The sequence below is a fragment of the Streptomyces sp. NPDC090045 genome, assembly GCF_044747975.1.
Classification (GTDB): Bacteria; Actinomycetota; Actinomycetes; order Streptomycetales; family Streptomycetaceae; genus Streptomyces.
This window is the reverse complement of the sequence record NZ_JBIVFA010000004.1, coordinates 389,675-443,637: the sequence shown is the minus strand read 5'-3', so window position 1 is coordinate 443,637 and position 53,963 is coordinate 389,675. Positions and strand designations below refer to the sequence as shown.

Here is a 53,963-nt window from a genome sequence, read left to right as displayed (position 1 = left end):
CGGACGTCCAGCAGGCCGCCCGCCGGGGCGGCGAGGAGGGCACGCAGCTCGTCCGGGTCCTGGTGGGCCGGGTCCAGCCAGGCCTCGTAGTCGGCCGGGGCGAGGGCGAGCGGCATGCGGGGGTGCACGCGGCCGGCCGCGTCGGTGGCCTCGGTGGTGATGATGGTGCAGGTCGCCCACCACGCCGCCGCATCGTCGTCGGCGGCGACGGCGGGGTCGCGCCAGAACTCGTACAGTCCGGCCATCGCCATCACCTCGCCGTCCTCGGGGCGGATGAAGTACGGCTGCTTGTACGCCTTCGCGGTGCCGGAGGCGGGGACGGGCTGCCACTCGTAGAACCCGTCCGCCGGCAGCAGGCACCGGCGCTTGGCGAAGGCCCGGCGGTAGGCCGGCTTCTCGTGCACCGTCTCCACCCGCGCGTTGATCATCCTCGCGCCGCCGGTGGGGCTCTTCGACCACGAGGGCACCAGTCCCCACCGCAGGGGCCGCAGCCGTCGCTCCAGCAGGCCCGTCTCGCGGTCGGCGCGCTCCAGCACCGCCCACACCGCGTCGGTGGGGGCGACGTTCCAGCTCGGCTCCAGCACGTGCCCGGGCTCCGGGGGCGCCGCCTGGAAGAGGCCGGACAGGTCCTCGGGGCTGCGGGTGGAGGCGTAACGACCGCACATGCCGTCCACCCTGCCACCTGAGCCGGCTTCCCGGCGGGTACACGCCGCGGTACACACGGCGGCACACGAGGCGGCACGCGTCGTGGTGCGCGCCGTCGTGCGCACGCCCCGGCAGAATCGGAATGGACACATCCGCACGGGACCGGCACGGGCTCGCCGCAGGTGGCGGCCGGTTTGCGGAACGGCCGTGGCGGGCAGACGGAGCCACACATCGCTCGCACACATCGGACGACGGCAGGGTACGCACACAGATGATCACTGTCGGGGTCGAGGAAGAGTATCTGCTGGTGGATCCGGACACCGGGCTGCCGGTCCCCCACGGCGCCGCGGTGCGGGTCGCGGCCGGCCTCGATCCGGTCTCCGCGGAGGACGACGTCCAGGCCGAGCTCCTCCAGGCCCAGGTCGAGGTCGCCACGCCCGTCTGCACCGACCTCGGGGAGATCGGCGGCCACCTGCTGCGCCTGCGGCACGCCGTCGGCTCCGCCGCCGAGGCGACCGGCTGCAAGGCGGCGCTGACCGGAACCGCGCCGGTCAAGGGGGCCACACCGGTGCCCGTGACACCCGTGACCCGCTACCTGGCGATGCGCAACCACGCCGCCCGCCTGGTCGACGAGCAGCTGATCACGGGCATGCACGTGCATGTCGGAATCCCGGACCGGGCCCAGGGCGTCGACGTGCTGAACCGGATCCGGGTATGGCTCCCGACGGTGCTGGCGATGTCGGCGAACTCCCCGCTGTGGGAGGGCCACGACACCGGCTTCGCGAGCTGGCGCACGGTCGTCTTCGGGCGCTGGCCGGTGAGCGGACCCACTCCCGTCTTCCGTGACGACGCCGACTACGACCTGCGTGCGGCCGAACTGGTGGAATCGGGCGTCATCGCGGACACCGGCCAGCTGTACTGGCACGCCAGGCTGTCGGAGAAGTATCCGACCGTCGAGATCAGGTGCGCCGATGTGCAGTTGCGGGCCGACGACGCGGTGATGTTCGCGGGCATCGTGCGGGCGCTGGTCGCCACCGCCCTCGGCGAGGCCGGCCGCGGGGTGCCCGCGCCCCCCTGCACGCAGGAGATGCTGCAGGCCGCGACCTGGCAGGCCGCCCGGCACGGCGTGGGGGGACCGCTGGTCGGGCCGGACGGCGCCCGCCTGGAGGCCCGCGCGGCCGTGGCCCTGCTCGTGCGGCACATCCGGCCCGCGCTGGTGGAGGCCGGTGACCTGCGCGAGGTGACGTCGCTCGTGCACCGCCTGCTCCGGGACGGCACCGCGGCCGACCGGCAGCGCAAGGCCCTGTGGGAGGGCGGCATGCCGGCACTGATCGACCTGATCACCAACCAGAGCACCGCTCCCTGAACGGCGTGCCCGCCCCGCTCGTCGTGCGCCATCGGGTGCGGGACCCGAGGATGGAACCAGTCCCCCACCCCACCGAAGGGAGCCTTCCTGTGCTGGAACGCGAGCGTCCTGACGACGAGGCCGAGGTCCGCCGACGCCCCGCAGGCCCCGGTGCCGAGCCCCGCAGCCGTACGGCGTCCTCGTGGCCACTGGCCGCGGGCGACTACTGGTTCGGCGGCGAGGGCGGGGACGGCCGCGGCGGCTCGGGCGGCGCAAGAGGCACGTCGACGCCCCGTTGATCTCTCGGCCGGCGGGGAAGGGGCGGAACATGCCACAAGCCATCGCCCCTCTGCGCGCCCTCGTCCGCCGTCACCGGGAACCCGCGGTCGTGCAGACCGTCCGCTCGACCGCGGCCGCCGTCATCTCGTACGTCGTCGCGCTCCGGGTCAGTGACGAGCCAGCACCCTTGACCGCTCCGCTCACCGCCCTGCTCGTCGTCCAGGTCACCCTGTACTCCACGCTCACCACCGGGATCCGGCGGGTCAACTCGGTCGTGGCCGGGGTGCTGCTCGCGATCGGCTTCAGCGCACTCGTGGGCCTGACCTGGTGGAGCCTCGGGCTGATCATCCTGGTCTCGCTGGTCATCGGGCCGCTGGTGAAGGCCGGGGAGTTCGTGCCCGAGGTCGCGATCAGCGCGATGCTGGTGCTGGGCGTGACCAGCGTGACGGACACCGCCTGGGACCGGGTGCTGGAGACGCTGATCGGCGCGGTGGTCGGTCTGCTGTTCAACTTCCTGTTCGTGCCACCCGTATGGATCGGGCCGGCGAGCGAGGCCATCACGGACCTCGCCCGGCGCATGCGTGCCCTCCTCGGCCACATCGGCGACCAGCTCGCCGAGCACACGCCGGTCGAGAAGGCCGCCGCCCACCTCCACGAGGCCCGCCGGCTCGACAACGACATCGCGCTGGTCGACGCGTCCTTGCGGCAGGCGGAGGACAGCCTGCGGCTGAACCCGCGGGTGCGTGAGGGCCTGCTGTTCCGTCTGGTGCTGCGCACCGGACTGGACACCCTGGAGATCTGCGCGGTGGTGCTGCGGGTCTCCTGCCGGACCCTGACGGACCTCGCGACGTCGCACCGGGCGGGGCCGCTGTTCCCGCCGCCTGTCGCCGGGGCACTGCGCGAGCTGTACGCGCACCTGGCCGTCGCCGTGGAGAGCTTCGCCGAGCTGATCACCGCGCAGGTCAGCGCCAACGCCGAACAGGCCGAGGAGAAGCTGGCCCGGGAGCTGACGACGGCCCGCGTCAGCCGGGACCGCCTCGCCGTGCTCCTCCAGGAGGAGGCGGGAGCCCATCCGGGGGCGTGGCAGCTGTACGGGGCGCTGCTCGCCGAGGCGGACCGGGTGCTCGACGAACTGGGCGTGGACAAGCGCTCGGAGCGACTGATCGAGGAGCTCGACCGGCACTCCCGCATGCGGCGCGAACGCTATCCGCGGCTGCACCGCCTGACCCGCCGGACCCGGCGGTTCTTCTCCCGTACGACCTGAACCCGGGCCGGGCTCCGCGGTCTCCTCACCGACCCGGCCACGCCCCGGCGCCCGATCCGGCGAGGGGCGGCGTGTCCAGGTCCGCCCCTCGCCGGAGCCCCGTCAGGAACGCGCCCACGGCCTCCGTGGCGGTGTGCGAGGGCACCCAGCCGAGCTCCTCCCGGGCCCGGCCCGCGTCGAGGAGCGGCAGCCGCAGGACGGCGTCGAACAGGCCGGGCGCGGCGGGCACCAGGTACATCCGCCAGGCGGCGGCGAGCGCGGCGCGGGCGGCCCCGGCGGGCAGCGGCACCGTACGGGCGTTCAGCAGGTGCGCCACGGAGGGCATGTCGAGCACGGGATCGGCCACCAGGTTGAACGGCCCTCGGACCGGGCGGACGACGGCCGCCCGGTAGGCCTCGGCGGCGTCCTCCGTGTGCAGGGCCTGGAAGCGCAGGCCGCTGACGGCGGGCACGGCCGGGACGCGACCGGAGCGGATCAGGCGCCACGGCAGGAGCGGCCCGGCGAAGATGCGCCGCTGTTCGCTCGCCGCCACGTCCTTGAACAGGAAGGCGGGCCGCATCCGTACGACGCGCAGCCCGGGGTGGGCCAGCTGGTAGCCGTCGAGGTAACGCTCCAGGTAGGCCTTCTCCCGGGTGTATGCCGCGCCCGGCCAGCCGTGGGTCGGCCAGGACTCGTCGACGGGGCGCCCGTCGTCGGGGCCGGGCGAGTAGGCGCCGACCGAGGAGGCGTGGACGAGGGCGTGGACGCCCGCGCGGGCGCAGGCCTCGAAGACCCTGATGCTGCCCAGGACGTTGGTGTGCCAGGTTTCCACGGGGTCGTGCGTGGGCTGGAACCTCCAGGCGAGGTGGACGACGGCGTCGACGCCCGCGAAGAGCTCGGTCAGGTCGCTGCCGCCGGGGTCGATGTCGGCCGCGGCCCACCGCACCCCGGGGATGCGGAGGCCCGGCAGCCGCCGGGCAACGCCGAGGACGTCGGTGACCGACCTGTCCTCCGCCAGGGCCCGGACCATGCTGGTGCCCACGTTGCCGGTCGCACCGGTCACCACGACCCTCATGACGCCCACCGTGCCTTCCGGACGGCGCGGCCCTCGTGCCTACGGGTGCTGTGCGCGGTGTTCATGGCTGCTCCCGCCGTCTGCGGACGTCTCGCCCCGTCAGCCCGGCGCCGTGGTGGCCCGGCGTACGCCGCGGGTTCCGCTCCCGCAGGCGTCCGGCGCGTCCGGCGACTCGGACGGCTCCGGCGACTCCGGCGACGGCTCCGACGCGGGCTGATCGGCCGGCGGGGCATCGGTCAGCAGCCCGCTGCGCAGGTTCTGTAGGGTGCGGTTGAGCAGGCGCGACACGTGCATCTGCGAGATGCCGAGGAGCTCCCCGATCTCGGACTGCGTCATCTCCTGCCCGAAGCGCAGCGAGAGGATCTCCCGGTCCCGCGCGGGCAGCCGCTCCAGCAGCGGTTTCAGGGCTTCCAGGTCCTCGATCCGCTCGTAGGCGGGCTCTTCCCGGCCCAGTGCGCGCTGGGCCGTGCCGGGGTCGGCGTCCTCCTGGACGCACACGTCGAGGGAGCGGGAGGAGTAGGCCTGGGCGGCCTGCCGGCCCTCCGCCAGCTCGGCATCGGTGATCCCGAGGTGGGCGGCCAGTTCGACTTCGGTGGGGAGCCGGCCCATGACCTGCTCCAGCTCGTCCGAGGCCCGGGCCAGGCTCTGGCGCAGCTCCTGCAGCCGCCGGGGCACCTTCACGGCCCAGCTGGTGTCGCGGAAGAAGCGCTTGATCTCGCCGGTGATGGTGGGGAGGGCGAACGAGGTGAACTCCACCCCGCGCGTCACGTCGTACCGGTTGATGGCCTTGATCAGGCCCACGGTGCCGACCTGGACGATGTCCTCCATCGGCTCGCTGCGTCCGCGGAAGCGCCGGGCCGCGAACCGGACCAGGCTGAGGTTGAGCTCGATGAGGGTGTTGCGGACGTACGAGTACTCCGCGGTTCCCTCGGTCAGGGTGCTCAGCCGCCGGAAGAGGACCGCGGAGAGGGACCGGGCGTCGGCCGTGCTGGCCTTCAGGGGCTCGGCCAGCGGATCGACCGGGGCGCGGCCGTCGGTGTACGACGTGGGGGACGTGTTCGGTGTGTTCGACGTCTTCGGAGTCATGAGAGGGGGCCTCCGCCTCCGACGGGGATGTCGGACCATGCAGTCGGCTTCACACCGATTTATACCCTTTCGCCCGCTGCCAACTCGCCGCCGACCCGTCTTTCGCCCGCCCTACCCCACTGCCGTACCCCACTGCCCGTACCCGACTGCCGTACCCCACGCGCGTACCCCGCTGCGCAGGCATGACGACCGGCGCAGTGGGCAGCAGCCGTGCATGACCAGAGCGCAGCACCAGACGCGTCGGCTGCTGCTGCGCGGCCGGGCCGGTGCGGTCACGCGGTGCCGGGACTTCACCCGGGAGGCGCTCGCGGACTGGCAGTGGATCCCGGCCGGCGACGGGCCGCCCGGCGGCGTTCCGTCGCCCGTTCAGGCGCAGCGGGAGAGCGACGACGAGCGGGCGCGGCGCCGGGAACGGGTGGAGGACGTGCTGCTCATGGTCTCGGAGCTGGTCGCCAATGCCTGCTTGCACGCGGGCGGCCCCAGCGAGCTGGTTCTGCGGCACGGTGCCGAGGGGCTGCTGATCGAGGTCAGCGACGACAGCCCCGACCGACCGGTGCTCCGGCCTCCCCGCGATCCGGCCCTCCCGGGCGGCCACGGGCTGATGGTGCTGGACCGCCTGTCCCGGAGCTGGGGGTGGCGGCCCGCCGCCGCCGGGAAGACCGTATGGCTGGAGGTTCCCCCGCCCTGACAGCCTGGGCACCCCCTCCGAGGAGCGCTATGCGGACAGGTCGAGGCGGTCCTGGGCGGCCGTGACGGCGTCGTGCGCGCGGAGCCGGCCCATCAGCACGCAGAGGGTGTACGTCACGTCGTCCATCTCCCGGCGCGCTTCCTCGCTCCCGGGCTCCGCGCCCAGTCTGGCCCGACAGGCACGGAACCGGGCGAGGACCTTCTCGGTCAGGGCCCGGTTCGCACGCATGGCCACCGGCGCGGCCGCCGCGGGCCCGGGGCCCACCGGGCTGCGGGCGGATTCCACCGCGTTCCGCAGAGCCCTTTCCACAGGGGCGGGCAGCGCCACCCCCTGCGGTACGGAGACGACGGCCGCGGCCAGTTCGGCGGCCGTGACGTGCGCGGCCGCGGCCGCCGAGGCGAGGACGACACGGGCGTCACGCGCCGAGCACGGCGTCATGGCCATGATCATCCCCACGGCCCGAGCCACCGCCGGATCGCCGACCGCACGCCGACCGCCCGACGTCGCCCCATCAGCAACATCGGAGGGATTTTCGGCCGAGGAATGACGAATACGAGGAACCATGCAGGATCATCCCTTCAACCGAAGGCAGACGGGGGTCATAACGGAGTCATGAAGGGTTTACCCTCGCGTACTCCGCGTGCACCTGCCGCAGGCAAAGCTTCCACCGCTGCCGCAGGGTTTCTCCGTCTCTCCGTGAAGGCCGCGTCAGTCGGCGGGCCCCTTCCAGCGGGCCGGCCGTTCGTCGGCGCCGGTCGGGCCGACCGGCCGGTCGAGGCGGCTCGCCTCGTCCGTGTCCGCGGCTCGCGTGGTCCCGGGCTCCGGTCCGGCCGGGCCCTCGCCCCGGCTCCGGGTGCCCGTCCGCGGCCTGACGCGTGGTGCGGGACGCCGGGCTTCGCCGTCGTGGCCGTGCAGAGGTACGCCTCCCGCGCCGCCTTGCTCGTCCATGACACACCCCTTCCTTCCGGTTCCGCCCCGGCGCCTGCCCGCACAGTGGTACCGGAAACGCACGGCCGGAGGCCGGGCGCCTCCCCATGCATGAGCCGGACGTATCCGGGGAGGCGCCGGGGAGACACTGACCCCTGCCCGTCCTGGGCGGGCACCCTGCACGGAGAGGCACGAACCATGACCGAGGAAGAGATCTGGGGCTACCACCCGACCGCTGGACACCAGCCGGGCCTCGAGCTCGTCGGTTACAAGGTCGAGGCCACCGACGGCAGCATCGGAAAGATCGACAAGCACTCCGATGCCGTCGGCGCCTCCCATCTCGTCGTCGACACGGGTGTCTGGATCTTCGGCAAGCACGTACTGCTCCCGGCCGGCACGATCCAGCGCATCGACACGGCGGAGAAGACGGTCTATGTCAACCGGACCAAGGAGCAGATCAAGGACGCCCCCGAGTACGACGAGATGAAGTACCGGGGCGAGGCGAGCTACCTGGAGCAGTTCGCCCGGCACTACAGCCAGTCCCACTCCTGAGCACCCCTACGGGGAGTGCGGGTCCGGGTCCGGGGCGGTTCGGCGTAGGTGCCGGTGACCGTCTCCCCGTGCGGCTCGCCGCCGCCGTGGGGCCGGGAGCCGGTCGGGAGCCGCCGGGGTGGCAGGCTCCCGGCCGGGCCGTTGCGGCCGATGCCGAGGACCAGGGCGGTGGATGCCGCTGCGGGTCGGGACGGTGCTGGTGTCCTCGCGTGGCAAGTCGGGTGGTGGCGCAGAAGTCCGGGTGGTTGAGGAACGCCGCGGCGACGGACTCCCTCTCCCCCCTCAGACCACCAGCGCGGTTGGGCGGGCCAGGGTCGTGCCGGACTTTCCGCCGCCTGGTCAGCGCGCGAGCGAACCGAGGGGTCCCTGGCTCAGCTCAGCTGCCGTCGTAGCGGGTGCCGTCGAACGTGTAGGGCCAGGACGCCTCGGCGCCGATGGACACCTCACCCGGCCCGGCAGGGATCTTGAGCATCGTCATGCCCAGCTGGGTCTGGGTGTACTTGTTCCAGCGGATGCCGGTCGTCCCGGACCATCCGCTGGAGGTGAACGTCTGGTACCGGCCGGGTCCCATGTCGACGGTGAGCGTATTCACCGACAGGCACGCCACCAGCGCACCCCCGTCCACGGTCCGCCACAGGGGCCCGTACGGAGTGCGGGTGGGCTCCTGCTGCGTCGTGAGGGACTTCGGGTTGTCGAGCCGCTCGGGCAGCCCCTTGAGTCCCTCGGCCCTCGTCACACGCGCCGCGTCGATGTCCGCGTCCCATCCCGTGTCCGAGGCGTCCGTACCGTCCTTGCCGTTCCGGTAGTCGTGGTAACGGCCGCAGACCTCGGCCGGATCCGCGGCCAGCTTCGAGGTGTCACCGCCGGTGACGCCTTGGCCGTCGGGTCCGACTGCGGGCGCGGGCAGTGCGCTGACGGTCGGCGCGTAGGCCCTGAAGGCCGCACGCCACGTGCCGTCCTTGCCCTCGTGGTGGAGGGACCAGCGCAGCTCGGCCGAGTTCTGCGAGGCACCGACCGAGTGGCTGCTCACCTCGCTCGCGGCCAGGATCCACCGCTCGCCGGCACCCGTACCGGCGCCCGCCCAGGCATGGACAGCGGGTGCGACCTCGGGTGAGTTGGTGGGCCCGGGCGGCGTGCTGGTCCCGTACTTCCTGCCGTTCTCGGCGGCGGCGAGCAGTCGGTCCAGCCACGGCCCGTCGGCGTACCCCTTGATCACCTCCGGGTCTTGGCTCTCTTGCTCGGCCCGCTTGTCGACTTCCCCGGCCACACGGCGGGCATCGTCCGCGGTCAGCGGCTTCACAGCGGCCGACGGGCCCTTGCCTCCCCTAGCGGTGGCCGCCCCGGAGCCATTAGTGGCCGACGTGCTTTCGCAGCCGACCGCCCCCAGTACCAGCACTGCAGCGGCCAGCGGTATCAGACGCCTCATCAGTTTCCCCCTCGCGCACAGAACGACCACCTGATCTTGCCTCAGGTCCTGCTGCCGCAGGATGCAGACCGCAGAGAGCAGGCACCTGCTCTCTCGATCGCTCGATGCGGGCCGTGATGGGTTTCGGGGGCGCAGCCCAGGTGTGGGCCGGACTGCGGCCTGACGGGCTTCTTCGAGTTCTTTTGGAGCCTGGGGGCGAGCTACGCGGCAGCCTCCCAGGCGAACCCGTCCGGGTCGGTGAAGGTGTGGGCGGTGCTGCCGAGGACGATGCGGTGCGAGCCGGTGCCGTCGGCCGGGACGCCGAGGTCCTTGGCCAGGGCGCGGCGCTTGTACAGCGCCAGCTTGACGGGGCTGGACTGACCGGGGGCGAACTCGGCGTACTTGCCGCCGAAGCTCTTGGCCACGGTCAGGCCCCGGGCGACGTAGAACTGCTTGGTGGCCTTCACGTCCTCGACGCCGATCAGCAGGACGACCTCGTCGATCTCGCGGGTGGCGGGGCCGGTGTCCTTCTTCTCCGAGGTCGCGATCTTCCAGATCGTCCCGTCCGGGGCCTGGACGACGCCGCCGTAGCCCCACAGCGACTTCGTGGCGGGCTTCAGGACCGTGGCGCCGGCGTCCACGGCGGCGCCGACGAAGCCGTCGACGGTGGCCGGCCCGGACACCGTGAGCGCCAGGGTGAAGCCGCGGAATCCGGTGGAGTGCGCTTCGGACGCCCGCAGGCTTATGTACGTGTCCACGCCGAAGGCGCTGTAGAAGCGGCGGGCGGCCGCGGGGTCGGCCACCTCGAGGGTGACGGACGCGAGGGAGGTGTGGGCTGCGGTGGAGGTGGTGTTTGCCATGACCATCACGCTAGGGGCTGTGCGACGGCCGGGGCTTCTCGATTCCTGACCGGTCTTGAGACTTGCTTCGCCACACACGCCGGCATCCCCTCCACCTTGGGCGCCGACCCCGCATCGCGGGCCGTACCCGCAGCATGGGCAGCGTCGGCCGCTGCGTCCGCCTGGCGCCGGAAGGCCCCGGGCGGCATGCCGACCAGCTCGGTGAAGCGGGTGGTGAACGTTCCCAGCGACGCGCAGCCGACCGCGAAGCAGACCTCGGTGACGCTGAGGTCGCCCCGCCGCAGCAGCGCCGTCGCCCGCTCGATGCGACGCGTCATCAGGTACGCGTACGGCGACTCACCGTAGGCGGCCCGGAACTGCCGACTCAGGTGCCCGGCGGACATGTTCACATCATGGGCGAGCGCCTCCACGTTCAGCGGCTGCGCGTATTCCCTGTCGATCCGGTCGCGGACGCGGCGCAGCCGTGCTAGATCGGCCAGGCGCTGCGCCTGGACGCGTGCACGCCGCCATTCAGGCTTGCACATGAGAACCCTCCCCTTCGTCTTTCATCTTCCGTTTCCATCGACGAGGACCCGGACGCGGCCCGGGCGGGCGGGCGACCGGCAGGCAGGCACTTGTGCTCTGGTGCGTCGCCGCGCTCCTCATGGGTGGTCGCGATGTCGACCGCACAGCTCAGCGCAGCTCCTGAATGCGGATCAGGTTGCCCGCGGGGTCGCGGAACGCGCAGTCGCGGACACCGTACGGCTGCTCGGTCGGCTCCTGGACGACCTCAGTGTCACCGGCCTGCACCTTCTCGAACGTGGCGTTGAGGTCCGGGGTGGCCAACAGGATCCAGCCGTAGGTGCCCTTGGCCATCATCTCGGTGATCGTGCGGCGCTCGTCCTCCGTGACGCCTGGATCGGCGGCAGCCGGCGCCAGAAGTATCGACGTGCCCGGCTGACCGGCCGGGCCGACCGTGATCCAGCGCATCCTGCCCTGCCCGACGTCGCCGCGGACCTCGAAGCCGAGGACGTCACGGTAGAAGGCGAGCGACGCGTCCGGGTCGTCGTGCGGAAGGGAAGTCGTGTGAATGGTGATGTCCATGGTGAACAGGCTAGAGGCGGCTCCGTGAACCGCGCTTCTCGATTCCTGATCGATCCGGAACACGGCGGCGACGGCCTGGTCCCATGCCGACCCCTGGTGGGCGTCGGTCAGCATCCGGGCGACGTCGACACCGGCGGCATCGAGGCTGCCCATAGCGGCCGCGATGTCCGGCCACTCCGCAGGCCCCAGGTTCGCGTCGCGCACCAAGCCCTCCGGCATCGCAGGCACACCCTCGGGCAGCACGGCCGCCTGTGAGGCGGCTTGCGTCTGCGCGCGGCCCTCCAGCGAGCGGGCGCCGGGGGCTCGGGCGGCGGGGCTGGATGGGACGGCTCCGGCGGGTCCGGCGGCTGCTGCGAACCTTGGTGGGTCAGCGGGCGAGGGAGACGGCGAAGGGCTTGAAGCCGTGGCGGCGCAGGATGTGGGGCACGACCAGGATCATGGCCTCGGTGGCGCGGGCCGTGGTGATGTCGCCGAGGTCCTCGATCCGTTCGGGCTGCCAGCCCAGGTCTCCGAGCAGGCCGGTGACGGTCTTCTTCGCGCCCTCGTCGTTGCCCGAGACGTAGACGGTCGGCGGGACGGCCAGGGTGTCGGGTGCGGTCATGACCATGAACAGCATGGTGTTGAGGGTCTTGACCACGGGGGTGTCGGGGAGGGCGGCCTGGAGCTGCTCGGCGAGGCTGCTTCCGGGATAGCACAGGTCGCCCGGCAGTCCGTCAGGGGCGTCACGGGTCGCGTTGGAGACATCGATGAGGATCTTTCCGGCGAGTTCGGCGCGCAGGTCGGTGAGGCGCTCCAGGGAGCTGTCACCGGGCGTGGCGTTGATGACGGTGTCCGTGGTGCGGGCGGTGGTGCGCTGGTCGGCGAAGGCGATCCGCGGGGCGAGCCCGGCGGTGCGGGCGGCCGTGTCTTCGGGGCTCCGGACGCCGAGGGTGACGTGGTGTCCGGCTGCGGCGAGCTTGCGGGCGAGGTTGGTACCTACGCGGCCGGTGCCCAGGATGCCGATGCTGGTCATGAGGTGGTGCTCCTTGCGGTATCGGGTGGGATGAGCGGAGACGTCCGGTCAGGCGATCGGCGAGAGGACCTTGAGGGCGGCGGCGTGGATGCCGGGGGCGGCGGCCAGGAAGTCGCGGCTGCCGGTGTTCCAGGGTTCTCCCGCCAGGTCGGTGACGGTGCCTCCGGCCTCGGAGACCAGTAGGGCGCCGGCGACCAGGCCGGAGCGGACGTCGGAGAACTGCCAGAACGCGTCCATGCGTCCGGCGGCGACGTGGATGAGCTGCATCGTGGCGGGCACGGACACGCGCACGACCAGGCCGTTGACGAGCATGGCGGTGACGGAGTCACCGATCCGCCGGAACGTGCGCTCGTCCTCGCCGGGCTTGGCCTGACCGGTGCCGATGAGCGCGGCGCCCAGGTCGGTCTTGGCGGACACCTTCAGGGGACGGTCGTTGAGGCGGGCACCGCCGCCGGCGACGGCGGTGTACGTGTCGCCCGTCAGCGGCAGGTGGACGACGGTGAGGACCGGCTGGTTGTCGCGGACCAGGGTGGCGGTGACGGCCCAGTCCTCCATGCCGTGGACGTGGTTGATGTTGCCCTCGGCAGGGTCGACGACCCACCACTCCCCGGCCGGGAGCGCGCCGCCGGCCAGCTCGTCCTCGGCCCACTGCGACCCCGGCCGGGCCCGCAACAGCGGTTCCCGCAGCACGTCCAGTACCGCGTCGTCGTTGGCGTGGATCTCGCCGACGATCTCGTCCAGGCTCACGCCCCGGGCGTGCGGGGTGTAGCGGTCGCGCAGTGTGAGGCCGGCGGCCTTCACCGCGGCGGTCACGTCGGCCAGGAACGTGGCGTCGGCGTCGAAAGGCATGGCTGTGCTCATGGCGGGCTCCCTGGGGATCGGTGGAAGAGGGGTGAAGCGGGGGCGGTTGTCTCGCCCCCGCACTTCGAAGGTAGGGCGCCCGATCATTAACAACAAGTGCATGCTTGTCACTTGTAGAGTTACTGCCATGCAACTGGATCTGAACCTGCTCACGGCGCTGGACGCCCTGCTGGAAGAGGGCAGCGTCGCCGGCGCGGCAGCACGCCTCCACGTCACCTCGCCGGCGATGAGCCGCTCCCTGGGCCGCATCCGCAAGGCCACCGGTGACCAGATCCTGGTCCGCACCGGCCGCAGCATGGTGCCCACCTCCCGCGCGCTGGCCATGCGCGCCCAGGTCCACGCCCTCGTGCAGCAGGCCCACCAACTTCTGTCCGCGCAGCAGGAAGTCGACCTGGCGGCCCTGGACCGGGTGTTCACCGTGCGCTGGCACGACGCCCTAACCGCCGCCTGCGGCACCGCCTTGACCACGGCCGTCCGCCATCAGGCCCCCGGCATCCGGCTGCGCCTGTCCGCCGAACCCGGGACGGACGACGCCGAGCTGCGCCGGGGTGAGGTCGACCTCGAATCGAGCTCCGGCACTCCGACGCTCCCCGACATCCGCCACCGCCTCCTCGGCACGGACCGGCTGGTCGTCGCCGTCCGGCCCGGCCACCCGCTCACCGAAGGCCCGCCGAGCCTCGAGCGCTACGCAGCCGCCGAACACCTCACCGTTTCGCGGCGCGGCCGCCTGCGCGACCCGATCGACGACGCCCTGACCGCACGCGGCCTCGAACGACGCGTCGTCGCTGCCGGGCCCACCGCCGCCTTCGCACTGCAACTCGCCCTCGAAACCGACCTGGTCGTCACCCTCCCCGACGCGGTCACCCGCACGGCCCGGGAACAACTCGGCCTCGCCACACTGCCGCCGCCGCTCCCACTGCCCGACGTCCCCCTGTACCTGCTGTGGCACCAGCGCTACGACGACGACCGCGCCCACACCTGGCTGCGAGACCTGGCCACCGAAACCGTCCAGTCACTGTTCACACCACCGACCACCTCCCAACAGCCCCTCACCAACCAGACCAGGCAGTGACGCACACCCCCGGGGAAAGAGCCTGCGGCAGCCGACTCCCGCTCTCGCGTGCGACCTGTTCCACCGCCCGACCCCACCGGTGCTTGATGGCCACCCACTCACCGACGTACCGGCGTGCACCGCCGGAGCCGGCATCCAGGTCGCCGGATCCTGGTCGCTCTTCTGACGGTTCGAGGGGGCGGTGACGCCGACGAGAGTCACGTCCGGGCCCAGGGGGCGGGCGACCTCCCGGCGGTCGTAAGCAGTGCGCTCCACCGTCCGCGCCGCGACCCCTTTGCTTGTCGGTCCAGGTCATGGCCCCGAGGGGGCGTTCTGCGGGCCGGTTTAGGCTGACGGTCATGGACGTGCGGGGGCGAAGGTATCGGTATGTGGGGCCCGTTGACCTGCGGGCGCTGGTGCGGCCGGAGAGTGAGGGACGGCGGGTCGGCTCGGCGGCGGACTTCGACGCCTGGGTGTCGGTGCTGGCGCCGGAGGACCTGGCCGAGCCCTTCTCCTTCGTCGTCGACACCGCCGGTGTCCTGCGCCTGGCGCCGCGCCGCAGTGAGCACGTGGCGTGCGCCGGTGGTGGACCGGTCCTGGGCGCCGGTGAGATCGGCTTCCGCCGGGAGTCCGGCCGGTGGGTGGTCCGGGAGGTCAGCAACCAGTCCACGGGCTACTGCCCGGACGCCGGTTCGTGGACGGCCGTCGCGGACGCGCTGGACGCGGCCGGGATCGGGCACCCGCACGGGTTCACCCACGAGGTGGTGTTCCGTCGGTGCCCCTCCTGCCGGGAGCTGAACATCGTGCGGGAGGAGGACTTCGTCTGCGTGTTCTGCGACGGGACGCTGCCGCGGGAGTGGAACGTGGACGACGACGACGGCGGGGCCGGGCGGGGCCGGGGAAGCGGCTGATACGGCCGATGCGTCCGGCCGATGCCCTCGATCGCCTTCGCGTACGCTTCCCCGGCCCCCGGCCTCCGGTCAGGGGGTCCCGAGCAGGTCCAGGACCGGCTGCAGTCCTGCGGGGCGCTGGTCGACCGGCAGGTGGTCCACGAAGTGCACCGCGCAGCCGAGTGCCCGCGCGCCGCCGTCCGCGTTGCGGTCGTCGCCGACCATGAGTACGTCGGCGGGTGCCAGTCCGAGCCGGTCGCAGGCGACCCGGAAGATCTCCGGGTCGGGCTTCTGCGTGCCGAGCTCGAAGGAGAGCACGTAGGCGTCGACCAGTTCGTCCAGTCCGTGTGCGCGGAAGACCGGGCGGAGGTCCCAGCCGATGTTGCTGACCACGGCCACCGGCAGCCCCCGTCGCCGCAGTTCGCGCAGGGTCGGCCCGGTGTCCGGGTAGGGCCGCCAGGCGGCGGGGCTCATGTGGCGGTCGTAGAGCGCCTGCAGCAGCTCCGGCGCCGGCAGACCGGCCGCCTCGGCCAGTCCGCCGTAGGCGGCGCGGTGCTGTTCGGCGCTCACGTCCCGCTCGCGCCAGAGGGTTTCGAGGTGTGCGGGCACCTGCAGGGGCGCCGGCCCGCCCGGCAGTGCGCCGTACTCCGTCAGCCGCCGCACCGTCTCGCCGAACTCCTCGTCCGTCAGCGGTGTACCGGTCGCCGCGAGGGCGGCGGCGAGCCACTCCTCGGTCGACTCGATGCGCAGCAGTGTGCCGGAGAAGTCAAACATCACTCCTTTGATCATGTGGTGATCGTAGGGCAGGGGCGGGTCAGGTGGGCGCGGTCAGGTCGTCGGGTGCAGCCGGGACGGGGAGGGCGGTGAACCGTGCGGGTCTGCCTGCGCGTCCGCGAGGGCGCTGCCCGCCAGCCAGGTCCGCCAGTCCATGTTCCAGTCGCCGAAGCCGTTGTCGAAGGGGGCCATCTTCGCTCCGCCGCTGTTGACCACCTCCACGATGTCTCCTTCGCGGACCGTGTCGAAGAACCAGGCGGCGTCCTCGGTGCTCATGCCCGTGCAGCCGTGGCTGACGTTCTCCTCTCCCTGCGCCTCGACCGACCAGGGCGCGGCGTGGATGTACTCGCCGCTCCAGGTCACGCGCGTCGCGTAGAGGACGGGCAGGTCGTAGAACTCCTTGGTACCGCGCTGGATGCCGACGGTGTCCCCGCGCATCCGGACCTTGGGCTCCTTGCGCAGGACGACCTTGATGCCGCTGCGGGTCCGGAAGCCCGCCTTGCCGGTGGTCACCGGGATGGTCCTGATGACCCGTCCGTTGCGGCGTACGGTCATCCGGTGGGTGGCGGAGTCGGTGACGGCCTCGATCCGGTCCGCGATGGTGAACTGCAGGTCCTCGGAAGGGCCTCCGTAGCGGTGGTCCCCGACCTCGACCCCGTCGAGACCGCTGCGCACGCGGACCACGGTGTGCGCGGGCCAGTACGTACGCGGCCGGTAGTGCAGGGTCGAGTCGTCGACCCAGTGCCAGGCGCCCTCGACGTGGGGCTCCGAGGTCACCTGCAGCGACTGCTCCAGGCGGGCGCGGGCCGGGAGGTCGTCGGCGGGCACCGGCCTGCTGAGGGAGGCGGTGACGATCTCGCCGGCCCCGTACGTGCCGGGGCCGGGGCCGAACTCGGCCGTCAGCCTGCCCCCGTCCGCCGGCGGCGCGGTCCGGAAGGCCATGGTCACGCCGACCGGGGCGCCGCCCGCGTCCTGGGCGCCGACCTGCACGGTGTAGGTCTCCCCCGCGCGCAGCGGCTCGGTGTTCAGCCAGCGCTCGCCGTGCGGGCCGAGCTCTCCGGCCAGACGGCGGCCGTGCCCGTCCTGCACCATGACGTCGGTGAGGCGGCCGGCATCGGCGAGGGAGATTTCGAGCGGCCCGCCCGCGTCCGTGGGGAGCACCTCCTGCCGGGCGGCGCGCGTCGCGTCGCCCACGCGCAGGGCGGGCTCCTTCAGTACGGACCCCACTCCGCGCGCGGTGGCGAGCACCCGCTGCTCCTGCCAGCCGCTGCACAGTCCGGGCCGGAACATGCGGACCGCGCACCGTTCCCCGCCCTCCTCGCGACCCTCCTCGTGCCCCTCTTCCAGCACCCTCCCGACCAGCAGCGTGACCGCCGCTTCCCGCGGCGGACCGCCGAGGGTCCGCTCCGTCGTGTCCGCATCGGGCGCCCGGCCCGGCGCTGCGGCGACGACCAGCATGGCCCCCGTCACCGCAGCCACGGCACCCCAGGCCCTGGTCGGTTGTGTCCGTCGCATTCGTGGCATAGCCGTATCAAACCGATGGAGAGCCAAAATGATGATCATGGACTCGGCTCTGGGACCGAACAGGACCCGAAGAGAACTCGGACGGAGCACAACCGCCCGGCCGGGCCGACCCGTTACGGGCGCAGCTTCGAGGCGTCGATACCCAGGTGCCTTCGGACGCCCCGCCCACCGACAATGCGCCCATGCCCATTCGCACAGCACACGTGAACGAACTGACCGCCCTCCAGGACATCGAGAGGGCCGCCGGGATCTGCTTCCGGGACATCGGCATGCCGGAGATCGCCGACGACGAGCCGTTGACGCTCGGCGAGCTCGGCCGCTACCAGCGGGCCGGGATGGCCTGGGTGTCGGTCGACGCGGCCGATGCCCCGGTCGCGTACCTGATCGCCGATCGCGTCGACGGCAACCTCCACGTCGAGCAGGTGTCCGTGCACCCGGACCACGCGCGCCGCGGAATCGGCCGGTCCCTGCTGGAGCACCTGGCCGGGCTCGCCGCGCGCGAAGGGGTGCCCGCCCTGACGCTCACCACCTTCACCGAAGTGCCGTGGAACGCCCCGTACTACGCGCGCTGCGGTTTCCGGCCGCTGGACGACGGCGGGCTCGCTGCGGGCCTGCGGGAGATCCGCGCCCGCGAGTCGGAGCACGGCCTGGACCGGTGGCCCCGCGTCTGCATGCGACGCGACCTCTGACGGCCTACGGCGCGGGGTCGGCGGGGGCAGCGGGGGTCGCGGGGTCGGCGGGGGTGCCGGTGTTCCACTCGACGAGCTGGACGACGACTCCGTTCGGATCGGTCATCTGGAAGAGGCGCTCGCCCCAGGGCTCTTCGCGCAGCGGCATGGTGATGGGCGCACCCGCTTCTCGCAGCCGCGCCTCCTCGGCCTCGAGGTCGTCGACCGTGAGCGCGAGGATCAGGCCGCCGGCCCGCCGGTCGCGCTGGTCGGCCGGGAGTACCTCGGTGCCCAGGCGGAGCAGGACGACGTCCACGGCGGCGTCGCCGCGGGTCAGGGAGGCGAAGCCGTCGGCGGCGACGGCCACTTGGTAGCCGAGGTGGGTGCAGAGGAACTCGCGGGAGGCGTCCACGTCGGCGACGGTCAGGGAGAGGGTGGAGGTGGTGACGTTCACGGCGGCTCCTCGAGAGCGATCTTTTACCCAGGCGATTTTTACGACGGACGTAACATTAGCCAGAGCCCCCTCGCTCGGTCAAGGCTATTTTTACGTCCGGTGTAATATTTCCGCATGGGTACCGAGACGGGGCTCCGAGAGTCCAAGAAGCAGGAGACGCGACAGCTGATCTCCGACCACGCCACCCGGCTCTTCATCGAGCAGGGCTTCGAGCCGACGACCATCGCCGAGATCGCCACCGCGGCCCGCGTCGCCAAGAAGACGGTCACCAACTACTTCGCGCGCAAGGAGGACATGGCCCTCGATCACCACGAGGAGTTCACCCAGAGCCTGGCCCGGGCCGTCGCGGCGCGTGCCGAGGGCGAGCCCGTCGTGGCGGCCCTGCGGCGGGAGTTCCACACGGCACTGGAAGGCCACGACCCCGTCGCCGGCTTCGCCGGTCCCGAGTTCGCCCGCATGATCGCGGAGAGCCCCACGCTCACCGCCCGGCTGCGCGAACTCCACGAGCAGCGCGAAGAGGCCCTCGCGGAGGCCCTGGCCGCACTCGTTCCCGGCACGGCCCCGGACATCGCCCCCCGGGCTGCGGCCGCCCTCCTCGCCGCGGCGCATCGCCTGCTGTTCCGGCGCATCCAGGAGCTCACCCTGGCGGGGCACTCGAACGACCGGATCACCGCCGCCCTCACCCCGGAGGCGGCGCACGTCTTCGATCTCCTCGCCGCCGCCCTCGGGGACGGACCCGCGCCCCTGCCGGCGTGACCTCAGACCCCGGCCGAGGCCATCTCGATGATCGACCGGTAGTGGGCCGCCGCGGACACCACGCAGGCGCGGTAGGTGCGGTTCTCCCGGACCACGAGGAAGTAGTCCCTGATCTGCTTCCAGTACTGGCGCAGGTAGCCGAGCCCGGGTACGAAGCCCGGGGGCCTGGGGACGAGGGCGAAGGCCTCGGAGCACTTCAGGATGCCGCCGGTCACCTCCGACAGGACGTCCGCCACATCGGCGTTCATGTTCCAGCCGGCGGCCAGCTCCGGGGTCCAGATGGAGCCGGCGATCTCCCGCAGCCGCTCCTGTTCCTCGGGGGTCGGATCGCTCGCGACGACGGGGGCGACCGCGGTCACCGGGTGGGCGGCGGCTCCCGCCGCCTGCGCCGGCACCGCTGCGCCGACCCCCAGCAGGGCCCCTGCCGCGATCAGCGCGACCGCCGAAAGCCCGAGTGAACGTACCGCCATGTCCGCCCCTCCCGCCGTACCGGAAATCCCCTGCCAGGATCGCGCGTTGAGATTTCCATGCCCCTGCCACGCGGTCAACGGCGCCGGTCCGGCCTGGCCGGATCCGTACCGCGCGCGCCCTCCTTCGCCGAACGCGAACCCCGGGCCACACGGCGCTCCCGATGTGCTGAAGTGGGCGAATGGATCTCTTGATACTGGGCGGGACCGCGTGGCTGGGCCGTGAGATCACCCGGGAGGCGCTGGGGCGCGGGCACGAGGTGACGTGCCTGGCGCGCGGCGAGAGCGGGGCCGTCGCCCCCGGCGCACGGCTGGTCGCGGCGGACCGGAAGCAGGACTCCGCCTACGCCGGACTCCTCGGCCGCGACTGGGACGCCGTGATCGAGGTGTCGTGGCAGCCGGCCTTCGTCCGCGGCGCGCTCCGCGCCCTGGCGGGGCGGGCCCGGCACTGGACGTACGTCTCCTCCGTCAGCGCCTACGCCGACCAGGGCACGGTCGGCGCCGACGAGTCGGCCGCGCTGCTGACGCCGACCCGGGGCGAGTACGTCGAGCGGGACGAGTACGGCGAGGCCAAGGTCGCGTGCGAAGCGGCTTCGCGCGCGGCGGTCGGAGACCGGCTCGTCATCGCCCGGGCCGGTCTGATCGGCGGACCCGGCGACCAGAGCGGGCGTTCGGGCTACTGGGTGGCCCGCTCCGCCCGCGAGGTGGACCAGCCCATGCTGGTGCCCCGCTCCCCCGGACCGCCGACCCAGGCGGTCGACGTGCGCGACCTCGCCGGCTGGTTGCTGGACCTCGCACAGCAGGGCTCGACCGGGACCTTCGACGCCGTCGGACCCGTCGTCCCCTTCGACGAGTGGGTCGGCCTGTCGCGGCGCGTGGCCGGCCACACCGGACCGGTGGCGACGGCGGACCCGCAGTGGCTCCTCGACCAGGGGGTCGGGCAGTTCATGGGTCCCGAGTCGATGGCCATGTGGATGGCGGATCCGCAGTGGGCGGGCTTCTCGGCACGCAGCGGGGCCGCGGCGGGCGCGGCCGGGCTGCGCCACCGCCCGCGCGCGGAGATGCTGGAGGCCCTCCTGCGGTGGGAACGCGCCGAGGGACTGGAGCGCTCCCGCCGGGCGGGCCTGAGCACGGCCCGCGAGCGCGAACTGCTCGACGCGCTCCCCGGCCTCGACGGCTGAGGCGGCCGGCGGGGCCGACGATGGCCGGAAGGCAGGCTGACCTGGAGCGATGCCGCGGAAACCCTGCTTGACGGGGAGCGTTCTTCGACCTAACGTCCGAGGACTTGGCCGGTTCCGCTCTGGACGAGGCCCGCCCTTTCGTTCTGCTCCCCGGGGGACCCATGCACTACTACACCGATGTCCTCAAGAAGTACGCCGTCTTCGGCGGCAGGGCCACGCGCCGCGAGTTCTGGATGTTCTGGCTGATCGACACCGCGCTCGTCATCGCCCTCATCGTGCTGGGCGACGCCCTCGGCACCTCGATACCGGAAACGGTCTACGGGGCGGCCGTGCTCCTGCCCTCCCTCGCCGTCACCGTGCGCCGCCTGCACGACACCGGCCGGTCGGGCTGGATGGTCCTCATCGCCCTCCTCCCGCTCATCGGCTACATCTGGCTGCTGGTCCTGCTGGCGAGCAAGAGCTCGACCGACGAGTCCTACGGCCCGTACCCCGGCACCGCCGACCCCCTGCCGGCGCTCTGACCGGCGCGGCCGCGGCTGCGGCCGCGGTCACGGCCGTGGCCTCGTGGCGATGACGGCCCGGACCCGGACGGTCCGGACGTAGGCGCCGCCGGGGTCGTGGTCCAGCAGGGCCTGCCGCAGCTCGGACTCGAAGGCGGCCCTGCGGTCGCCGAGCAGGGCCGGAGCGGAGGAGGGGCGGGAGAGCATGAGGCCGGCCACCTGCTCCGCGGTGTGGCGCAAGCGCTGGTCCCACGTGAGGGTCTCGACGCGGGAGAACGGCGACTTGGCGAGGTGGTCCTCCGAGCCCTCCACGCCCACCGTGCCCTCCGCACCCTCCGTGCCCTGTGCGTCCGGCTCTCCCGACCGGTCCACGTCGTCCCAGTCGGCCGGACTCCCGTGGCCGGATCCGAGGAATCGTGCGCACACCTCCTCGGCGACCGCCGCCCAGGGCGGGTGCGGGACGTCCGGCCGGGCCACGGAGTCGACGAGGACGATCCCGCCCCGGGGCGCGAGTACGCCGTCCAGTTCGGCCGCCACCCGGGTCCGGTCCATCAGGTGGAAGGCCCGGCCGATGACGCACAGGTCGATCCGGGGCAGGCAGAGACGGCCGATGCCGGCGGCGTCGCACGCCAGCCAGGAGGTGTTCGTCAGGCCCCGCTGCTCGGCGAGCCGGGACCCCTCGGCGAGCATGGCCGGCTCCGGGTCGACGGCGTAGACCTGATCGGCCAGCGGAGCCAGGGCCAGGGTGATCGGGCCCGGCCCGGCACCCAGGTCCAGTACGGTCTGCGAGCCGTCGAGCGCGAACCGGTCCGCGAGCAGCTCGTAGAACTCCGCCGGGTAAGGGGGCCGGTAGCGGGCGTAGTACGGAGCGGCGGACGCGTACGGGGTGCTCATGGGGTCCTCCCGGGCCGGGGTCGATCCGCCGATGGTGGGGCACAACCCGGCGCCCGGCGACGACCGGCGCCGGAAATCCCCCGTACGGATTCCCCGGCCGCCCCTTACGTCGCCGCCGCCGGCCGGTGCACTCCGCCCGTGAACGGGTCGAGCCCGCGCCGGCGACGGCTGATCGAGTCGGGGTCCCAGCCCGGCCGGGGCACCGACGCCAGCAACAGCCGGGTGTAGGGGTCCTCGGGCGAGGTGAGCAGCTCGGAGACCGGTCGGTGCTCCATGGTCCGGCCCCGGTACATGACGAGGGCCTCGTCGCAGACGTAGCGGACGACGGCCAGGTCGTGGCTGACGAAGACCAGCCCGATGCCGGTGTCGCGCCGGATGTCCGCCAGCAGGTTGAGCACCTGCGCCTGCACGGAGACGTCCAGGGCCGACACCGCCTCGTCGAGCACCAGGACGGCCGGTTCGACCGCCAGCGCCCGGGCGATCGCGGCGCGTTGGCGCTGCCCGCCCGAGAGGCGGCGTGGCAGGGCGGCCGCCTCCCGGTCGCCGAGGCCCACCTGGGCCAGCAGCTCCCGGACCCGGGCGGCCCGTGCCGCGCGGTCGCGGTTCCCGTGCAGCCGGAGCACGCCGTCGATCGTCGCGCCGATGCTGATCCGGGCGTCGAGGGAGAGGTACGGGTCCTGGAAGACGATCTGGACGGCCTTGGCACGGGCCAGCCGCGCTGGTCTGCCCCGTACGGACGCGGCCAGCGGCTGGCCCTGGACGAGGATCCGGCCAGCGTCGGGGCGTTCGAGGCCGATCAGCATCCGGGCCGTGGTGGTCTTCCCGGAACCGGACTCGCCGACGATGCCGAGGGCCCCGCCCGCCCTGAGGGTGAAGGACAGGTCGTCGACCGCGACGACCTCGGCGGCGCCGGTCCGGTAGGTCTTGCGCAGGCCGCTCACCTCGAGGAGGGCGGCGGTGGGATCGGTGGTCAACGGTCCTCCGTGCGGGATGCGAGGGAAGGCGCGGACGCCGCGGCCAGTTCGGCCGTGCGGTGGCACGCGACCTCGGCCGGGCCGTGCCGTTCCAGCAGGGGCGGGGACTGGTCGCAGCGGCCGGGCTCGGCGAAGCGGCACCGGGGCGCGAAGGCACATCCGGGAGCGGACTCCAGCAGGCCCATCGGGGCGCCGGGGATGGGGGTGAGGCGGACGGGCGGGCCGTCGAGCGGCGGTGAGGAACCGAGCAGTCCGGCGGTGTAGGGGTGGCGGGGCGAGCCGAAGAGTTCCCCCACGGGCGCGGTCTCGACGATCCGGCCCGCGTACATCACGTAGATCCGGTCGCTGACGGCGGCGGCGAGCTCGATGTCGTGCGTGATCAGGAGGAGGCCGAGGCCGCGTTCGCGCTGGAGCCGTCCCAGGACGGCGAGGATCTCGGCCTGGGTGCTGACGTCCAGTGCGGTGGTCGGCTCGTCGCACAGCAGCAGCCGCGGTTCCGCGGTCAGGGCGGCGGCGATCACGACGCGCTGGAGCATGCCGCCGGAGAGTTCGTGTGGGTACTGGTTCAGGTGCCGGGCTGGGTCGGGCAGGCCGACCGCGCCGAGGAGTTCGACCGCGCGGGCGTCGGCCTGGGCCTTGGACCAGCCGTGGACCAGGCGCAGCGGCTCGGTGAGGAAGTCTCCGACGCGGCGGACCGGGTTGATGGCGGCCCGCGGATCCTGGTAGATCATCGCCGCCTTGTTGGTCCGTATGTCGCGCAGGCCCGCGGCGTCGGCGGCGACCAGGTCGGTCCCGTCGACGCGCACCCGGCCGCCGACTTCGGCGCCCGCCGGGAACAGGCCGAGGGCGGCGCGGGCGGTGACGGATTTCCCCGAGCCGGATTCGCCGACCAGCGCGACGACTTCCCCGGCGGAGACCCGCAGGGTGACGCCGTCCAGGATCGGGCGGGCCATGGCGGGCAACGAGACGCTGAGGTCTTCGTAGGCGAGCAGTGTCATCAGGAGTCCCTCCCCGCGAGCCGGTCGCCGAGGTTCTCCCCGACGACGTTGAAGGCGACGACCACCAGGACGACGGCCACTGCCGGCGCGATCGCGGACAGCGGCTGCCCCTGCAGCACGGCCGCCTGACCCTGGTTGATCATGGCGCCCCAGTCGGGGGTCGGCGGCTGTACGCCGAGCCCCAGGAAGGAGAGGGCGGCGAGGTCGAGCAGGGCGTACCCGAAGTTCACCGTCGACTGGGCGAGCAGGGTCGGGGCGATGTTGGGCAGCATCCTGCGGACGGTCACGAACAGGGCGGAGTGGCCCTGGACCCGGTAGGCGGCGATGTAGGGGCGGGCCTTCTCCTGGACGGCGAGGCCGCGGACGAGCCGGGCGGTGTACGGCATGTAGGCGATCGCCATGGCGAGGACCGGAGCCGTCATCCCCTTGCCGAAGAGGGCCACCGCGAGGATCGCCAGCAGCAGCGCGGGGAAGGCGAACACGACGTCGAGGACCCGGCCGGTCACGGTGTCGATCCATCCGCCGCGCCAGGCGGTGAACAGGCCGACCGCCGTGCCCAGGAGGGTGGAGAACAGCACCACCGCGAGGGGTCCGGCGAGGCTGGTCCGGGTACCGGCGATCAGCGCCGAGAAGGTGTCGTGACCGCCCTGGTCGGTGCCCAGCCAGTGGTCGGCGCTCGGGCCCAGGAGGGTGTCGCCGAGCCGGCCGAAGGTGGGGTCCTGGGGGGCGAGCCACGGCGCCAGCAGCGCCACCAGGACGAACAGGACGAGGAGCAGCAGGCAGCCCTGCTGGAGCCGGCTGCCGCCGAGGGCCCGGAGCCGGGTAAGCGGTCGGCGGTCCTTGCCCGGGAGGCCGGTCGGTGCGGTCTGTGCGGTGGGTGCGGTGGGTGCGGTCATCGGGCGCTCCCCGCCGCGGCCATGCGCGGATCGATCAGCGGGTGCACCAGGTCGACGAGGGCGTTGACCACGACGAACGCGGCCACGACCAGCAAAACGATCGCCTGGACCACCTGGAAGTCCAGCTGGTCCACCGACTGCACCAGCAGGGAACCCACTCCGGACATCCCGAACGCGGTCTCCACGATCGCGGTGCTGACCAGCATCCCCGAGACCAGGAGCGCGGAGACGGTCACGATCGGCCCCAGCGCGTTGCGCAGGACGTGCCGCCGGACGACGGTCCGGCGGGGCGTCCCCCGGCTGAGCGCCACTTCCACGTGCTCGCGGCGCAGTTCGTCGAGCATCGCCGAGCGGGTCACGCGGGTCACCAGCGCCACGAAGGTCACGGACAGGGCCGCGGCCGGGAGCACCACGTGGTGCAGGCGGTCCAGGACGCCGGTGCCGTTCCCGATCGTGGGGAACCAGCCCAGCTGCACGCCCAGTACCGATCGGAGCAGGAGCGCGGCGACGAAGGCGGGCGCGGCGGCGCCCACGGTCACCAGGAGCATCAGGGTGCGGTCGGTCCGCGTGCCCCGGCGCAGCGCGCCCACGATGCCGGATCCGATACCCACCACCGCGATCATCAGGGCCGATACGCCGATCAGCAGCAGGGACGCGGGCAGCCGCGACCAGATGACCGAGGAGACGTCCTGGTGGAAGAGGTGGGAGCGGCCGAAGTCCCCGTGCAGGACGCCCTCCAGCCAGTTCCCGTACCGGACCAGGAACGGCTCGTCGAAGCCGTACTGGCGGCGGATCTCGGCGAGTTCCTGCGGGCTGGGGCTGCGGCCCTTCACGAGGAAGGAGGCGGGGTCCCCCGGCGCCAGGAACAGCGAGGAGAAGACGAGGAAGGAGGTGACGAGCAGGGTCGCCGCCATGCCGGCCAGCTTGCGCAGCACCCGTCCGGCCCGTGCCACCGCGACCGTCATCCCTTCGCCCCGATCTCTGCGGCCCACGGGTAGTAGAGGTAGGCGATGGACGGCTGGACGCCGGTGATGCGCTTGCCGAGGAACACGCTCACGGGCTGGGTGTAGAGGGGCAGCCAGGGCAGTTCGCGCATCGCGATCCGCTGGGCCTCGGCGTTGGCGGCCGTGTGCTCGGCGGGGTCGTAGCTCGCGATCGCCGTGTCGACGGCCTTGTCGAAGGCGGGGTCGGACCAGTTGCCGTAGTTGCTGAAGGCGCCGGTCTGCAGGGAGCCGTACATGTCCAGCGGGTCGGTGATGGACGTGTACCAGAAGGTGAGGAAGAGGTCGATGCCCTCGCGCGCGGCCGGGTCGGTGAAGAGCGTCGTGTACTTCTCCGCGGAGACGGAGTCGATCTGCGGCTTCAGTCCGATGGCCGTGGCGGCCTGGGCGACGGCCTGCGTGATGATGGTCGTCTGGGAGTCCAGCGGGCTGGTCGCGATCACGACCTTCTGGCCGTTCACTCCGGCCTCGGCGGCGAGCGCCTTGGCCTTGGCCGGGTCGTACGGGTACTTCGGCAGGTCCTTCAGGAGCGCTTCGCGGGTCGCGGCGGGCGCGTCGGCCCAGAGGTTGTCGGTGACGAGCGAGTCGGCGACCTGGCCGACCCCGCCGGCGCCGGCCTTGACGATGCCCTCGCGGTCGATGGCCATCAGCAGGGCCTGGCGCACCCGGGCGTCGCCGAGCGGGCCCTTGAGGTTGGCGACCACCTCGTCGGCGACCGTGGTGTTGCGGCCGAAGTAGAGGGATCCGGCCTGGGTGTCGCGCAGTTGGGAGTACGCGTTCGGCGGGACCATCCAGCCGCCGTCGACCTCGCCGCTCTGGAAGGCGTTGACCCGGGTCGTCGCGTCGGCAAGGAAGACGAACTTCACCTCGCCGGACTTGGCCTTGAGGGCGGGGTTCCAGTAGTCGTCGAAGCGCTTGAGCGTGAGGGACTGGCCGGAGGTCCAGGAGGCGAAGGAGAACGGGCCGGTGCAGTTCACGCCGGTCTGCGGATTGCCGTAGTCCTTGCCGGACTTGGCGAGGGTGGCGGCGGACTCCACCGTGCCGGGGCTGGCGGCGAGGTACTTGTTGAAGGTGGAGTCGGGCTGCGTCAGGGTGACGGTGACCTCCATCGGCCCGGTGCGGTCGACCGACTTCACGTTCCGGAAGGGGTAGGCCCACACGCTGGCCGTCTCCGGGTCGAGGTTGCGGCGCAGCGAGGCCACGACGTCGTCGGCGGTGAGCGTGGTCCCGTCGTGGAACCGCACGCCGGGGCGGATCTGGTAGACCCAGGTGGTGGGCGTGGGGTTGGTGTACGAGGACGCGAGGTTCGGCGAGGTCGTCAGGTCGGGGTTCCAGCGGAGCAGGCTCTCGCAGACGTTGGCGAGGATCTGGTTGGGCGGGTAGTCGAACGAGTGGGCGTAGTCGATGGTGGTCGGCTCCGCGAAGATCGACCAGGTGAACGCGTCCACGGTGCCGGCGGCGGCCGGCGTCGCGTCGGTGATCTCGAAGGCGGTGGATCCGTCCTTCCGGCCGCCCGTGGTGCCGCTGCACGCGGTGGTGACGAGCACCGCGGCGGCCACGAGGGCTGCCGACAGGGCGTGGCGGATCCGGCTGCGTCGGTGGTGCGGCGATCCCGATGTGGCTGATGACATCGTCTGGCTCCCTGAGGGGTGAGCGTGGTGGGGTTCGTGCTGCTCGGCCGGTGGCGGCCCGGCCGGTGACTGCCCGGTCCGCCGGCAGTCCGTGATCGGTGTGCGGGTGCGCGGTTGCGCACGTACAGGGGTGCGCGGGTGCGTACGTACGCGGGTGCGCGGCTGCTCCGTGGGCAGGTGCGCGCTGTTCAGGTGCTGCGGAGCTCAGTCCTTCGCGGCGAAGACGAGTTCGCCGTCGAGGTAGGTCCGGAGCACCCGGGTCTCGGCGATCTCCGCGCTCGGGTGGGCGAAGGGATCGCGGTCGAGGACGACGAGGTCCGCGTACTTGCCCGCCTCGACGGTGCCGGTGACCTCGTCGAGGTGGTTCGCCCAGGCGCTGCCCGCGGTGTAGGCGGTCAGTGCCTGGGAGAGGGTCAGTGCCTGCTCCGGGAAGAAGGGAGCCAGGGGTTCGAAGGTCCCGGACGCGTTGGGGGCCTCGTCGGGGACGGCTCGGTTGACGGCGACGTGGATGCCCCACATCGGGTTGGGGCTGCTCACCGACCAGTCGCTGCCGGCGACGAGTCGGGCGCCGGCCCGCTGCAGGTCCCCGAAGGGGTACTGGAGGGCGGCCCGTTCGGGTCCCAGGAAGGGGATCGTCAGCTCGTCCATCTGCGGCTCGTGCGCGGCCCACAGGGCCTGGATGTTCGCGGCCGCTCCCAGGCTCGCGAAGCGCCCGATGTCGTCGGGGTGGACGATCTGCAGGTGGGCGAGGTGGTGGCGGTTGTCGTTGGCGCCGTTGGCCGCCCGGGCCGCGGCGAGCGCGTCGAGCACCTCGCGCACGGCGCGGTCCCCCAGTGCGTGGAAGTGGACCTGAAAGCCGGAGCGGTCGAGCCGGGTCACCGCTTCGGCGAGCAGTTCCGGTTCGACGAAGCTCAGTCCGGAGTTGGCGGTGGCGCAGCCGCAGCCGTCGAGGTAGGGCTCCAGCAGGCCGGCCGTGAAGTTCTCGGCGATGCCGTCCTGCATGATCTTGATGCTGGTGGCGTTGAACCGGCCGACCTGTCCGGTGCGGCGGCGCTCCTCCAGTTCGGGTATCTGCTCCAGGCCGCGTTCGCGGTCCCACCACAGGGCGCCGACGACTCGTGCGCGCAGGGAGCCCTCGCGCGCCGCCCGCAGGTAGACCCCGTAGTTGTCGGGGTTGCCGGGGAAGGCGCCGATCATGGCGTCCTGCCAGCTGGTCACGCCGAGGGAGAAGAGGTGCTCCTGCGCGGCGAGGAGGCCGGCGTGCGCCTCGTCGGGCGTCGCGATGGGCACGTGGCGGGCCACCAGCTCCATGGCGCCCTCCTGGAGGGTGCCGGCCGGGTGTCCGTCGGCGTCCCGCTCGATCCGGCCGTCCACCGGGTCGGGGGTGGTGCGGTCGACGCCCGCGAGTTCGAGTGCGCGGGTGTTGACCCAGGCGCCGTGGCCGTCCCGGTTGGTGAGCATGACGGGCCGGTCCGGCACCACGGCGTCGAGCATGGCGCGCGTCGGCGTGCCCCCGGGAAAGACGTCCATGGACCAGCCGCCGCCACGGATCCAGGCCGCTTCGGGGTGCTCCCCGGCGTACGCGGCCACCACCGCCAGGTATCCCTCGATGGACCGCTCCTCGCCGAGGTCGCAGCCGAGCATCTGGACGCCGGCCACCGCCGGGTGGACGTGGGCGTCCTGGAACCCCGGTACGAGCAGTCCGCCCGCGAGGTCGACGACCTCGGTGTCCGCGTCCGCGAAGGAGCGCACGGCGGCTTCGTCGGCGACGGCGAGGATCCGTCCGCCTCCGATGGCGACCGCGGCGTCGACCGGGGCCGGCCCGGTCGCGGTGAAGACCTTCCCGCCCACGAATACGGTGTCGGCCCGCTGCCTGTTGTTGGACATCGACGCATCCTCCGGCTCGGCGGGCGGACCCGCACGGCTTGTTGTTGAGGAGGAGTGAACGGGAGCGCAACATTGTTGTCAACGGTGTTGCGCTGCCTCTGTTCCACATCGTTACACTGGCCCCACCATGCCGAAGTCATCCGACGCACCCGCCCGGTCCAAGCGCGCGGGCAGCCAGCTCACACCCGACGCGATCATCGAAGCGAGCCTGCGCATCGCGGCCCGCGGGAGTGAGGACGCGTTCACCGTCCGGCGCCTCGGCGAGGAGCTCGGCGCCGACCCGACCGCGATCTACCGCCACTTCCGCGACAAGGACGAGCTGCTGCTGTCCGTCGCCGACCGCACGCTCGGCGAGGTGCTCGACAGCATCCCCGAGGGACTCGACTGGAAGGGCCGGCTGCGGGCGCTCGCCGACGGCTCACTGGAGGTGGCGCTGAAGTACCCGGTGGTCGGATCGACCATGGCCAGCCGGACCACCCGGCGGCCCAACGAGTTCCGGGTGGTCGAGCTCATCCTCGGCGCCGTCATGGAGGCCGGGCTCGACGGCGCCGAGGCGGCCGTCCACTACCGCATGGTGGGCGACTCGCTCCTCGCGTACGTCGGCCAGCGCGCCGCCTACCTGCTGTTCGACCCGGACATCCGGGCGGCCGACGAGTCCTCCTGGAGCCGCGAGTACCGCCTGGTCGACGCGGAGGGATTCCCGAACATCACCCGGCTGAGCACGCAGCTCGCCGAGGTGACGGACGAGCAGATCTTCCTCGCCAGGGTGGAGGCGCTGATCACCGCGATCGAGAAGCGGGTGGAGGAACTCCGCACGGCATAGGACCGGCGTTGCCGGGGTTCTCGGGGTCCGGCGCCGTCAGCGCGTACGTGCACCGGTGTGCCAGCCGGAGCGTGTCCGGTCCGGGCGAGGCGTTCGCCGCGTCGATCGCCGCGACGAGCGCCGGCACCGAACAGCGGACCTGCGCCGAGGCGGCGTGAGCGGCCGGGACGGGGACCGTCACCAGCGCGCCCGCCACCAGGCCGATGACGGCCGGGACATGCCGACGAGACATCCGAGACTCCTTCTGGGGGGGTATGACCGGCCGTCAGGGACCACGACCGGCCGGGCCCAGCCGACCATGTGCGACCGCTCCCGGCTTCCGCAAGTGATCCGTACGGGCGGGCGGACAGCCCGTACGGATCACGAGGAAACGCGAACGGCCCAGCCGCCGGACGGCGCCGCCGGCCACCTTGATCACCTCCCCCGGGAAAACCCCTCGCCAGAAACATCGCACGTATGTACTCTGAGCAGGCGTCAAACCTGATCACGTTCAAAAACAAAAAAATGGGGGGGCCGGTGCGTAATCGCCGACTCATGCTGTCCACCGCCGCAATCGTCGCGGCCGGTGTCGGACTCGTCCCGGGTGTCGCCAACGCGACGGGCCAGGACGGGGCCAAGGGGACGGACCACCGGGGGGTGTCCGTTCCCGACCTCGATCTGAGCAAGATCGCGGACAAGGCGTACAAGGAGGGAACCACCTCCAGCCCTGCTTCCAAGACGGTCCACCCGGCCGCCAAGGGCGGCAAGCAGGCCGCGGGCGCCGCCGCCGAGCCGACGGTCGGCCTGGAGGCCGGGGCCACCAGCGCGCACGGCGTGGAGCTGAAGCTCGCCGTCACCAGCGACCCGGGCACCGCGCTCGGCGTGGTCGTCGAGTGGGGCGACGGCAGCCAGATCCAGGTGGGCGCCAACGGCCCCACCAACCTGACCGAGAACCACATGTACGCCAAGGCCGGCGTCTACACCGTCAAGGTCTCCCTGACCGACGGCAGCGGAGTCCGCGGCACCAACCAGATCGTCGTGCAGACCGCGGGCAACGAGTTCACCCCGCACACCCCGACCCGTCTGCTGGACACCCGTGCGGGCATCGGTGCGCCCGCGCAGAAGGTGCCCGCCTTCGGTACCGCCCGCATCAAGGTCGGCGGCGCCGCGCAGATCCCGGCCGGTGTGACCGCCGTGGCCCTGAACGTCACCGTCACCAACCCCTCGAAGGACGGGCACGTCCGCGTGTACGCCGAGGGCGGCGAGGTGCCGACCACGTCGAACGTCAACTACACCCCGGGGCAGACCGTCCCGAACCTGGTGATCGCGTCCGTCGGCCAGAACGGCTACGTGGACGTCTACAACCACGGCGCGGGCGAGCTCGACCTCATCGCCGACGTCACCGGCTACTTCTCCAAGTCCGCCGCCAACGGCTACACCTCGCTGGAGCCGAGCCGTATCGTCGACACCCGTGAGGGCCTCGGCACGAGCCAGGGCAAGATCGCCGGCTACGGCACCTTCAACACCCCGGTGCGCGGCCGTGCGGGCGTCCCGGCGACGGCCACGGCCGTCGCGCTCAACGTGACCGTCCACGAGCCGAACATGGAAGGCCACCTGACCGTCTACCCGGGCGGCCCGGCGCCGACCTCGTCGAACCTGAACTTCGGCCAGGGCCAGACCATCGCCAACTCGGTCATCGTCCCGATCGGCCCCGACGGCAAGATCAGCTTCCGCAACGGTGCCGGAGCCGGCACCCACGTGATCGTCGACGTCGTGGGCTACTACAGCCCCGAGAGCCCGAGCGCGCTGATCCGCACCACCCCGAGCCGCTGGTTCGACACCCGCGAGTGGGGCAGCCCGCTCGATGGCCGCTCCTACATCTACGGCCGGGTCATGGGCGGAGACACGAACGTCACCGCGCTCGTCACCAACGCCACCGTCACCAACCCCGAGGGCACCGGCTTCCTGACGGTCTCCCCGGACCCCAACTCGTGGGCCGCCTACGAGGGTGGCTGGGAGACCTGGCCGACGCCGCCGAACTCCTCCAACCTCAACTGGACCTACCGCAAGACCGTCCCGAACCTGGTCCAGGCGAGCTCGGGCGTCAACAACGTGATCGACTTCTGGAACATGGGCTACCAGTCCACGGACCTGCTCGTCGACACCTTCGCCTTCTACGCGAAGAACTGACCCCCGGCCCACCGGCAGCACCTGCCGGCTGAACCGCCGCCGCGGCGCCCCGGGAGCGGACCCCAGTGGTCCCGCTCCCGGGGCGCCGTGCGTCGTTTCCGGCCCGGCCCCGGACCCGGCCCCGGCCCCGGATCACGTCGCCGGGGTCAGCCGCTCCCACAGGAAGGTGTGGACGAGGGCCTCGTTGAAGGCGGTCTGCCGGTGGTCGGTGGCGCCCGCATGGCCCCCGCCGAGGTGCTCGTGGAAGAGGACCGGATGCCCGGCCTCGCGCAGCCGGGCGGCCATCTTGCGGGCGTGGCCCGGGTGGACGCGGTCGTCGCGGGTCGAGGTGAGCAGGAGCAGCGGCGGGTACGCGGGCCCGTCCTCCCGGACCTGGTGGTACGGGGAGATCCGCTCCAGGTGGGGCCGGTCGGCCGGGCTGTCGGGATCCCCGTACTCGGCGATCCAGCTGGCGCCGGCGAGCAGCTTGTGGAAGCGGAGCATGTCCAGCAGCGGCACGTGGGCGACGACCGCGCCGAACAGTTCCGGGTCCCGGGTGAGCATCGCGCCCATCAGCAGTCCGCCGTTGCTGCCGCCCTCGATGCCCAGCTGGGCGGGGGTGGTGATGCCCCGGGCGGTGAGGTCCCGGGCGACGGCGGCGAAGTCCTCGTACGCCCGGACCCGGTTCGCGCCGAGGGCCGCCCGGTGCCAGTCCGGCCCGTACTCGTGCCCGCCCCGGATGCCCGCGACGACGTAGGTGCCGCCCCGCGCGAGCCAGGCCCGCCCGGTGAGCGCGCTGTACTGCGGGACCATGGAGATCTCGAAGCCGCCGTACCCGTAGAGCAGGGTGGGGCCCGGGCCGGGGCGGTCCTCGGGTCCGACGACGAAGTACGGGACCCGCGTGCCGTCCGCGGAGGTCGCGAAGTACTGGCTGACGGTGAGACCGGCGGTGTCGAAGAGCGCCGGGCCCTGCTTGACGCTCTCGCCGTCGCCTCCGGCCGTGCCCCGGTAGAGGGTGGACGGCTGGAGGAAGCCGGACACGTGGTGGAAGTACTCGTCGCTCACGTCCGGGTCGGTGCAGGTGACCGAGGCGGTGGACAGCGGGGGTACGCCCGGCAGGGGTGCGCGCCGCCAGCCGCCGGGTTCCGGGGTGAGGAGCTCCATCCGGGAGGAGACGTCGGCGCGGGTGCTGAGGATGAGGTGGCTGCGGGTCCAGCTGTACCCGGCGAGCGCGGTCCGCTCGTCCGGGGTGAACAGCACCTCGGCCTCCCGCTCGCCCGCCCGGAAGGCGTCGAAGTCGAAGGCGAGCAGGCTGCCCGCGGGATGGCCGAGCCACGGAGTCTTGGGGACGACGGTCAGCCACTGCCGGTGGACGGAGGCGCCCGCGTCGTCCGGTACCTCGATCTTCACCGGCGGGGCGGCGGGGTCCTCGGGGAGGAGGAAGAGTTCCTTGTTCCAGAAGTCGATCTGCCGGTGGACGAAGTCCCGTTCGAAGCCGGGGGTGTCGTCGTGCCATCCGCTGGCGGACAGGTCCGTGGGCAGGCCCTCGTAGACCGGCTCCGCGTCCTCGAGGGGGGTGCCGCGCCGCCAGCGGCGCACCTGGAGCGGGTAGCCGGACGCGGACATCGAGCCGGGGCCGAAGTCGGTCCCGATCCAGATCCGGTCGTGGTCGATCCATCCGGTCCGGGTCTTGGCCTCCTCGACCGTGAACCCGTCCGCGACGAACTCCAGGGTCTCCAGGTCGAACTCGCGCACGACGCAGGCGTCGGCGCCGTCCCGCGACAGCATGACCAGGGCGTGCCGGTGTCCGGGGGCCAGGACACTGCTGCCCGCCCAGGCCCACTTCTCGTCCTCGGCCTCGGCCAGCGCGTCCAGGTCCAGGACCACCTCCCAGGCCGGCCGGTCGGTGCGGTACTCCTCGAGCGTGGTCCGCCGCCACAGCCCGCGCACGTGGTCGGCGTCCTGCCAGAAGTTGTACAGGTGGCGGCCCCTGCGGACGACGTACGGGATCCGGCCGTCGTCGTCCAGCACCTCGCGCATCTCCTGCTCGAGCACCTTGAACCCGGGAGCGCCGGTCAGCGCCTCCACGGTCTCGGCGTTGCGCTCCCGGACCCAGTCGAGGGCGGCCTCGCCGGATACGTCTTCCAACCAGAGGTAGGGGTCTTCATCGCTCATCAGGCGATTGTGCAGGAAGACGGGCCGCGCGCAGGGCCGAGTGCACCGACCAGACCACCGAGACCAGCGGGACCGCGACCACCGCGCCGACCACTCCGGCCGCGATGGCCCCCGCGACCACCGAGATCGCCACGACCAGCGGGTGCAGCCGCACCGCCCGGCTCATCACGAGCGGGTGCAGCAGATGGCCCTCGATCTGGCCGATGACCACGATCAGCGCCACCACGATCCCCGCGACGAGCGGCCCCTTCGCGGCCAGCGCGACGACGGCGGCGATCGCCAGCGCGACCGGCGACCCGATGAGGGGGATGAAGGCCGCGAAGAACTCCAGCACCGCCAGCGGAACGGCCAGCGGGACCCCGAGGAAGTACAGCGCCACCCCGACGAGGACGGCGTTCGTCGCCGCGACCAGCAGGATGCCGTGGGTGTAGCCGGTGAAGGTGCGCCAGGCCGCCCGTCCGGCGATCGCCACCCGGTCGCGGGCCGGCTCGGGCAGCTGCGCGCAGAACCACGACCACTGCCGGTCGCCTCCGTGCAGGAAGAAGACCGAGCAGAAGACGGCGAGGGCGAGCACGGTCAGGACGTGGACCAGGCGCCCGGCTCCGCTGACCGCCTGGCTGAGGACCGTGGAGCGGTGGCTGGAGAGGTACTCGCCGATCCGGGCCTGGACGTCGGAGAGCGCGCGCGGGTTCAGCCGGAAGGGGGGCCGCTCCAGCCATGTCTCGATGCTGGCGAGCCCCTGGCGGAACTCCCGGGCCAAGGTGGTGCTCTCCCCCGCCACCGCCTCGCCGACCAGCGTCAGCACGCCGCCCAGCAGCAGCGTGCTGCCGACGAGGGCCACGGCGACGGCGAGCGTGCGGGGCAGGGCGTGCGCGAGGCGCCGGGTGGGCGACCACAGCAGCGCCGAGACGACGAGGCCGAGGAAGAGGGCCACGGCGATCTCGTGGAAGCGGCCCAGCACGGCGAAGACCGCGTAGACGGCGGCGCCGACGACCAGCAGGCGCCAGGCGTACGACGCGGCCGTACGCAGGAAGGGTGACACCGGCGGCATGGTCCATGAGTGCCACCGCGGCCCGCCGATGCCACGCGCCGGGTCCCGGATTCCCCCGTCCGAGGCGGTGGGGAGACGTCCGGGCGGCGGGGTACGGAGGCCTCCGGGCGGGACGGGTGGCGGACGGGTACGGGATCCGGCGCAGGGAAAATGCGTTGCCCCGGCGGGGGCACACGCCGACGATGGCATCTCGTGAGCACCTCCCGACTGACCGCCGTACTGCCCGATCTCGCCCCGTGGCGGTCCAGCCGCGACTTCCGGCTGCTGTTCTACCAGGGGACGGTGACGTACTTCGGCTCGTTCATGGCGATGATCGCGCTGCCGCTCCAGATCAAGCACCTGACGGACTCGCCGCTGGCGGTCGGCGCGATGGGCGCGGTGGAGCTGGTTCCGCTGGTGGTCTTCGGGCTGTACGGGGGCGCCCTCGCCGACGCGGTCGACCGGCGGCGGCTGATCCTGCTGACCGAGGCGGGGCTCGGGGTGCTGGCCGTGGTGCTCCTGGTGAACGCGCTGCTGCCGGATCCGCTGCTGTGGCCGCTGTACGTGGTCGCGGCCGGTGTGTCGGCCCTGGCCGGGCTCCAGCGGCCGGCCCTGGACTCGCTGATGGCGCGGATCGTGCCGCACGACCAGCTGACCGCGGCGGCCGCACTCAACGGGCTGCGCTACCAGTTCGGCGCGATCGCCGGGCCCGCGGTGGCCGGTCTGGTCGTCGCCTACGCCGGGTACGCCTCGGCCTACTCCGTCACCGTCGCGGGCTTCCTCGTGTCCGTACTGCTGTGTCTGCGGCTCAGTCCGGCGCCGCCCGTGCGGGGCGCCGAGCGTCCCTCGCTGCGCGGGATCGCCGAGGGCGCGCGGTACGCGTGGAGCAGGCCCGTACTCCTGGGGACGTACGCCGTCGATCTGGCGGCGATGCTCTTCGCCTTCCCGAACGCGATCTTCCCCTTCCTCGCGGACGAGCTGGACGCGGTGTGGGCGCTGGGTCTGATGTACGCGGCGGGGGCGGTGGGCTCCCTGGTGCTGGGGCTGACCAGCGGCTGGGTGTCCCGGATACGCCGGCACGGGCTGCTGGTGGTGGCCGGGGCGACGGTCTGGGGGCTGGCGATCGCGGCGGCGGGCGCGTCCGGAGGGATCTGGATCGTGCTGGTGTGCCTCGCGGTGGCGGGCGCCGGCGACATGCTGAGCGGGCTGGGGCGCGCCACCATCTGGAACCAGACGATCCCCGAGGAGCTGCGGGGCCGGCTCGCCGGCATCGAGGTGCTCTCGTACAGCGTGGGCCCGCAGCTGGGCCAGGTCCGGGCGGGCACGATGGCCGGATGGACCGGTACCCGCTCGGCCTTCTGGAGCGGCGGTCTGGCCTGCGTGGCCTCGGTGGCGGTGCTGGCCGCGCTGCTGCCGAAGCTGATCTCCTACGACGCCGACACCGACGAGGACGCGCTGCGCCGCCGGGCGGCCCGGGAGGCGGAGCCGAGCGGCGCGGCGGCCTGACGCCCGCCCGTGCTCAGCCCTCCTTCTCGGCGAGGATCCGGTCGGCCGCGAAGTGCGGGCAGTTGGTGGCGTGCCAGGTCACCGAGAGCGAACATGCTCCGGTCCGCAGGGTCCGCACCGCGCCGTCGGCGGCGGTGGCCTTGCAGAAGGGACACACGACGGTCTCCGGGCGCAGTAGATCGAACATGCCGTGTCCTTCCCGCAGCTTTCTCACACCGGACCTGTCCAGAACTATCAAATCCGGCGCCATTCGGCCCCAGTACCCACAAGTACGGATGGATATTGGATGCCGTGGCCGATCGGGAAGGCCGGTGGAACGGCCACCGGGAGGCGTCCTCGGGCGGCGGCCGCGCCGGCCAGAACCCGGGCTGCGGCCCGGAGTTCGGGGTCGGTCCACGAGTAAGTGGCCAGGCCGGCCGTCACGTCGGGAAGATGGACGACGTCATAAGGGTTGCGCAGGGCCACCGCGATGACGGGGACGCCGGTCGCGGTGAGCCGGTCGACCAGGGCGCGCTGGGCACTCCGCGCACCGAGGTTGTACGTGCACACCAGCACGGCGTCGTGGCCCCGGGCGGCGGCCGCGGTACGTGCGATGTCCCCGGGGGTGGGGGCGAGCCCGGTGGGGGCGGCGGTCGTGGTGAAGCCGAGCCGTGCGAGGGCCTCGGCGAGCACGGTGGTGGGCGGGGCGGCGCCGGCCGTCGGGGCGGCCGGGTCGGCGCCGGTGACCAGCAGGCGCGGGCGGGTGGCGGGTGAGAGCGGGAGCAGGCCGGACCGGTTGGTGAGCACGGTGGTGGTGCGTTCGGTGATCCGGTCCGCGGCCCCCAGGTGGGCCGGGTTCCCGACGACCGCGCCGACGACCGCGCCGGTGCCGGCGCCGAGGCCCCGGGCGGTTTCGAAGAGGCCGAGCGCCTGCTTGAGCCGCAGGATGCGCAGGACGGACCGGTCGATGCGCTCCTCGCCGAGTTCGCCGGCGCGGACGGCCCGGATGACCGCCTCATGGGCGCGGGGCAGGCTGGGCGGGTTGAGGAGCTGGTCGCAGCCGGCCCGCAGCGCGCGGACGGGGATCTCGTCGTCGCGGTACTTCCTTCGTACGCCGGCCATGCCGAGGGAGTCGGTGACGATCACGCCGCGGTGGCCCAGGCGTTCGCGGAGCAGGCCGGTGACGATGCGGTGGGACAGGGTGGCCGGGTCCCCGGAGGGGTCGAGGGCGGGGACGACGATGTGGGCGGTCATGACGGTTCCGACGCCGGCGGCGACGGCCGCCGCGAACGGGGGTTCGTCGAGGGCTTCCCACTGGGCGCGGGTGCGGTCCAGGACGGGCAGGCCGGTGTGGCTGTCCTCGGCGGTGTCGCCGTGGCCGGGGAAGTGCTTGGCGGTCGCCGCGACGCCGGCGTCCCGGTAGCCGCGGATCTGTGCGGCGACGAGCGCGGCGACGGCCTGCGGGTCGGAACCGAAGGAGCGCACGCCGATCACGGGGTTGGCGGGGTTGGTGTTGACGTCGGCGACGGGCGCGTAGTTCTGCCGGACGCCCATCGCGGCCAGTTCGGTGCCGGCGATCCGGGCGGCCGACCGGGCATCACCGGGCGTTCCGGCGGCGCCGAGTGCCATCGCGCCGGGCAGCAGGGCGGCCGGGTGTCCGATGCGGGCGACGGCGCCGTGCTCCTGGTCGGTGGAGATCAGTACCGGGACGGGGACGGGCTGCGCCAACGCCGCTTGCTGGATGCCGGCGGAGAGGGCGGCTACCTGGAGCGGGTCGCGGATGTTGCGGGTCCAGAAGTAGTAGGCGATCCCGCCGACGTGGTAGCGGGCGATCAGCTCGGCCGCGTCGGCGACGCCGTGCAGGCTCCGGTTGGCCCGCTGGTCCGCCGCGTCGGGGGCCGTCGCGCGGTGCCCGTGGACGCGTACGACGAAGAGCTGGCCGACCTTCTGGGCCAGGTCCATGGCGCCGAGCAGGGCGTGCGGTCCGGCCGCGGGGTCGGCGACGGCGCCGGTGGCCTCCGCCATCGTCAGCGCCGCGCCCGTCACGGCCGCGGACAGGAACGCCCGGCGCGAAGTCGTCATGGAGCGGACGGTAGCCATCCGCTTTCCCCGATCCGGCCGCGACGCGCAGGCACCGTCGTGAACGGAGCGCGTCGTGTCGGTTACCGTCGCCTCGTGAAGCCGACGCAGGGTGGCGCCCGGGCGCTGCCGGGTCCCCTTGTGGCCGCGGCACTACTGGTGACACTGACCTCGCCACCGGTCGGAGCCCGGGCCCGGGACCTCGGCGGCGAGATCCCGGTGCGCGTGGTCTCGTACAACATCCACGCGGGCATCGGCTCGGACGAGGTCTTCGACCTGGACCGGCAGGCGGCCGTCCTGCGCGCCCTGCACGCCGATGTGATCGGACTGCAGGAGGTGGACGTCCGCTGGGACGCCCGCAGCCGGTGGCTCGACACGGCGGAAGAGCTGGGCAGGCGTCTGGCGATGCACGTGTCGTTCGCCCCGATCTACCGCTTCGGCAGCCGCGAGTTCGGTGTGGCCGTCCTGTCCGGGCACCGCGTGCTGGCCTCGGAGAACCACTGGATCACCCGGCTCTCGACCCAGACCGCCACCGACCCGGCAGCCGCACCCACACCCGCTCCGGCTCCGGCTCCCGGCTTCGGCGAGGTCGTGCTGCGGGTACGGGGCGCACCGCTGCGCGTGTACGTCACCCACCTCGACCACCGCGCCGACCCCTCGGTGCGGACGGCGCAGGTCGCCGAGATGCGGCAGATCATGCGACGGGCCTCCGGGCCGAAGGTCCTCCTCGGGGACTTCAACGCACCGCACTCGGCGCCCGAACTGGGTCCCCTGTGGCGCGATGTGACGGATGCGGATCCCGGCGGACCGACCTATCCCGCCCGGAAGCCGGTGAAGCGGATCGACTACGTGGCCGTTTCGGCGGGAGTGCGCGTCCACGGGGCGCACGTCGCCGACACCCTCGCCTCCGACCACCGCCCCGTCGTCGCCGACCTGCGGCTGCGCCGCTGACGCCGGCGGCGGGCCTCTCCCGCCAGGAGCTCGTCCACCTCGTCAACGCGGACCTCCTGACCTGCGGCGTGGCCTCGATCATCCAGGCCCTCGGCGTCCGGAAGGTCGGCGCCCGGCTGCCCCTGGTCCAGGGCGTCACCTTCACCGCGGTCTCGCCGATGATCGCCATAGGCACGGGGGCGGGCGGCGGCTGGCTCGTGCGCATGTCCGAGGTCATGAGCCGGTACGTGGTCGTCGCGGCCGGCGTGTTCATGGTCGTGCTGGGGCTGTTGCCGAAGGCGGGCAGCCTCGTCGCCTCGATCCCCCGCCATCACGCTGATCCTGCTCTTCAACGTCTTCACGCGCCGCACCACTTCGGAGATCGACCGGGACGGCATCGGGGAAGTGGACCCGGCGGAAGGGCGGTTCGGGGCCCGCCCCGCCCACTGAGGCGGCGCCCGCGGGGCCGGGAGGGGCGGGCGCTCTCCCCGGCCCGTCGCCGCCCGGCGCAACCCGTCAGCGCCCGCCCAGCGGGAACGGCGACGCCTCGCCCTCCTCGCCGATCAACTCCCAGAAGTGGTCGACGAGTCGGCGCAGGTAGGCCGCGCGCTCCGCCGCGATCTCCTTGAGCCGGGCGTCGTCGTTGCGCGCGACCAGGTGCCCCATGTACCGCTCCGAGAACCGCGAGAACTCCTGGTGCATCGTGCGCAGCGCGTCCCCCACGCTGGTCGCGTCCACCACGACGATCTCCGCCACCGCTTCCACCTGCGTCCTCCACCGCCCGGTGACGGCCGCCCTCAGGAGCTCCGTCAGCTCGTCCACCCGGCCCATGATCCCGATGAGCTTGCGCAAGGACAGGCCCAGGGCGTCCACGAGCGCCCTGGTCTGCCAGGCGTCGCCGCGCCAGTGCTGCGCCGCTTCCGCCTCGCGGTATTCGGTCGGGTCCATGCCTATGCGGTACGCCAGCCGCTCCACGGTGAGCCGGCTGGCCAGCCGGTGCTCGGCGAGGGTGCGCGGTTCGATGCCCATCAGCGCCGTCGCGTCACACCACAGGACGTCGGCCAGGGCGAAGAGTTGCCGGTCGGTCGGGACCTCGAAGCCCTGCTCCCAGGCCAGGACCAGCTGGGGGTGGACGGGCGTGCCGCAGGTCGCCATGAAGTGGGCCACCTGGGTCGGGGACAGGCCCATGCGGGCCCGTGCGGACCTGGCCTCGGTCGGGGAGAACGGAGTGCTGTGCACAGACGCGACACCTCGCAGCATCCTCGGACGCGAGGCGTGCGAGGGGAGGACGGATCGATGGATGAACACCAAGCGCGGGCACAGTAACAGATGTTCAGCTGATGTTCAGCGGGGTGTAACCGTCCATCCCCCTGTGATTCAAAGGCTATTCCACCCCTCCGGGTTCGAAGTTGGCGAGCATCTGCTCCAGCGCGGCCTGGTCCGGTCCCGAGAACGGATCGAGGCCGGGCAGCGCGGCGAGGGTGTCGATGAACTGCGTGGTCTGACCCACCGCCGGCGGCAGGTGCGTGCACAGGATGGTCTGCGGGTCCATGGCCCGCAGCGGCTCCACGGTGGACAGGAACCGGTCCGGATCCACCACGTGGACCCAAGGGCTGTCCACGCTCGCCCACAGCCGCTGGGACGCCCTCAGGTCCTCGGCCGGCAGCGCCCCGACGTCGGTGCTCAACGCGAGGTCCGCGGAGGGCATCGGCCCGCCGAAGCAGTCGGAGGTGAAGCAGGTCCGCGAACGGTCCTCGTAGAAGCCCACGGTGGCCGGGTTGTCGAACAGCGGCGGCCGGAACGCGTGCAGCGTCCGGTCGCCCACGTCCAGGCTCTGGCCGGGATTGAGGAAGTACAGCCGGTCCAGGGGCAGCGGCCGCTCGGTGGACATGATCCCGGCGGCCAGGAAGGTGGTGACCACCCGCGCCCGGGGAGCGGCTTCGAGCAGGGCGAAGAGCCCGCCCGTGTGGTCGCGGTCGGGGTGGGTCAGCCAGATCCACCGCACGTCGGCCGGGTCGAGCACCGAACCGAGGGTGTCGACGAAGTCCCGGTCGGGCAGACCGAGGCCGGTGTCGACGACCACCGGCTGCTCGGCGTGCAGGACGAAGGCGTTGACCGGGAGGAAGCCGATGCCCGGGACCTCCAGGCAATCCGCGAGAACGGTGATGTCGGGTCCCAGCTTGTGCGTGCTCATGGCGGTCTCCACCCCCCTGCGCGGTTCGGGCTCTCCCTCCATCGTGGCGCCGCCGGGCGGCGACCGCGCGCGGGAGGCGGTCGCCGTGCGGGGGGCAGTGGCCGCGCGGGAGGCGGTCGCCGCGCCGGGGCGCCGTCCTCAGTTCGCGCAGTCCGTGTCCCGGGCCGGACGCCTGCCGGTGGTGAGGAACTCCGTGACGGCCCGGTTTCCGCACGCGTTGCCGTTGCCGAGGTAGAGCCCGTGGCCGCCCTGCTCGACGGTGACCAGACGGGCCCGGTCGCCCAGCGCCTCCCGCATCTTCAGCGCTCCGAAGAGCGGGGTCGCCGGATCCTTGCGGCTCTGCAGCATCAGGATGTTGGACGGCCCGTCGTCGGTGATCCGGGTCGGCTTCTGCGCCGGGGCGTCCTTCCAGAAGGAACAGGGCAGCACGTTCGCCGGCATGCCGGCCGTCAGCGGGTGGCGGGCGCGGTCCGCGTCGACCGCGCGCTGGTACGAGGCCGTCGGCACGTCCGGCCACGCCACGTCGTTGCAGATGACGGCGACCATGAGCGCGGCGTCCGGGTCCGGGATGGGCTGGGCGAGATCGCGCGGGAGGACGGGCTGCTTAGCCGGGTCCCCGGCCTCCTTGACGAGCCGGGCGAAGGCCGCGAAGGCGGAGTCGCTGTAGAGGGCGTTCTGGAGGGCCTGGCGCAGACCGTTGCCGGTCAGGGGCACGCCCGGAGTGGTCGATTCCCTGGGCGCACGGTCCAGCGAGGCCGCGAGCGAGACGACGAGCGGCTCGACCTCCTCCGGCCGCCCGGCCAGTCGCAGGCCGTCCCCGTCCCGGTCGGGGTGGGCGGCCCAGGCCGCGAAGTCGGGGAAGCGGTCGGCGGCGCCCTGCGACATGTTCGCCAGCCAGCCGCGGGCGACCCGCCTCGGGTCGGGGTCGCCGCTGCTGTCGAGGACCCAGCGGTCGGTGCGCTGCGGGTACTTCTGCGCGTACACGGCTCCCACGTAGGCCCCGTACGAGGTGCCCCAGGCGGAGAGCCTGCGCTCGCCGAGCGCCTCGCGGAAGCGGTCCATGTCGCGGACCTGGTTGGCGGTGGTGAAGCTGCGCAGCTCGGGGCCGCCGTTACGGGCGCAGGCCTCGGCGATGCGCCGGGAGCGGGCGACGTTCTCGGTGATCTCCCCGTTCGGGCCCGGCCAGGACCGCAGGCTGGTGAGGTACCGGTCCTCGGGGGCGAGGCCGCAGGTCGCGGTGGTGCTGGCGCCCACACCGCGCGGATCGAAGGCGACGAGGTCGTACGCGCCGCCGAGTTCCCGGCGGAGGGCGTCGCCCTTCGTCTTCAGGCGCTGGACGCCGGATCCGCCCGGACCGCCGGGGAGCACGACGAGCGTGCCGCGCCGGGCCTCGGGGCGGTCGCTGCGGATGCGGGAGACCGCGACGGTGAGCTGCCGGCCGTCGGGGTCGTCATAGTCGAGCGGGACGGGCAGCTCGGCGCACTCCTGGCCGGCGGGCACGTCCGGACCGGCGCAGGTGTGCCAACGCAGCTGCGGGGCGGCCGTCGTGGGCCGGGCGACCGCCGGTGCGGCGGCCGCGGCGGTCACGGTGGTCGAACCGGCGGCCACGGAGGCCGCGGCGAGGGCGAGGAGCAGGGCCTTCTTCGGGTAAGTCGTCATGGCGCAAGCCTTGTTGATCTCTCCCGGCGGTCCCATCCAGCAGACCGGTCGACTCCCGGTGGGGCTAACCCCCGTGCCGACCGGCCGGGTTGCCGGATCAGGGCAGCGGGACTCCGCGGGCCGTGATCCAGAGCTCGTACCACTCCTCGTGCGTGAGGTCGGGCTCCCGTACGGCCGCGTCGCGGCAGGCACGGATCCGGTCGGGGCGGGCTGAGCCGATGACGGGCGCGATCCCCGCGGGGTGCCGGATCAGCCACCACAGCAGGACCGCCTCGGGCGTCGTGTCCTTGCGCCGGGCCAGCTCGGCCAGCAGCTCCGCGGTGGCCCGCTCGGCCGGCGTCCGCTCGCGGCCGGTGAACCGGCCCTGCGCCAGCGCACCCCACGCCTGGAGGCGGATGCCGTGGTCGCGGCAGTGTTCCAGCGTGCCGAACGGGAAGCCGTTGGCCGCGGACTCCGGCGTGTTGAGCAGCACGCCGGCCTCGACCCAGTCACGGCTGTGCAGGCTCATCTCCAGCTGGTTGGCCACCAGCGGGACGTCGAGGCGCGCCTGGAGGTGGGCGATCTGCGCGGCGCCCATGTTGGACACGCCGAAGCGCCGTACGAGTCCCTGCCGGTGCAGGGACGTCAGCGCCGACGCGATGGAGTCCACGTCCGCCAGCGGATCGGGACGGTGCAGCAGGAGGACGTCGATCACGTCGGTGCGCAGCCGGGTCAGGCTCTCCTCCACCCGCCGCGTGATGCTCTCCCCGCGGAGGTCGTAGATCCCCGGGCGGTCCGCGTCGCCGAGCCGGATCCCGCACTTGGTCTGGAGCGTGATCCGGTCGCGCAGCCCCGGCGTGCGGGCGAGCACCTCGCCGAAGACGGCCTCGGCCTTCCCGTGCCGGTAGATGTCGGCGTGGTCGAAGGTGGTGATCCCGCTCTCCAGGGCGGCGGAGACGGCCGCCTCGGCGGCATCGATGTCGCCGGGCCCGTACGCACCGGGCTCCCAGCTCCCGCCGAGACCCATGCACCCGTACAGCACCCGCTCTTCGCCACTCATGTCCACAGCCTCGTTCGTCACCAGGCCACCCTAGGGGGTGCCCGACGTGGGCTTCGCGCCGCCCGATCGGCCGTACACTCGGGCCATGGGTCGCACGGGTTCGACGAGGCAGTGCCCGCAGCGGGCCGCCTCCGGACTGCGCCCGGCCGCCGTCGCCCCCGCCGCCGCCCTGGCTGACGTCGGGGCGCCCGAGACCCGTCGGGTCGCCCTGCACGGCCACGGCTAGCGCCTTCCTCCTCCCGGCGCGCCGCTGCTCCACGCAGTGGCCGGGCTCTCCTGCCGGGCCACCTTCTCGTCCTCCTCTCGCGGGACGATCGCCCGCCCGCTCCACGTCACCACCGCAGCTTCCCGGCATTCCGCCGGCGCTGCCGCCTGGCTACGGCCGCACGCCCGGGCCGAGCCCCCTCGAAGGGATCATCGTGAAGCTGAGCGATTTGCTGGCCGGGCAGGAGCACCACGTACTCCGGGGTGACCCGGAGACGACGTCGATCACCGCGGGAACCACGTTCGACGCGGACCGGGTGATGCCCGGCTCGCTGTTCATCGCCGTGCCCGGGCACCGGGAGGGCGGACCGGAGTCCGTGTCGCCCGCACTCGCCCGCGGAGCGGCCGCGGTACTCGTCGACGGCCGGGAGCCGGCTCTTCCGGCGTCGGTGTGGCCGCCGGGTGCCTGCGCCGTGCGCGTGCCCGACACCCGGAGGGCGGCCGCGGTCGTGGCCTCGCGGTACTTCGGCGAGCCCGGGCGGCGGATGGACATGGTGGCGATCACCGGTACCAACGGCAAGACGTCCGTGTCGTACATGGTCGAGTCCGCGCTGCGGATCTCCGAGGGCGCGAAGGTGGGGGTCATCGGGACCGCCGGCAGCCGCATCGGCGACGAGCCGATTCCGATGCCGCGTTCGGTGCTGACCACTCCGGAGTCGCCGGACCTGCAGTACCTGCTGGGGTACATGCGCGACCGCGGCGCCGGCAGCGTGGTGCTGGAGGCCACCTCGATGGCCCTGCTGACGCACCGGGTCGACCGCACCTTCATCGACGTGGGCGTCTTCACCAATCTGACGCAGGACCATCTGGACGACCACGGCACGATGGCGAACTACCGCGACGCCAAACTCCGGCTGTTCCAGGGCCTGTGCCGGCACGCCGTGGTCAATGCCGACGATCCCGTGGGCGCCGGGATCCGGTCGATGATGCCCGGGGCGGTGACCACGTACGCGATCGACACCCCGGCGGACTACCGGGCCACCGGCCTCGCCGTGAGTGCTTCCGGCACGCGGTTCACCCTCCACCACGGCGGGCGCGCGTATCCGGCGTCGATCCCCGTTCCGGGGAAGTTCTCGGTGGCCAACGCGCTGGCCACCGTGGCCGCCTGTCACGTCCTGGGCCACGACCTGGGCGCCCTGGTCGACGCACTCGGCGGGATGCCTCCCGTACCGGGCCGGTTCGAACGCTTCCGGACCCCGATCGGCACCTCCGTGATCGTGGACTACGCCCACTCGCCGGATTCCCTGGACAAGGTCCTGACCACCATCCGCGGCTTCGCACGCGGCCGGGTCGTCACCGTCTTCGGCTGCGGCGGGGACCGCGACACCACCAAGCGGGCCGACATGGGGAGGATCGCCGGAACCCACTCCGACCTCTGTGTCCTCACCTCGGACAACCCCCGCAACGAAGACCCCGAGGCCATCCTGGACCAGGTCGCCCCGGGCCTCGTGGCGACCGGCACCCCCTTCGAGCGCTTCGCCGACCGCCGCCGGGCCATCGGGTTCGCCCTGTCGGCCGCGGGTCCCGAGGACGTGGTCCTGATCGCCGGAAAGGGCAGCGAGCCCTACCAGATCGTGGGCGAGGCACTGCTCCCCTTCAGCGACATGTCCACGGTCCGCGAACTCTCCGCGGCCCAGATCCCGGGCCGATGCACGGTCTGACCGGCGGATACCCAATGATGTCCGCATGGAGAGACACAAGGAGACCGGGCGGTGGCCGTCCGGCCGCCGGTTCGGCCGCGCGGCGGCGACCCTGAGCCTGCTGACCTCGGTGGTGGCGTGCACGTCCGTGCAGGCTCCGGCCTCGGTCGCGGGCGCCGGGAGCGGGGACGAGGTCTCGGTCGCGACCTGGAACATGTGCGGGGTGCGGCAGTGGAGCTGTGAGGAGACCGGCAGCCCGAAGGACAAGTTCCAGCAGCTGCGCGACCTGGTCGGCGAATCCGGCGTACGCGTCCTGCTCCTGCAGGAGGTGTGCTCGGAGGACCTGCTGTCCTCGGCCGTGCGCCTGGGCCCGGAGTGGCACTCCGTCTTCGAGCCGTACGCCGATGTGGACGCGGCGGGTCGGCGCACCGCCGTCGAGTGCACCGGGGAGGGGCGCGGCCGGGCCGGCTACGGTCTGCTGGCCGCCTCCCGGCTCACCGATGTGGAGCTGGTCCCGACCGAGCAGCCGACGGTGGGACTGCACCGCGGGATCCTGTGCGCGCGGGTCCCGGCCCAGGGGCTGCGGGTGTGCAACGCGCACCTGTCGCTGCGGGAGAGCGACGACGAGCACCCCGACTGGGACTTCCGCGACGACCAGCTGAGCTCGCTGGTCGCCACCGCGGCGACCGACGCCCGTACGGTCTTCGGCGGCGACTTCAACGCCCCGCCGCCGGTGGGCAGCCGGAACACCTCCGCCTGGATCTGGCCGTCGGAGGCCTACACCACGTACCGCGAGTGCGGCCAGAAGGGCGACTCCCGGAAGGGCCAGGCCACCCACAAGGACGGCACGAAGATCGACTACCTCTTCACGCAGCTGCCCCGCTCCGGCTGCGAGGTGGTGGACACCAAGGCCTCCGACCACCGGGCCCTGGTGATGCGGGTGAACCGTCCGGCCGAGGCTCCGTCGGCCACTCCCTCCGCTCCCTCCGCCGATCCCGGCGTCAGTAGCGCGAGTTGAAGTAGTTTCCCTGCTGGGTGGGCACGGTGTAGGAGTTCAGCGTGGTGAAGGGGACGGCCGTCCACGGAGAGGCGTTGCCCACGGCGTCGACCGCGATGGCCTCGACGAAGTGGTCGCCCTCGTTCCAGGCCCAGCCCGACTCCCAGATCCAGCTGCCGTCGGACCGCACGTCGCAGGTGCCGAGGCTCACGCCGCCCTCCTGGAAGTCCACGCGTACGGCGCCGGGGGCGTAGCCCGCGAATCCGACGGCGGGGCCCTGCACCTGCTGGTGGGCGGCCGGGGCCGTCACCGAGAGCGTGAGGGGCTGGGCCGGCCTCGGCAGCGGCGGAGGCGCCGGTACGTACTCGGGCAGGGGCTCGGACGCGTGCTCCACGGCGGTGAAGACCACCTCGGTGCGCTCGGTCTGGTAGTTGTTCGCGTCCGCGCCGAAGAGCCTGACGACGTGTCTGCCCTTGGCCCACGGGCTGGTGCGCTCCCAGGCCCACGTGCCGTCGGCGGCGACGGGTGCGGCGCCCTGGTACTTGCCGTCCTGCCAGAAGCTGACCCGTACGGCGCCCTGGGCGGTGCCCGTGAAGCGGACGGTGTTGGCGGGGACCCGCTCCTCCGGCGCCGGCGACAGCACCACCGGCTTGGGGAAGGAGTCGCCCCGCACCTGCGAGGTCTGCGTCAGGTACGCGTCGATCGCCGAGGTGTCGCGCTCCGGCTGCTCGAAACCGTTGCGGACCATGCCGAACCGGGGGGTGATCCCGTCGACGAGGAGGTTCAGCAGCCCCATGATCGTCGGGAGGTTGCGCAGCGTGACCTTCCCGTGGTCGGTGATGAGGGAGGAGTCGTTGTAGACGAAGTTGAAGTTCTCCCGCCCCTGGAACAGCCCGAGGAACGGTTCCACCTGCCGCTTGTACTGCTCGTCCTGCGGCGACGTGATCAGGTAGATGTTGGCCGCGTGGTTGGCGCCGCTGCGCACCAGGTCCGGGAGGACCGAGTCGAGGGTGCGCACGTTCTGCTCCGTCACCTCGCCCATCATCACCTTGGCCGCGCCGGGTATGCCCTCCTTGACGTACGTCCCGATCAGGAACTGGGGCACGCTGGCCACGATGTTCCTGAAGCCGTACTTGAGGCCGAAGAACAGGGCCGCGCTGCCTCCCTTGGAGCTGCCGAACATGGTGACTTCGTCCGGCGAGAGGGACAGCGCGTTCATGACGCGCGAGATGAGCCCGGCGACGGACTGCTCCAGGGAGAAGTCCATCCCCTTGCACAGGTAGTAGGTGTTCGCGCCGTCGAAGAGGTCGCGGACCCACAGGATGTTCGACCGGACCTTGTCGAGCACTCCGTTCGACCAGCCGTACTCGCCCGGCGCGGTGAAGTTCGCGAAGACCACGACCAGGTGGCGGTTGCCGTTCCTCGCGTGGGAGAACCGGTACTCGATGGGCACCGCCCCGGCGGTGTCCACGCCGGTGAAGACGCGACGCGCGTTCTGGGCTGCCTTAGACATGCTCGGAATCCATTCTTCTCACCGGCTGGCGCGGCACCTGGCCGAGGGTGCCTCCGTTCCAGGGACCCGGCCGGCCCGGCTGGCCTGCCTGGCCCTGTGCCCGGCCGCCCGCCGCGCCGACGGCCGGTGCCTGGGCCCGCGCGGGGTCGAGGTCCCCTCCGGCGATCAGGATGCGGTCGGTCAGCCTGGCCGAGGCGTAGCCGTCGTCCAGATCGCAGAACTCCTGCTGGAACCAGCGGTAGCGGGCGGCGTAGCCGTGCTGGATGCGGTCGATGTTGCGGATCGCCCCGATCAGTTCGGGGGAGCTGAAGAGCAGCGGACCGGGCGCGGACTGCTCGAAGTCGAAGTAGAAGCCGCGCAGGGTGTCCCGGTAGTGGTCCAGGTCGTAGGTGAAGAAGAGGATGGGCCGCCCGGTGTTGACGAAGTCGAACATCAGGGAGGAGTAGTCCGTGATCATCACGTCGGTGATGAGGGAGAGGTCCGCCATGTCCGGGTAGTCGGACACGTCGTAGACGAAGCCGTCGCCGGCGCCGGGCACCGGGTCCACCACGTTGGGGTGGCGCCGCACGAGCAGGACGTGGTCGTGGCCCAGCTGGGCCTTGGCATCGTCGAGCTCTATGCGGAAGTCGAGCTTGTACTTGCCGGGTGCGTAGAACTGGTCGTCGCGCCAGGTCGGCGCGTACATGATGACCTTCTTGCCCGGCGGGAGGCCGATGCGGCGGCGCACTTCCGCCGCCCGCCGGCCGGAGTCCGCCCGGCGCAGGACGTCGTTGCGCGGATAGCCGCTCTCGACCATCTCGCCCGGGAACTGGAAGGCCCGCTTGAGGATCGGGGTGCTGAAGCTGTTCGGGGACACCAGCATGTCCCAGTTCTGCACCTCCTTCTCCACGCGTTCCAGGTAGCGCTTGTCCGCGAAGTGCACGGCCTCGATGTCGTGCCCGATGCGCTTGAGCGGGGTGCCGTGCCAGGTCTGTACGACGACCTGGCCGTCACGCTTCTGGAACCAGTCGGGCAGGTGGTTGTTGGCGACGATGTACCGGGCCCGTCCCATGGCCTCGTACCAGTCGGGGGACCACATGCGCACGGGTCGTGCGGTGGGCGGAACGGCGACCTGGTCGTCGCGCACCACCCACAGGTGCTCGAGGTCCACGCCACGGCGGACCATCTCCTCGTGCAGCGCACGGGGGCTGTCGGAGTACTGGGTCCCCTTGAAGGCGTCGAACAGCACCGCCTGCGTCACCGGCTTGCGGCGGGCCTCCGGGTACGTCTTGGTGCGCATCAGCTTCTGCCGGTACGGACCGCGGGCCTCGTCCGGCATGGCCGAGTGGACCAGGAGCGAGAGCCGGTCGTAGGCCTCGGCCTGGAGCTCGTAGCGCCGCTCGTTGCTGGTCATCTCGCTGGGGAAGGCGGGGATCAGCTCCTGCGTCATCTTGACCATGAGGTCGTTGGAGCGGTCCTCCGCGCTGACGGCGGACGGGTCCTGGCGGCGCAGGAAGAAGTCCCAGCGGCCGGCGGCCAGCGGGACCTGTCCGGCCAGGGAGTGCATCGCCGCGGGCGTGACGACGAAGCGGAACTCCTCGCCGTACCAGGTGATCGGGACCACGCGCTCCGCGCCGTGGGCCCTGGAGCGTACGACGATGTGCGCCGCGGCGTACTCGGAGGCGTCGAGCCTGTCCTGTCCGGCGTAGCCGACGGCCACCTCCAGGGAGCCGTCCTCGCGCCAGGTGGCGGACTTGGCCAGCGGCAGGGTGTCCCGCTCGAACAGCACCACGTAGCCGGAGCCGTTGCGGTGCACGAAGACCTCGCGGTCCGCGCGCTCGGTCTGCAGCCCGGCCGGAATCCGGTAGTGGCCGTCGGTGGCGTCCTCCGCCATGACGGGGTAGATGGCCGCCTTGCGTCCCTCGACGTGCAGGGTCGTCTTCCAGCCGTTCGCGCCGGTGTTCCAGGACTCCGGGACCCCGTCGGAGGAATGGGTGCGGTGACCTGGGACGAGGGCCTTGACCGGGATGCGGGTGACGAAGGTGAACCACCCCTCGCCACCCGGCTGGAAGTGGACCCACGCGTCGTGCCGGCCGGCGCCGCCCATGCTGGTGACCCGGAACTTGCCCCACTCGGGGAGCTTGGGGCCGAGGTAGACGCCTCGGAGCTCGAGGTGGTCGCCGGCGATCCGGTGCCGGGTGATGCGGCAACGCACCCTCTCCACGCGGAGCTTGAGCTTGCCCTGCATGAAGAGCGGTATGACACGGGTGTTCTTCTCCACGTACTGGTAGGGCGGGTTGGCCGCACTGCCCGCGCCGCCCCTGGCTATGCCCTTGTAGCGGAACAGCCCGCGGCTGAGCACGCCGGCCGCCACGTCCCAGGTGCCTTCGGTCCACTCGCCCTTGCGCTTGAGGCGGGAGACGTCGAAGCGGACCTGGAATCCGGACCAGTCGTAGCAGTAGCGACTCTGCTGGGAGTACTCGGTGGCCTGCGGGTAGTAGGTCGTCTTCGCCTTGGCGACGACCACCCTGCCCTGCTTCTTGTTCCGCAGGGCGATCGCCTTCATCGACATGTGCCGCTTGTGCACGTTGATGAAGCGGACGTACGCCGACCCTTCGAGGGTCAGGTGCCCGGAGTCGTCCCAGCGCGCGGACGACAGCGACCCGTGCAGCGAGAGTTCCTTGTCCAGCCGGTAGGCGCTCTTGTCTATTCCGACCGAACGGTCGCCGAGGTAGGGGTAGTTGAGGTAGCGGTGGAAGCGCCTCTGAACGGGCAGGGGGCCGCCCTTGCGCTCGAACTCGACGACGTCGAGCAGCTCTTTGAGCCGGCCCTCGCGCACCAGGAGCCACTTGACGCGGGCGTCGGCGGGCAGTTCGTGGATGATGTCGGCGTCGGCCTCGTCCAGGAACTCGTTGGCCCACCGCATGAAGGCGTCGCGGTACTCCTCGTCGGCGTCCGGGAGCACCTTCAGGTGCAGCATCAAGTCCGACTTCAGGCAGGCGAGATCGTACTTGCGCTTGTGGTCGGAGTAGGACCGCGCACGGTGTCCGGCGAGGAAGCGGCTGACCGACTGCACCGCGGCGACACGGTCCCGGAGGTTGCTGAACTCGGTGTGCCGCTGGGTGATGGAGGGCGCGGCGCCGCCCTCGCGCCGGCGCCAGAAGTAGACGATGTCCGTGAGGATGTCGACCTTGGCGGCCCGGAAGTGGGCGAACATGTTGACCCAGGAGTCCTCGTACATCACGCCCTCGGGGAACGCGATGTAGTGGTAGTCCCAGAAGGACCGCCGGAACACCTTGTTCCACACCGTGCGGTCGTAGATGAGGTCCGGCAGCTTGGTGATGTGCGTACCGCGCTTGCTGCTCCGCATGGGCGCCTTGTGCAGCGGGGACTGCCACCTCTTGGTGGAGTTCATCATCTGCACGTTGCCCGAGACGAAGTCGGAGCCGGAGGCTTCGAGGGTCCGCACGAGCAACTCGTAGGCGTACTCGGGGATCACGTCGTCGCCGTCGACGAACGCGAGGAAATCCGCCTGGGGGTGGGCTGCGCGGATGCCGACGTTCCTGGCGTGGCCCGGTCCCATCGGCTCCTGCCGCAGCAGCCGGAACCGCGGGTCCCGGCGGGCGAAGTCCGCGGCGATCGCGGTCGAGGAGTCGGTCGAGCCGTCGTCGACCATGATCACTTCAAGGTCGCGGAACGTCTGCCTGGCTATCGACTCGAGACACTCCTCGAGATAGATCTCGACGTCCTGAAAGGGCACGACGACGCTCAGGCGGGGCATACCTGCCACTCAGAGAACTCCTTGGTAGACACACTTCTCACAGTGCGCCGGGAATCGCCGCGACGCGCCGCCAGACCCGCCCCTGAATCTGGTCACCACCGCTCCCCGCACACTCGACGCCTCCCCCAACCCCCGGCCCGCACACTTATACGAGCCTCACAGGGTGTGCGCAGCGTAGGGCAACTGCGCAACGGCGAGCAACTATTCACAAGGGCGCAAGCCCCCCGAAGGTTCACGCCTGCGAATGAGTGATGTCCGGCACGGGAGTCCGGACGCACGAACTCCCCTCCGGTTCGGGGTGACCCACGAAGGGACGGACCGTCACCAGTCGGAACACCCGCACGCCCGGTGAGCTAGGTCACCCCACGCGGCACCAGGAGCCGAAGGCGAGGCCCGCGTCCATGAGGTCCTGCCGGGCGACGCACAGCCCTCCGTCGGTGTCGATCATCGCGATCGTGACCGCGCCGCGGGCGTCGAGCGCGATGGCCGGGAGCCCGGCGCAGCGCTCCCCCACAGGGGCCCACCAAGCGCCGTATTGCTCACCCTCCGTGGGATAAGCGGCGATCTCAGGACATCCCCCGGCGCCCCGCTGCAGCAGGACGGTGCAGTCGTAGCCGTTG

53 protein-coding genes (2 of these 53 running past the window's edge) are annotated in these 53,963 nt (G+C 72.3%); 19 read left to right on the top strand and 34 right to left on the bottom strand.

What is annotated here, in order from left to right; all coding sequences use genetic code 11:
- Positions 1-665, bottom strand: partial view of an SOS response-associated peptidase gene (locus tag ACIPYQ_RS14290; protein WP_401250314.1) — the 5' portion only. The gene continues 64 nt to the left of window position 1, outside the view; only the first 665 of its 729 coding nucleotides appear in the window; it begins with the start codon at positions 663-665; its stop codon lies beyond the left edge, outside the window.
- Between the two features lie 251 nt (positions 666-916).
- Between ACIPYQ_RS14290 and ACIPYQ_RS14285 the strand changes: the two genes are divergently transcribed.
- The 3 genes from ACIPYQ_RS14285 to ACIPYQ_RS14275 all read left to right on the top strand — a co-directional run bounded on the left by ACIPYQ_RS14285 (position 917) and on the right by ACIPYQ_RS14275 (position 3,533).
- Positions 917-2,011 carry a glutamate--cysteine ligase gene (locus tag ACIPYQ_RS14285; RefSeq protein WP_401250311.1) on the top strand — a complete coding sequence of 365 codons (1,095 nt, stop codon included), beginning with the start codon at positions 917-919 and terminating at the stop codon, positions 2,009-2,011.
- Positions 2,012-2,100: 89 nt separating this feature from the next.
- Positions 2,101-2,289: a hypothetical protein gene (locus tag ACIPYQ_RS14280; protein WP_401250308.1), complete on the top strand. Its 189-nt coding sequence runs from the start codon at positions 2,101-2,103 to the stop codon at positions 2,287-2,289.
- A gap of 29 nt (positions 2,290-2,318) precedes the next feature.
- The gene (locus ACIPYQ_RS14275; protein ID WP_401250305.1) at positions 2,319-3,533 is read left to right on the top strand and encodes an aromatic acid exporter family protein; all 1,215 of its coding nucleotides are present in this window, start codon (positions 2,319-2,321) and stop codon (positions 3,531-3,533) included.
- Positions 3,534-3,558: 25 nt separating this feature from the next.
- On the opposite strand, the gene ACIPYQ_RS14270 is transcribed toward ACIPYQ_RS14275, so the two are convergent.
- A complete protein-coding gene (locus ACIPYQ_RS14270) occupies positions 3,559-4,587 on the bottom strand; it encodes an NAD-dependent epimerase/dehydratase family protein (RefSeq protein WP_401250302.1) in 1,029 nt (342 codons plus the stop codon).
- A gap of 99 nt (positions 4,588-4,686) precedes the next feature.
- Complete coding sequence (locus tag ACIPYQ_RS14265; RefSeq protein ID WP_401250299.1) at positions 4,687-5,673, bottom strand: SigB/SigF/SigG family RNA polymerase sigma factor; 987 nt, start codon at positions 5,671-5,673, stop codon at positions 4,687-4,689.
- A gap of 214 nt (positions 5,674-5,887) precedes the next feature.
- Here ACIPYQ_RS14265 and ACIPYQ_RS14260 point away from each other — a divergent pair, with 214 nt between their 5' ends.
- Positions 5,888-6,361, top strand: a complete 474-nt coding sequence (locus tag ACIPYQ_RS14260; RefSeq protein WP_401250297.1) for an ATP-binding protein — start codon at positions 5,888-5,890, stop codon at positions 6,359-6,361.
- 27 nt (positions 6,362-6,388) lie between these two features.
- Here the strand turns inward: ACIPYQ_RS14260 and ACIPYQ_RS14255 are convergent, their stop codons facing one another.
- A complete protein-coding gene (locus ACIPYQ_RS14255) occupies positions 6,389-6,805 on the bottom strand; it encodes a DUF5133 domain-containing protein (protein ID WP_401250295.1) in 417 nt (138 codons plus the stop codon).
- Between the two features lie 264 nt (positions 6,806-7,069).
- Positions 7,070-7,309 carry a hypothetical protein gene (locus tag ACIPYQ_RS14250; RefSeq protein WP_361766962.1) on the bottom strand — a complete coding sequence of 80 codons (240 nt, stop codon included), beginning with the start codon at positions 7,307-7,309 and terminating at the stop codon, positions 7,070-7,072.
- Between the two features lie 177 nt (positions 7,310-7,486).
- Here ACIPYQ_RS14250 and ACIPYQ_RS14245 point away from each other — a divergent pair, with 177 nt between their 5' ends.
- Positions 7,487-7,840: a PRC-barrel domain-containing protein gene (locus tag ACIPYQ_RS14245; protein WP_361766959.1), complete on the top strand. Its 354-nt coding sequence runs from the start codon at positions 7,487-7,489 to the stop codon at positions 7,838-7,840.
- Between the two features lie 376 nt (positions 7,841-8,216).
- Here ACIPYQ_RS14245 and ACIPYQ_RS14240 read toward each other — a convergent pair whose 3' ends face one another.
- From ACIPYQ_RS14240 to ACIPYQ_RS14215, 6 genes are all read right to left on the bottom strand, one after another.
- Positions 8,217-9,107: a hypothetical protein gene (locus ACIPYQ_RS14240; protein ID WP_401250291.1), complete on the bottom strand. Its 891-nt coding sequence runs from the start codon at positions 9,105-9,107 to the stop codon at positions 8,217-8,219.
- 359 nt (positions 9,108-9,466) lie between these two features.
- The gene (locus tag ACIPYQ_RS14235) at positions 9,467-10,111 is read right to left on the bottom strand and encodes a glyoxalase (protein WP_401250860.1); all 645 of its coding nucleotides are present in this window, start codon (positions 10,109-10,111) and stop codon (positions 9,467-9,469) included.
- Positions 10,111-10,629, bottom strand: a complete 519-nt coding sequence (locus tag ACIPYQ_RS14230) for a helix-turn-helix transcriptional regulator (protein ID WP_401250288.1) — start codon at positions 10,627-10,629, stop codon at positions 10,111-10,113. The genes ACIPYQ_RS14235 and ACIPYQ_RS14230 overlap by 1 nt, the downstream gene beginning before the upstream one ends.
- A gap of 148 nt (positions 10,630-10,777) precedes the next feature.
- A complete protein-coding gene (locus ACIPYQ_RS14225) occupies positions 10,778-11,188 on the bottom strand; it encodes a VOC family protein (protein WP_401250857.1) in 411 nt (136 codons plus the stop codon).
- 367 nt (positions 11,189-11,555) lie between these two features.
- Positions 11,556-12,200, bottom strand: a complete 645-nt coding sequence (locus tag ACIPYQ_RS14220) for an NADPH-dependent F420 reductase (protein ID WP_401250285.1) — start codon at positions 12,198-12,200, stop codon at positions 11,556-11,558.
- Between the two features lie 48 nt (positions 12,201-12,248).
- On the bottom strand, positions 12,249-13,061 hold the full coding sequence (locus tag ACIPYQ_RS14215; RefSeq protein WP_401250283.1) for an inositol monophosphatase family protein: 813 nt from the start codon (positions 13,059-13,061) through the stop codon (positions 12,249-12,251).
- Between the two features lie 127 nt (positions 13,062-13,188).
- On the opposite strand from ACIPYQ_RS14215, the gene ACIPYQ_RS14210 reads away from it, so the two are divergent.
- Together ACIPYQ_RS14210 and ACIPYQ_RS14205 are read left to right on the top strand one after the other, a co-directional pair.
- Positions 13,189-14,133, top strand: a complete 945-nt coding sequence (locus ACIPYQ_RS14210) for a LysR family transcriptional regulator (protein WP_401250280.1) — start codon at positions 13,189-13,191, stop codon at positions 14,131-14,133.
- A gap of 338 nt (positions 14,134-14,471) precedes the next feature.
- Entirely contained in the window at positions 14,472-15,023 is a 552-nt protein-coding gene (locus tag ACIPYQ_RS14205; RefSeq protein ID WP_401250277.1) for a hypothetical protein, read from the top strand.
- A gap of 69 nt (positions 15,024-15,092) precedes the next feature.
- Here the strand turns inward: ACIPYQ_RS14205 and ACIPYQ_RS14200 are convergent, their stop codons facing one another.
- A complete protein-coding gene (locus ACIPYQ_RS14200) occupies positions 15,093-15,791 on the bottom strand; it encodes an HAD family hydrolase (RefSeq protein ID WP_401250275.1) in 699 nt (232 codons plus the stop codon).
- A gap of 39 nt (positions 15,792-15,830) precedes the next feature.
- A complete protein-coding gene (locus ACIPYQ_RS14195) occupies positions 15,831-17,255 on the bottom strand; it encodes an Ig-like domain-containing protein (RefSeq protein ID WP_401250272.1) in 1,425 nt (474 codons plus the stop codon).
- 227 nt (positions 17,256-17,482) lie between these two features.
- On the opposite strand from ACIPYQ_RS14195, the gene ACIPYQ_RS14190 reads away from it, so the two are divergent.
- Complete coding sequence (locus ACIPYQ_RS14190; protein WP_401250269.1) at positions 17,483-17,989, top strand: GNAT family N-acetyltransferase; 507 nt, start codon at positions 17,483-17,485, stop codon at positions 17,987-17,989.
- Positions 17,990-17,993: 4 nt separating this feature from the next.
- Here the strand turns inward: ACIPYQ_RS14190 and ACIPYQ_RS14185 are convergent, their stop codons facing one another.
- Positions 17,994-18,422, bottom strand: coding sequence for a VOC family protein (locus ACIPYQ_RS14185; RefSeq protein WP_401250266.1), 429 nt, complete (start codon positions 18,420-18,422; stop codon positions 17,994-17,996).
- Positions 18,423-18,536: 114 nt separating this feature from the next.
- On the opposite strand from ACIPYQ_RS14185, the gene ACIPYQ_RS14180 reads away from it, so the two are divergent.
- Positions 18,537-19,178: a TetR/AcrR family transcriptional regulator gene (locus ACIPYQ_RS14180; protein ID WP_401250263.1), complete on the top strand. Its 642-nt coding sequence runs from the start codon at positions 18,537-18,539 to the stop codon at positions 19,176-19,178.
- Positions 19,179-19,180: 2 nt separating this feature from the next.
- On the opposite strand, the gene ACIPYQ_RS14175 is transcribed toward ACIPYQ_RS14180, so the two are convergent.
- A complete protein-coding gene (locus ACIPYQ_RS14175) occupies positions 19,181-19,648 on the bottom strand; it encodes a hypothetical protein (protein ID WP_401250260.1) in 468 nt (155 codons plus the stop codon).
- A gap of 179 nt (positions 19,649-19,827) precedes the next feature.
- Here ACIPYQ_RS14175 and ACIPYQ_RS14170 point away from each other — a divergent pair, with 179 nt between their 5' ends.
- The gene (locus tag ACIPYQ_RS14170) at positions 19,828-20,826 is read left to right on the top strand and encodes an NAD-dependent epimerase/dehydratase family protein (protein WP_401250257.1); all 999 of its coding nucleotides are present in this window, start codon (positions 19,828-19,830) and stop codon (positions 20,824-20,826) included.
- 104 nt (positions 20,827-20,930) lie between these two features.
- The gene (locus ACIPYQ_RS14165; protein ID WP_401250254.1) at positions 20,931-21,347 is read left to right on the top strand and encodes a DUF805 domain-containing protein; all 417 of its coding nucleotides are present in this window, start codon (positions 20,931-20,933) and stop codon (positions 21,345-21,347) included.
- A gap of 27 nt (positions 21,348-21,374) precedes the next feature.
- On the opposite strand, the gene ACIPYQ_RS14160 is transcribed toward ACIPYQ_RS14165, so the two are convergent.
- The 7 genes from ACIPYQ_RS14160 to ACIPYQ_RS14130 form a co-directional block, all read right to left on the bottom strand.
- The gene (locus tag ACIPYQ_RS14160) at positions 21,375-22,220 is read right to left on the bottom strand and encodes a class I SAM-dependent methyltransferase (protein ID WP_401250252.1); all 846 of its coding nucleotides are present in this window, start codon (positions 22,218-22,220) and stop codon (positions 21,375-21,377) included.
- Between the two features lie 104 nt (positions 22,221-22,324).
- On the bottom strand, positions 22,325-23,194 hold the full coding sequence (locus tag ACIPYQ_RS14155) for an ABC transporter ATP-binding protein (protein ID WP_401250249.1): 870 nt from the start codon (positions 23,192-23,194) through the stop codon (positions 22,325-22,327).
- The gene (locus tag ACIPYQ_RS14150) at positions 23,191-24,192 is read right to left on the bottom strand and encodes an ABC transporter ATP-binding protein (RefSeq protein WP_401250246.1); all 1,002 of its coding nucleotides are present in this window, start codon (positions 24,190-24,192) and stop codon (positions 23,191-23,193) included. The genes ACIPYQ_RS14155 and ACIPYQ_RS14150 overlap by 4 nt, the downstream gene beginning before the upstream one ends.
- A complete protein-coding gene (locus ACIPYQ_RS14145; protein WP_401250244.1) occupies positions 24,192-25,088 on the bottom strand; it encodes an ABC transporter permease in 897 nt (298 codons plus the stop codon). The genes ACIPYQ_RS14150 and ACIPYQ_RS14145 overlap by 1 nt, the downstream gene beginning before the upstream one ends.
- Complete coding sequence (locus ACIPYQ_RS14140; protein WP_401250241.1) at positions 25,085-26,053, bottom strand: ABC transporter permease; 969 nt, start codon at positions 26,051-26,053, stop codon at positions 25,085-25,087. The genes ACIPYQ_RS14145 and ACIPYQ_RS14140 overlap by 4 nt, the downstream gene beginning before the upstream one ends.
- The gene (locus ACIPYQ_RS14135; protein WP_401250238.1) at positions 26,050-27,720 is read right to left on the bottom strand and encodes an ABC transporter substrate-binding protein; all 1,671 of its coding nucleotides are present in this window, start codon (positions 27,718-27,720) and stop codon (positions 26,050-26,052) included. The genes ACIPYQ_RS14140 and ACIPYQ_RS14135 overlap by 4 nt, the downstream gene beginning before the upstream one ends.
- Positions 27,721-27,924: 204 nt before the next feature.
- The gene (locus tag ACIPYQ_RS14130) at positions 27,925-29,607 is read right to left on the bottom strand and encodes an amidohydrolase (protein WP_401250236.1); all 1,683 of its coding nucleotides are present in this window, start codon (positions 29,605-29,607) and stop codon (positions 27,925-27,927) included.
- A 127-nt stretch (positions 29,608-29,734) separates the two neighbouring features.
- Between ACIPYQ_RS14130 and ACIPYQ_RS14125 the strand changes: the two genes are divergently transcribed.
- On the top strand, positions 29,735-30,430 hold the full coding sequence (locus tag ACIPYQ_RS14125) for a TetR/AcrR family transcriptional regulator (RefSeq protein ID WP_401250234.1): 696 nt from the start codon (positions 29,735-29,737) through the stop codon (positions 30,428-30,430).
- Here ACIPYQ_RS14125 and ACIPYQ_RS14120 read toward each other — a convergent pair.
- Complete coding sequence (locus ACIPYQ_RS14120; protein WP_401250231.1) at positions 30,387-30,662, bottom strand: hypothetical protein; 276 nt, start codon at positions 30,660-30,662, stop codon at positions 30,387-30,389. The two genes, ACIPYQ_RS14125 and ACIPYQ_RS14120, sit on opposite strands and share 44 nt — an antisense overlap.
- A gap of 284 nt (positions 30,663-30,946) precedes the next feature.
- Here ACIPYQ_RS14120 and ACIPYQ_RS14115 point away from each other — a divergent pair, with 284 nt between their 5' ends.
- Positions 30,947-32,599: a PKD domain-containing protein gene (locus ACIPYQ_RS14115; protein ID WP_401250228.1), complete on the top strand. Its 1,653-nt coding sequence runs from the start codon at positions 30,947-30,949 to the stop codon at positions 32,597-32,599.
- Positions 32,600-32,731: 132 nt separating this feature from the next.
- On the opposite strand, the gene ACIPYQ_RS14110 is transcribed toward ACIPYQ_RS14115, so the two are convergent.
- Positions 32,732-34,753 carry a prolyl oligopeptidase family protein gene (locus ACIPYQ_RS14110; RefSeq protein ID WP_401250226.1) on the bottom strand — a complete coding sequence of 674 codons (2,022 nt, stop codon included), beginning with the start codon at positions 34,751-34,753 and terminating at the stop codon, positions 32,732-32,734.
- The gene (locus ACIPYQ_RS14105; RefSeq protein WP_401250223.1) at positions 34,743-35,804 is read right to left on the bottom strand and encodes an AI-2E family transporter; all 1,062 of its coding nucleotides are present in this window, start codon (positions 35,802-35,804) and stop codon (positions 34,743-34,745) included. The genes ACIPYQ_RS14110 and ACIPYQ_RS14105 overlap by 11 nt, the downstream gene beginning before the upstream one ends.
- A gap of 192 nt (positions 35,805-35,996) precedes the next feature.
- Between ACIPYQ_RS14105 and ACIPYQ_RS14100 the strand changes: the two genes are divergently transcribed.
- Complete coding sequence (locus ACIPYQ_RS14100) at positions 35,997-37,289, top strand: MFS transporter (protein WP_401250221.1); 1,293 nt, start codon at positions 35,997-35,999, stop codon at positions 37,287-37,289.
- 13 nt (positions 37,290-37,302) lie between these two features.
- Here ACIPYQ_RS14100 and ACIPYQ_RS14095 read toward each other — a convergent pair whose 3' ends face one another.
- Both ACIPYQ_RS14095 and ACIPYQ_RS14090 read right to left on the bottom strand, forming a co-directional pair.
- On the bottom strand, positions 37,303-37,476 hold the full coding sequence (locus ACIPYQ_RS14095) for a hypothetical protein (protein WP_401250218.1): 174 nt from the start codon (positions 37,474-37,476) through the stop codon (positions 37,303-37,305).
- Between the two features lie 47 nt (positions 37,477-37,523).
- Entirely contained in the window at positions 37,524-39,350 is a 1,827-nt protein-coding gene (locus ACIPYQ_RS14090; RefSeq protein WP_401250215.1) for a glycoside hydrolase family 3 protein, read from the bottom strand.
- A gap of 93 nt (positions 39,351-39,443) precedes the next feature.
- Between ACIPYQ_RS14090 and ACIPYQ_RS14085 the strand changes: the two genes are divergently transcribed.
- Together ACIPYQ_RS14085 and ACIPYQ_RS14080 are read left to right on the top strand one after the other, a co-directional pair.
- Positions 39,444-40,298: an endonuclease/exonuclease/phosphatase family protein gene (locus ACIPYQ_RS14085; RefSeq protein WP_401250212.1), complete on the top strand. Its 855-nt coding sequence runs from the start codon at positions 39,444-39,446 to the stop codon at positions 40,296-40,298.
- Entirely contained in the window at positions 40,295-40,906 is a 612-nt protein-coding gene (locus ACIPYQ_RS14080; RefSeq protein ID WP_401250854.1) for a solute carrier family 23 protein, read from the top strand. The genes ACIPYQ_RS14085 and ACIPYQ_RS14080 overlap by 4 nt, the downstream gene beginning before the upstream one ends.
- On the opposite strand, the gene ACIPYQ_RS14075 is transcribed toward ACIPYQ_RS14080, so the two are convergent.
- The 4 genes from ACIPYQ_RS14075 to ACIPYQ_RS14060 all read right to left on the bottom strand — a co-directional run bounded on the left by ACIPYQ_RS14075 (position 40,794) and on the right by ACIPYQ_RS14060 (position 45,169).
- The gene (locus tag ACIPYQ_RS14075; protein WP_401250210.1) at positions 40,794-41,516 is read right to left on the bottom strand and encodes a transcriptional regulator; all 723 of its coding nucleotides are present in this window, start codon (positions 41,514-41,516) and stop codon (positions 40,794-40,796) included. The two genes, ACIPYQ_RS14080 and ACIPYQ_RS14075, sit on opposite strands and share 113 nt — an antisense overlap.
- Positions 41,517-41,661: 145 nt before the next feature.
- The gene (locus tag ACIPYQ_RS14070; RefSeq protein WP_401250207.1) at positions 41,662-42,471 is read right to left on the bottom strand and encodes an MBL fold metallo-hydrolase; all 810 of its coding nucleotides are present in this window, start codon (positions 42,469-42,471) and stop codon (positions 41,662-41,664) included.
- A 138-nt stretch (positions 42,472-42,609) separates the two neighbouring features.
- Positions 42,610-44,130, bottom strand: coding sequence for an alpha/beta hydrolase (locus tag ACIPYQ_RS14065; protein ID WP_401250204.1), 1,521 nt, complete (start codon positions 44,128-44,130; stop codon positions 42,610-42,612).
- Between the two features lie 97 nt (positions 44,131-44,227).
- Positions 44,228-45,169, bottom strand: coding sequence for an aldo/keto reductase family oxidoreductase (locus ACIPYQ_RS14060; RefSeq protein WP_401250202.1), 942 nt, complete (start codon positions 45,167-45,169; stop codon positions 44,228-44,230).
- An 85-nt stretch (positions 45,170-45,254) separates the two neighbouring features.
- Here ACIPYQ_RS14060 and ACIPYQ_RS14055 point away from each other — a divergent pair, with 85 nt between their 5' ends.
- The 3 genes from ACIPYQ_RS14055 (at position 45,255) to ACIPYQ_RS14045 (ending at position 48,091) form a co-directional block, all read left to right on the top strand.
- Complete coding sequence (locus tag ACIPYQ_RS14055) at positions 45,255-45,395, top strand: hypothetical protein (protein ID WP_361769042.1); 141 nt, start codon at positions 45,255-45,257, stop codon at positions 45,393-45,395.
- A gap of 193 nt (positions 45,396-45,588) precedes the next feature.
- Positions 45,589-47,094: a UDP-N-acetylmuramoyl-L-alanyl-D-glutamate--2,6-diaminopimelate ligase gene (locus tag ACIPYQ_RS14050; RefSeq protein WP_401250199.1), complete on the top strand. Its 1,506-nt coding sequence runs from the start codon at positions 45,589-45,591 to the stop codon at positions 47,092-47,094.
- Between the two features lie 25 nt (positions 47,095-47,119).
- Positions 47,120-48,091, top strand: coding sequence for an endonuclease/exonuclease/phosphatase family protein (locus ACIPYQ_RS14045; protein WP_401250197.1), 972 nt, complete (start codon positions 47,120-47,122; stop codon positions 48,089-48,091).
- On the opposite strand, the gene ACIPYQ_RS14040 is transcribed toward ACIPYQ_RS14045, so the two are convergent.
- The 3 genes from ACIPYQ_RS14040 to ACIPYQ_RS14030 all read right to left on the bottom strand — a co-directional run.
- Positions 48,075-49,583, bottom strand: a complete 1,509-nt coding sequence (locus ACIPYQ_RS14040) for a hypothetical protein (RefSeq protein ID WP_401250195.1) — start codon at positions 49,581-49,583, stop codon at positions 48,075-48,077. The two genes, ACIPYQ_RS14045 and ACIPYQ_RS14040, sit on opposite strands and share 17 nt — an antisense overlap.
- Positions 49,576-53,343, bottom strand: a complete 3,768-nt coding sequence (locus ACIPYQ_RS14035; protein ID WP_401250851.1) for a CDP-glycerol glycerophosphotransferase family protein — start codon at positions 53,341-53,343, stop codon at positions 49,576-49,578. Before ACIPYQ_RS14035 ends, ACIPYQ_RS14040 begins: the two co-directional genes overlap by 8 nt.
- Before the next feature lie 358 nt (positions 53,344-53,701).
- A protein-coding gene (locus ACIPYQ_RS14030) for a hypothetical protein (RefSeq protein WP_401250193.1) crosses the window boundary here: on the bottom strand, positions 53,702-53,963 show its 3' portion. 899 nt of this gene lie beyond the right edge of the window; only the last 262 of its 1,161 coding nucleotides appear in the window; its start codon lies beyond the right edge, outside the window; its stop codon occupies positions 53,702-53,704.

What these genes read in the sequence shown, in the direction of transcription:
- ACIPYQ_RS14285 (WP_401250311.1), top strand. Translation starts at nt 917, where the DNA reads ATGATCACTGTCGGGGTCGAGGAAGAGTATCTGCTGGTGGATCCGGAC.
- ACIPYQ_RS14275 (WP_401250305.1), top strand. Translation starts at nt 2,319, where the DNA reads ATGCCACAAGCCATCGCCCCTCTGCGCGCCCTCGTCCGCCGTCACCGG.
- ACIPYQ_RS14270 (WP_401250302.1), bottom strand. Translation starts at nt 4,587, where the DNA reads ATGAGGGTCGTGGTGACCGGTGCGACCGGCAACGTGGGCACCAGCATG.
- ACIPYQ_RS14265 (WP_401250299.1), bottom strand. Translation starts at nt 5,673, where the DNA reads ATGACTCCGAAGACGTCGAACACACCGAACACGTCCCCCACGTCGTAC.
- ACIPYQ_RS14260 (WP_401250297.1), top strand. Translation starts at nt 5,888, where the DNA reads ATGACCAGAGCGCAGCACCAGACGCGTCGGCTGCTGCTGCGCGGCCGG.
- ACIPYQ_RS14255 (WP_401250295.1), bottom strand. Translation starts at nt 6,805, where the DNA reads ATGGCCATGACGCCGTGCTCGGCGCGTGACGCCCGTGTCGTCCTCGCC.
- ACIPYQ_RS14250 (WP_361766962.1), bottom strand. Translation starts at nt 7,309, where the DNA reads ATGGACGAGCAAGGCGGCGCGGGAGGCGTACCTCTGCACGGCCACGAC.
- ACIPYQ_RS14245 (WP_361766959.1), top strand. Translation starts at nt 7,487, where the DNA reads ATGACCGAGGAAGAGATCTGGGGCTACCACCCGACCGCTGGACACCAG.
- ACIPYQ_RS14235 (WP_401250860.1), bottom strand. Translation starts at nt 10,111, where the DNA reads ATGGTCATGGCAAACACCACCTCCACCGCAGCCCACACCTCCCTCGCG.
- ACIPYQ_RS14230 (WP_401250288.1), bottom strand. Translation starts at nt 10,629, where the DNA reads ATGTGCAAGCCTGAATGGCGGCGTGCACGCGTCCAGGCGCAGCGCCTG.
- ACIPYQ_RS14225 (WP_401250857.1), bottom strand. Translation starts at nt 11,188, where the DNA reads ATGGACATCACCATTCACACGACTTCCCTTCCGCACGACGACCCGGAC.
- ACIPYQ_RS14220 (WP_401250285.1), bottom strand. Translation starts at nt 12,200, where the DNA reads ATGACCAGCATCGGCATCCTGGGCACCGGCCGCGTAGGTACCAACCTC.
- ACIPYQ_RS14215 (WP_401250283.1), bottom strand. Translation starts at nt 13,061, where the DNA reads ATGAGCACAGCCATGCCTTTCGACGCCGACGCCACGTTCCTGGCCGAC.
- ACIPYQ_RS14210 (WP_401250280.1), top strand. Translation starts at nt 13,189, where the DNA reads ATGCAACTGGATCTGAACCTGCTCACGGCGCTGGACGCCCTGCTGGAA.
- ACIPYQ_RS14205 (WP_401250277.1), top strand. Translation starts at nt 14,472, where the DNA reads ATGGACGTGCGGGGGCGAAGGTATCGGTATGTGGGGCCCGTTGACCTG.
- ACIPYQ_RS14200 (WP_401250275.1), bottom strand. Translation starts at nt 15,791, where the DNA reads ATGATCAAAGGAGTGATGTTTGACTTCTCCGGCACACTGCTGCGCATC.
- ACIPYQ_RS14190 (WP_401250269.1), top strand. Translation starts at nt 17,483, where the DNA reads ATGCCCATTCGCACAGCACACGTGAACGAACTGACCGCCCTCCAGGAC.
- ACIPYQ_RS14180 (WP_401250263.1), top strand. Translation starts at nt 18,537, where the DNA reads ATGGGTACCGAGACGGGGCTCCGAGAGTCCAAGAAGCAGGAGACGCGA.
- ACIPYQ_RS14175 (WP_401250260.1), bottom strand. Translation starts at nt 19,648, where the DNA reads ATGGCGGTACGTTCACTCGGGCTTTCGGCGGTCGCGCTGATCGCGGCA.
- ACIPYQ_RS14170 (WP_401250257.1), top strand. Translation starts at nt 19,828, where the DNA reads ATGGATCTCTTGATACTGGGCGGGACCGCGTGGCTGGGCCGTGAGATC.
- ACIPYQ_RS14160 (WP_401250252.1), bottom strand. Translation starts at nt 22,220, where the DNA reads ATGAGCACCCCGTACGCGTCCGCCGCTCCGTACTACGCCCGCTACCGG.
- ACIPYQ_RS14150 (WP_401250246.1), bottom strand. Translation starts at nt 24,192, where the DNA reads ATGACACTGCTCGCCTACGAAGACCTCAGCGTCTCGTTGCCCGCCATG.
- ACIPYQ_RS14145 (WP_401250244.1), bottom strand. Translation starts at nt 25,088, where the DNA reads ATGACCGCACCCACCGCACCCACCGCACAGACCGCACCGACCGGCCTC.
- ACIPYQ_RS14140 (WP_401250241.1), bottom strand. Translation starts at nt 26,053, where the DNA reads ATGACGGTCGCGGTGGCACGGGCCGGACGGGTGCTGCGCAAGCTGGCC.
- ACIPYQ_RS14135 (WP_401250238.1), bottom strand. Translation starts at nt 27,720, where the DNA reads ATGTCATCAGCCACATCGGGATCGCCGCACCACCGACGCAGCCGGATC.
- ACIPYQ_RS14130 (WP_401250236.1), bottom strand. Translation starts at nt 29,607, where the DNA reads ATGTCCAACAACAGGCAGCGGGCCGACACCGTATTCGTGGGCGGGAAG.
- ACIPYQ_RS14125 (WP_401250234.1), top strand. Translation starts at nt 29,735, where the DNA reads ATGCCGAAGTCATCCGACGCACCCGCCCGGTCCAAGCGCGCGGGCAGC.
- ACIPYQ_RS14120 (WP_401250231.1), bottom strand. Translation starts at nt 30,662, where the DNA reads ATGTCTCGTCGGCATGTCCCGGCCGTCATCGGCCTGGTGGCGGGCGCG.
- ACIPYQ_RS14110 (WP_401250226.1), bottom strand. Translation starts at nt 34,753, where the DNA reads ATGAGCGATGAAGACCCCTACCTCTGGTTGGAAGACGTATCCGGCGAG.
- ACIPYQ_RS14105 (WP_401250223.1), bottom strand. Translation starts at nt 35,804, where the DNA reads ATGCCGCCGGTGTCACCCTTCCTGCGTACGGCCGCGTCGTACGCCTGG.
- ACIPYQ_RS14095 (WP_401250218.1), bottom strand. Translation starts at nt 37,476, where the DNA reads ATGTTCGATCTACTGCGCCCGGAGACCGTCGTGTGTCCCTTCTGCAAG.
- ACIPYQ_RS14090 (WP_401250215.1), bottom strand. Translation starts at nt 39,350, where the DNA reads ATGACGACTTCGCGCCGGGCGTTCCTGTCCGCGGCCGTGACGGGCGCG.
- ACIPYQ_RS14070 (WP_401250207.1), bottom strand. Translation starts at nt 42,471, where the DNA reads ATGAGCACGCACAAGCTGGGACCCGACATCACCGTTCTCGCGGATTGC.
- ACIPYQ_RS14065 (WP_401250204.1), bottom strand. Translation starts at nt 44,130, where the DNA reads ATGACGACTTACCCGAAGAAGGCCCTGCTCCTCGCCCTCGCCGCGGCC.
- ACIPYQ_RS14060 (WP_401250202.1), bottom strand. Translation starts at nt 45,169, where the DNA reads ATGAGTGGCGAAGAGCGGGTGCTGTACGGGTGCATGGGTCTCGGCGGG.
- ACIPYQ_RS14055 (WP_361769042.1), top strand. Translation starts at nt 45,255, where the DNA reads ATGGGTCGCACGGGTTCGACGAGGCAGTGCCCGCAGCGGGCCGCCTCC.
- ACIPYQ_RS14045 (WP_401250197.1), top strand. Translation starts at nt 47,120, where the DNA reads ATGGAGAGACACAAGGAGACCGGGCGGTGGCCGTCCGGCCGCCGGTTC.
- ACIPYQ_RS14040 (WP_401250195.1), bottom strand. Translation starts at nt 49,583, where the DNA reads ATGTCTAAGGCAGCCCAGAACGCGCGTCGCGTCTTCACCGGCGTGGAC.
- ACIPYQ_RS14035 (WP_401250851.1), bottom strand. Translation starts at nt 53,343, where the DNA reads ATGCCCCGCCTGAGCGTCGTCGTGCCCTTTCAGGACGTCGAGATCTAT.